Consider the following 57,671-nt stretch of genomic DNA (forward strand, 5'->3'; position numbering starts at 1 on the left):
TTCCCAATATTGATATATTTTCTTTTCACATCTCCATCTGGATCTTTCGGCTCAGCAAATTGATCCATTCCACTTGTTCCAGCTGTTAAAGTATTCACATTATCATCTAGTTCGTCTTGATATACGTGCGAAAGAATATACGGCGTTCCAAGACGAACTATTACGCCTGGTACATCTAGTTCTCCATCAATGGCTGTAAATGGAACTCGTAAAAATTGATACCCATCTTCTTCATCGATTTTGTAATCAAAGCATCCTTTATCATAATCCCAATTACCACCAATGCTATATCCAAGTGGTTTCATAATCTCTTCTAACTTATATAACGCATATGTACGTCCTTCTAAATTTGATTGAATCGGAATCAAGCCCATCCCTCCTAGACTTTTCCTTTAGCATACCCACTTTAGTTTGAATATACTGATGGACTTTTCGATAAAATAATAAAAAGCGACCGGAATCCGGTCGCTTTTTATTATTTTAAACGCTCTTCTAATTCTGCTTTTAATTCTTCAAATCCTGGTTTACCAAGTAAAGCAAACATGTTTTTCTTATATGCTTCTACTCCAGGTTGGTCAAATGGATTCACGCCTAATAAGTAGCCGCTCATCGCACATGCTTTTTCGAAGAAGTATACAAGGTAACCGAATGTGTACTCATTTAATTCAGGAATATTGACGATTAAGTTTGGTACTCCCCCGTCGCTATGTGCAAGTAATGTACCTTCGTATGCTTTTGTGTTTACGAAGTCTACAGTTTCACCAGCAAGGTAGTTTAATCCGTCTAAATCGTTTTCTTCTGATTCGATTGTTAGTTCATGTGTAGATTTACCTACTTTAAGAACTGTTTCAAATAAGTCACGACGACCTTCTTGAACGTATTGACCTAATGAGTGTAAATCAGTTGAGAAGTTTGCTGAAGATGGGAAAATACCTTTTTGATCTTTCCCTTCACTTTCACCAAATAACTGTTTCCACCACTCAGCGAAGTATTGAAGTGCTGGCTCATAGTTAACAAGCATTTCAATTGTTTTTCCTTTATTGTATAAAGCGTTACGAACTACTGCATATTGGTAAGCTGGATTTTCTTCTAGTTCTGATGTTCCGAAGTCATCACGACCAGCAGCTGCACCTTTCATCATCTCTTCAATATTTAAGCCACTTACTGCGATTGGTAATAAACCAACTGGCGTTAATACAGAGAAACGACCTCCAACATCATCTGGAATAACAAATGTTTCGTAACCTTCGTTATCAGCTAATGTTTTTAATGCACCACGCGCTTTATCTGTAGTTGCATAAATACGTTTGCGAGCTTCTTCTTTTCCATACTTTTCTTCTAATAACTTACGGAAGATACGGAATGCTAGTGCTGGCTCTGTTGTTGTACCTGATTTGGAAATAACGTTAATAGAGAAGTCTTTACCTTCTAATACGTCCATTAAATCTTTCATGTAAGTGGAGCTAATGTTTTGTCCAACAAATAGCACTTGTGGAGTTTTACGTTGTTCTTTAGAAAGCGTGTTGTAGAAAGAATGGTTTAACATTTCGATTGCTGCACGTGCTCCTAAGTAAGAACCACCGATACCTACAACAAGTAAAATGTCAGAGTCATTTTTAATTTTTTCTGCGCATTTTTGAATGCGAGCAAATTCTTCTTTGTCATATTGAAGCGGAAGGTCTACCCACCCAAGGAAATCGTTCCCAGCTCCAGTTTTTTCGTGGATTGCGTGATGTGTTACTTTCACTGCATCACGTAAATAAGTGATTTCATGTTCACCGATGAAGGATAACGCTTTAGAATAGTCGAACGTTACATGTGTACTCATCTTTTTCCCTCCAATTATGGATATGTATTTCTGTATTCACTTTAGCGAAACTGAAGTTGTAAATCAAGCGATTCAAACATTGTAAACGTAACCAATATATATTTTTTAGAAAAAGTTCATTTTTTGCATAAAAATTCGTATTTTTCGGTATAGATGTATATACATCTTCTTTCAAACATTTTTTATGTATAAAAACAACATAACTACCCCATTCTATAAAAGAGTTAATTAACTCATCGCTTGCTCATGCTTCACAATTAAGGGGGGCTTTTTCATGAGTACTTTACAACGTATCGCATTAGTCTTTACTGTAATTGGCGCTGTGAACTGGGGACTAATCGGTTTTTTCCAGTTTGACTTAGTAGCAGCCATTTTCGGTGGACAAAATTCAGCTCTTGCACGTATTATTTACGGCATCGTTGGTATATCTGGGCTTATCAACCTTGGTTTACTGTTTAAACCATCTGAAAATCTTGGTACGCACCCAGAAACAAACGAAATTCGATAATCAGTATGTCCTTTCACCTCCGACATACGAATATGATTGCATGCAATCATATTTGCAAATATATATCATAAGATAAAGTAAAAGAGGAACGCTCATATGCGTTCCTCTTTTACTTTGTTAACTCGGACTCTTCAATCCATTCTGCCAACTTTTCTCGCAGCGTATTAAATCCGTTTTCAGATGGGTTCGGTATAAGAATCCTTCCTTGTTTTCTTTTCGCCGCTTTTAACGATAAACTCATTTTTCTGTGCTCTTCATCAATTGAAAGTACCTTTACTTCTACTGTATCGCCGACCTTTAAAAAGTCATGAATATCCTTTACATATCCATTTGTAATTTCAGATATATGCACAAGCCCTTGTGTTTCTGCATCTAACGCTACAAACGCACCGTAATCTTGAATTCCAGTCACTTTCCCTGTTACAACCACTCCTGTTGTATATTGTTCTGACATATGAAACACTCCCATACGTTTACCATTCTCTCTACAATTATAGAGAGCAAAGCAGATATATTTATTTTAAATATCCGATTGGTTAGTACGCATTCTAGATAACGTTATCTAGAATGCGTATACCTTATATTAGTAAATTATACCACTATGACAGAACTCATTCAAAATTCATGAAAAATTTCCCTTAAAGAAGTATAATTATCCAATATTGGGATAGACTACTAACACATGGCTTTCTAGTATTCCCCCCCTTTTATGGACAAAACGTATTACGTTTTGTCCTTTTTTTATTCTCTACAAACCGTTCCATTCTCTTCATTGCTTCCATAAGTTGTTCAAGCGATGTTGCATAAGAACAACGAATAAAACCTTCACCACTTTCGCCAAATACGCTACCAGGGACAACAGCCACTTTTTCTTCCAACAATAACTGTTCTGCAAATTCCGCTGAAGATAATCCTGTTGAAGATATAGAAGGGAAAACATAAAATGCTCCGCCTGGCACATGACACGTTAAGCCCATTTCATTGAAAGATTTCGTCATGAAGTTACGACGCTTCTTATAACTATCTCTCATTCGAATCACTTCATCGTTCCCTGCCCGTAACGCCTCAAGTGCTGCAAACTGAGACATCGTCGGTGCACACATCATTGAATACTGATGGATTCTGAGCATTAATTCTGAAAATTGAACAGGAGCTGCAATCATACCGAGACGCCATCCTGTCATCGCAAACCCTTTTGAAAATCCCGAAATTAAAATCGTATGCTCACGCATATTTTTAATACTCGCGAAACTTGTATATACTTCGTCGTATACAAGCTCTGCATAAATTTCATCAGATAATACAATTAGATTGTACTTCTCAACAATCACTGCTATTTCTTCAAGCTCGGATTTATTTAGCATTGCACCTGTCGGGTTATTTGGTGAACAAAGCAAAATCGCCTTTGTTTTCGCTGTAATAGCTGCTTCAATTTGTTCTGGTAGTACTTTAAACTCATTTTCTAAAGTAGTCGCCACAGGAACCGGAACTCCTCCAGCTAATGTCACAAGTGGTGCATAAGAAACGAAGCTTGGTTCAATAATGAGCACTTCATCATCAGGATTTATAATGGCGCGCATCGCTACATCTAACGCCTGGCTCGCTCCAACTGTAACAATGATTTCATCACTTGGGTCATAAGATACTGCAAATTGTTTTTTTAGATACTTTGCTATTTCTTGACGGAGCTCCAATAATCCTGCATTTGCTGTATATGACGTATACCCTTGTTCCAAAGAACGAATACATGCTTGCCTTACATTCCAAGGGGTAACAAAATCTGGCTCTCCTACCCCGAGGGAAATAACACCTTTCATATTTGCTGCTAAATCAAAAAATTTTCGAATACCAGATGGTTTTAAAGATTCTGCTGATCTAGATAGTTCAAATTGCTTCATGGTGTCACCACAATTCGCTTATCATCATCGTCTTTTTCATAAATAACGCCCTCATGTTTATACTTCTTCAAAATGAAATGAGTAGTTGTAGAAACGACAGATTCAATTGTTGCTAATTTCTCAGAAACAAACATCGCTACTTCCCCCATCGTTTTCCCTTCTAATGTAATAGAAAGATCATATGTCCCTGACATTAAATAAACGGATTTCACTTCTGAATAACGATAAATTTGTTCAGCAACCGCATCAAACCCAACGCCGTGCTTTGGCGTAACTTTCACATCGATCATTGCCGTTAAACCTGTATGTTCTTTCACTTTCGTCCAATCGATATGTGTTACATAATCCACAATAATCTTTTCATTTTCTAATCTCGCAACCATCTTCTTTACTTCTTCTACTTCTATATTTAACAGCTTCGCTAATGTATCTACAGATAATCGACTACTCTTTTCAAGACAAGCTAATAATTCTAATTCTTTTTCTGTCACCATATAAATCATCCTTCCTTTTCGTTTGTGTCTAAATTATACAAATACCCTTTCCAGTTTGAAAAGAAGATTTTTCTATTGAATTATGTCAAAATAAAGTGAAACTTTAATCAGCGAAATGCTTCACCCCGCTGATTATTAGCCCGCACCAATCGGGCTTTTACGGACAGTTGCTCTCCCACCTAACCTCTTTACTTGAGCTGCTTTTTGAGGTGGGAGACTTACTGTCCGTTAATGTGGGGTAAAGTGAAACTTTAATCAGCGGAAAAATACGTGATAAAGCGAAAGGGGATGGAACCGTGAAACCAAAAGTTTATATTGCTGAACCAGTTCCAACATTTGTAGAAAACTATTTATCAGAACACTGTGATTATGAAAAATGGGATCAAAATGAGAAAGTACCTCGTGATATTCTATTAAAGAAAATACAAGATAAAGATGGGTTATTAAATTTCGGATCTGCTATTAATGAAGAATTACTGACAGTAGCTCCTAACTTAAAAGTAGTGAGCAACATTTCTGTTGGTTACGATAATTTTGATTTACAAGCGATGAAAAACCGAAATGTTATCGGAACGAATACACCATACGTATTAGATGATACAGTAGCTGATCTCGTTTTCGCCCTTATGCTATCAGCTGGGCGCCGCGTTTGCGAACTCGATTCTTACGTGAAAAATGGTGAATGGAACGCTGAAATCGGAAAAGAACACTTCGGACTAGATGTACACCATAGCACAATTGGTATTATCGGTATGGGCCGAATTGGAGAAGCCGTTGCAAAACGAGCAAAATTCGGATTTGATATGAATGTTCTTTACTATAACCGCCGTCGTAAAGAAGAAGCTGAACAAAAATTCGATGCTACATATTGTGATTTACAGACGCTACTGAAGCAGTCTGACTTTATTGTTCTTCTTACTCCATTAACAGATGAAACATATCACCTTATCGGAGAAAAGGAATTTTCATTAATGAAAGACACAGCAATCTTCATTAATGCTTCTCGCGGCAAAACAGTAGATGAAAAAGCGTTAATCCATGCTTTAACAGAAAAGAAAATCTTTGCAGCAGGTATCGATACATTTACACAAGAGCCGATTCAAAAAGATAATCCACTCTTATCATTACAAAATGTTGTGACTTTACCACATATCGGATCTGCAACATTAAAAACTCGTCAGCAAATGGCCATGACCGCCGCTGAAAATTTAGTTGCAGGGTTACAAGGAAAAACACCGCCTAATATTGTTCGCGGGTAATACTGAATAAACGAAAGGCAAGATGACATCGTCATCTTGCCTTTTTTTGTTAACATATTTTCTTCTTCCTTGGAGATGATATGAACAAAAATCAATGGAGTGACAAAAAATGAATCATAAATATACTTGTCCTTATTTCACTTTTTCCACTCGCGGCACTACTGTTCATTACGAATTGTATGAACATGATAATAAAACAGAACGTCCTACTTTCATACTCGTTCACGGCTTTTTATCTTCCTCATTCAGTTACCGCCGTCTCATTCCTTTACTATCGAAGGAAGGAACAGTCATTGCTCTTGATTTGCCACCGTTCGGAAAAAGTGATAAGTCTCATCTGTTTAAGTATTCTTATCACAATTTAGCAACGATTATTATTGATTTAATTGAACATTTATCTCTCTCAAACATTGTATTAGTTGGGCATTCTATGGGTGGGCAAATTTCTCTCTATGTAAACCGTATACGTCCTGAACTCATTTCAAAGACGATTTTACTATGTAGCTCGAGCTATTTAGCGCGCGCAACCTTACCTTTACTATACTCTTCTTATTTACCGTTCTTTCATTTATACGTAAAGAACTGGATTATAAGGCGCGGCATTGTTCATAACTTAATGAATGTCGTTCATGATCACTCATTAATTGACGATGAAATGAAAAAAGGTTACTCCGCTCCTTTTTATGACGACCGTATATTTCCCGCTTTAACTCGCATGATACGAGACCGTGAAGGTGACTTATCTTCAACTGAATTACAAAAAATCGAAACACCTATCCTACTCATTTGGGGTGAAAAAGACCGCGTCGTCCCTGTACATGTAGGTCATCGTCTACACAAAGATTTACCGAATTCAAAATTTATTTCTTACGAAAATACAGGACATTTACTACCTGAAGAAAAGCCTGAACATGTTTATGAAGAAATTATCGCTTTTTCCGCGCAATAAAATGAAACTTTAATCAGCCCCCACCTAACTTCTTTGCTTCCGCTGAATTTTGAGGTGAGGGTCTTACTACCCAGCAAATAGCGGGATAATATAAAAAAGGCTGTCGGAAATCCCGACAGCCTATAATGAACAGCTTCCGCCTTCTTTTATTACAAGTAATTCCACAGCTAATTTCTCACATTTTTCAAGCGCAGGTACTTCCTCAAAAGACATAAAGTATATATGTTGAATCTTCTTTGCGATGTATTTTGGATCGTCAAACACACTTATGACGCTCACAACATCGCTCGCTTCTGTTTCATAAAACTCCGGTCCCATTTGAAACGGATCCCAATTCTTCACAACCTCTATCATCTTTTCATATGTACCCATTCGCTTCCCGCCTTTTCACTTTTTAATACTTTTCTTTATCCTATCACATCAGCTATTCTATAAGAAGAGAGAGAACTTTCATAACTTATTGGTTTTACAGAAGAAGGGAGCAAACTTATGCAACTATTTCATAAAGCAATCAATCGACGTGGAACGCATAGTATAAAATGGGATACATATAAAAACGAAGAACTTATCCATGCTTGGATTGCTGATATGGATTTTGAAGTACCAAAACCAATTCAAACTGCCTTAAAACAACGAATCGAACATCCGATTTTTGGCTATACACTTCCTCCCGAAAATATTGGAGATATTATTTGTAACTGGACAAAACAACAATACAACTGGGATATTCAAAAAGAATGGATTGTCTTTAGCGCCGGAATCGTTCCAGCTCTTAGTACGAGCATACAGGCTTTCACCAAAGAAAACGAATCTGTTCTCGTACAACCACCTATTTATCCTCCATTTTTCGAAATGGTCACAACAAACAACAGGCAGTTATGCGTGAGTCCATTACAGAAACAAAATGATACATATGTGATAGACTTCAAGCATTTAGAAAAGCAGTTTCAGCAAGGCATCAAACTCATGCTTCTTTGTAGCCCTCATAACCCAATCGGACGCGTTTGGACGAAAGAGGAACTTGTGCAGCTCGGATCGTTATGTACTAAATATAACGTAATCGTTGTGGCGGATGAAATTCATTCCGATATCATTTATGCAGACCATACACATACACCGTTCGCTTCTTTATCTGAAGAATTAGCAGCTCGCACGATTACTTGTATGGCTCCAAGTAAAACATTTAATATCGCTGGATTACAAGCGTCGATCATTATCATTCCAAACGAAAAACTCCGTCACGCCTTTACTGCTATCCAGTATAGACAAGGCTTCCACGGGTTAAATATCTTCGCTTATACAGCGATGCAAAGTGCCTATACAGAATGTAATGATTGGCTAAACGAAATTCGATTATATATAGAAGATAATGCTCAATTTGCTTGTGAATATATTAAAACTCACATACCTGCTCTTTCCGTAACGAAGCCAGAAGGTAGCTTTTTATTATGGATTGATTGTTCTCGTCTAAAGCTTTCTCAAAACGAGCGTACCGCACTACTTGAGGAAAAAGGAAAAATCATCGTTGAACCTGGTGAGAAATACGGGTTAGGTGGCGAAGAACATATTCGAATTAACATCGGCTGTCCACGATCTGTTTTAGAAGAAATTTTAAACAGACTGCGTCATACGTTTTCATAATAAGAAAGGAGTCTGTCCCGAATCATTCTTGGGCAGACTCCTTTGTCATATTTTGTCGGTAAGTCGATATATTTCAATAATCGCTGATATATTTCAAGTTACGGTCGATATATTCCAATAATCGCCGATATAATTTGAGTTACAGTCGATATATTCCAATAATCGCTGATATATTTTCAATTACATTTCACAAATAAAGCTACCATTCACGGTAGCTTTTACTTTTTCTTCATATCCGATGCTTTTTTTACAATTACGCCACAAGCAATTCGATCCCCTGATTTACCTGTCGGTTGTGTCATACCATCATCAGGGTTTTCTGTAATAATAATAGACGCTCCATCTTTTCTATGAATCGTCGTTTTCCCTTCTTCAAGTGTAATGTGGGGTGCATCGATTTCCGCTTTAATCTTTCCAGAACCATCTGCAACTACGTTCGGTAAATCACCGTTTTCTGCGCCCTTCGGATTGAGTAGTCCATGCTTTTTATCATCTGGATTAAAATGATTCCCAGATGATTCAAAACGAGGTGCCTTACACTCTCCGATTTCATGTACATGTAGTCCGTGTGGTCCTGGCGTGAAACCTTCCCCTTTAATCGTAATTTTCACTCCACTTGTTTGCTGAACTACTTTCGCAGTCCCTACTTCATCTCCTGAAGCATTATGTAATTTCACTTCAATTTCTTTCGGCTTTCCTTGGTCACAACCTGCCATCAGAAATAATAAACAACAACTGAAAAAAAGCCGTTTCTTCATTCTATTCCCTCCAAAATATATTCTGCCCTTAGATTGTCCGAGCATAGAGGGAAACATACAAAAATGCGTTACTGTTTCTTTTCAGCTAATAGTTTTTCTTCAACTTTCTGTAATCGGTCTGCTTCTCTTTTTGATATACGAATAAACATGCGCCACGTAGCAATAGCACCGATAATAAATAGAACACAAACAATCCCTGGAATAATATATTCTGTTTTATCTTCCGGAAAATATAAAGGCATCATATAGAACACTCCTTATTATAGGATTTATAAAACATCAGAATTTTCTGTTATATCATTTTAAATTATAGTGCAACCTCCCCATATTCTCAAGGGGCGTTCTGAAAACGAAGGATTTCTTTGACTCCTTCCCTCACTTTCCTTACTATAAACTTGAGGTGAAAAATATGAGAGAAACATTTGAAATTGGTGAAATCGTTACTGGTATTTATAAAACAGGAAAATACATTGGCGAGGTTACAAATAGCCGCCCTGGCAGTTACGTCGTAAAAGTATTAGCTGTTTTAAAACATCCGGTGCAAGGTGACTTACATAACGTAAAACAAGCTGACGTACCATTTTTCCACGAAAGACGTGCTTTAGCTTTTCGTGAGCAAACGAATATTCCAGAACAAATGGTGAAGAAATATGAAGGAGAAGTTCCGGATTATACAGATTCACTAAAATTAGCATTAGAAACTCAAATGAATTCATTTTCTGAAGATGATTCACCTTTTGCAGAGCGTAGTCTAGACACATTAGAGCAATTAAAGAAAGACTACAAACTCTAAAAAACAAAACGACCAAATTACATAATGTGCAATTTGGTCGTTACTGTGTGCTCACTTTCTTTAACACTTTTGAAAAATCAACAAGTTCTCCTAATGTTGGAGGTGCTGGTTTTACTAAATACTCTTTATCTTTTTCTACTAGTTTAAAAATGTTGTACGTCGTCATTGCATCATCAAGCGCACAATGATGCTTCCCTGTCCCTACTTTTCCATACGCCTCAATTGCTTTCCATAATCCTGTTTGATTTCTTTCTCCAAAAAACTTCTTATACTCAAGCGATAAATCACGACACTGTCCGAAGAATGGAAAAGCTATCCCTGCCATTTCACAATTATGCTTCAGCACTTTCATATCCATATTTCCCCACGTTACAATTGTCGGTTTACATTTCGTTTCGTATTCTGAAAGCTTCTTAACGAGTTCAGGAAATGAAATCCCTTTATCCACGACTTCTTGTTTTATTCCTAAAAACTTCTTACATCGATCCGTTAAAGAGGGAAATGTTTTCGGCCTAACATGTGATGAATACGTATCTTCTACCTTACAGCCAGCAACTGAAACGAGTCCTACCTCAATAATCTCTGGAAAAAATCCTTTCGGTTTCTTTCTATGCTGGGGCATCGTAAACTCAAAGTCTAAAAATAAAAATCGTTGTTCATCCATACGATCCCTTCCTTATCATTTTTGTCATTCCTTTCTATTTGACACTCCTACACGAACAAGCTCGAATGCTAATTCCATTTTAAATATTCAGATTGGATGTATCTTATATATATGTCAAATGCCCACAAATATTTTAAAAAATAAGAAAAAATGACCTATGCAGAAAATATGACAAAATCTCTCCTTTCATTTACATCCGCCATTTTCCTACTTTATAATGACGTTATGTGTGTTTCTTCTAGAGCATTTTTGACACACTAAGAAAAAGTGAATGAAAGGAGATGAGATTTTTGCACGAAACAACGCAAGAACTCGCTAACTGGCAGTATTATTTTGCTATCGCAGTCTTTTTAATTACATATGCCATTATTATTTCTGAAAAAATTAATCGCGCTGTCATCGCACTTCTTGGTGCAGCACTCATGGTAATTGTGGGGGTCGTCGATTTACATAACGCCTTTACGAAACATATTGAATGGGGAACGATTACGCTACTCATCGGTATGATGATTTTGGTGAACATTACGAGTAAATCAGGTGTCTTCCAATACGTTGCCATTAAAGCGGCAAAAGGAGCGCAAGGAAATCCAATTAAAATTTTAATTTCACTTTCCTTACTTACCGCGCTTGGCTCCGCATTTTTAGATAACGTTACAACTGTACTTCTTGTTGTTCCAGTTACTTTATCTATTACGCGCATACTGCAAGTAAATCCTGTTCCTTATTTACTTTCTGAAATTATTTTTTCAAACATTGGAGGAACAGCAACATTAATTGGTGATCCACCTAACATTATGATTGGTTCTGCAAATAAGCATTTAGACTTCAATGCTTTCCTATTGAATCTAGCACCAATTGTAATTATTATTATTGCAGTTACAGCGATAATACTTTACTTCATGTATCGCAAACAATTAATTGCCGATCCTGTACAAGTTAAAAAATTAATGAGCTTAGATGAAAAACAATACATTAAAGACCCAGTATTAATGAAAAAATCTTTAACGGTACTTGGACTTACGATTGTAGGTTTCATGACTCATTCTATTTTCCATATCGATGCCGCTATTATCGCCTTAACTGGTGCTACTGTACTTATGTTAATTGGTGTGAAAGAGCATGAAATTGAAGAAGTATTTGCAAGCGTAGAGTGGGTAACAATCTTCTTCTTCGCAGGGTTATTCGTACTTGTTGGAGGACTTATCGATATCGGTCTTATCAAAATGTTAGCTCAAAAAGTAATTGGTATAACAGGCGGAGATATTTCTTACGCATCCATCCTTATTTTATGGGTATCTGGTATCGCCTCTGCAACAATTGATAACATCCCATTCGTCGCAACAATGATTCCACTTATTAACGATATGGCAGTTGGGCTAGGCTTATCACCATCTGACGCACAAATCGATGTATTATGGTGGGCATTAGCACTAGGTGCTTGTCTGGGCGGAAACGGAACATTAATCGGAGCTTCTGCTAACGTAATCGTTGCAGGTATCGCGAGCCGCGAAGGACATAAATTTAGTTACATGGACTTCCTAAAAGTCGGTTTCCCAATTATGATCGTTTCATTAATCATTTCTCACATTTATATTTATTTACGCTACCTTATGTAGTAGAAAAAGCGCTCTGATAATCAGGGCGCTTTTTTACTTATATCTACTTATCAACAAAAATGAAAAATCTACTCTTTATATCTCACCGGTTCATTTCGAATAATAAATAAATGAATCGGTAAGAACACCGAAAATGTGATTACATGAATAATCGTAAATAATATAGAGTTCGTTCCGTATCTGTCTAAAATAGCGTAGATAAGATAAATGGACAATACAATCGATACAGCTGTTGCTAGTAAACTTATAATTGGTACGAAATTAAAAATGAAACATGCAACATATATGCCGAATACTTTCCACCCTGCTTCTTCTTTCAAAAAATCTGGTAATTTATCTTTCGCTAAGTCCCCCCACGTCTTACTATTCAAAAACGGAATAAACGCAAGCACCCCGTCCGTTGCACCATCATTTTTCGCCATCGAATAAAGTGCAAAAGCCGTTAACAAATATGAAATAATTGCCCAAATCAATATAACAAGAATAAACGCAAAACTAAGAGCAAAGAAACCTGCTAGTACGCCTTGATCCTCCATCTTATCCTCTCCTCTCTACTTTCAACATATTTCATTACATTGCAAGTTATGTTTTAAAATTTATCCAAACTCTTTGTATAATAAGAGAAGAAAGAGAATAAGAGAGGAGAAACACGTATGCATCCATTTGTAAAAGCATTACAAGAGCATTTTACAGCTCATCAAAATCTTGAAAAAGCAGAACCTATGGCTCGTTATATGAAAAATCACTTCCCATTTCTAGGTATTCAAACACCGGAAAGACGCCAATTATTAAAAGACATCATTCAAATACATACTCTCCCAGATAAAAGAGACTTCCAAATTATCGTACGTGAACTTTGGGACTTACCAGAACGTGAATTCCAAGCGGCTGCACTTGATATTATGCAAAAATATAAAAAGCATATAAACGAAACACATATCCCCTTCTTAGAAGAATTGATTGTAACAAAATCTTGGTGGGACACTGTCGATAGCATCGTACCTACATTTTTAGGTAATATCTTTTTACAACATCCAGAATTGATTTCTGCCTATATCCCAAAATGGATTGCATCAGATAACATTTGGTTACAACGTGCCACTATTTTATTCCAACTCAAATATAAACAAAAGATGGATGAAGAACTTCTTTTCTGGATTATTGGACAACTACATTCTTCAAAAGAATTTTTCATTCAAAAAGCAATTGGCTGGGTCCTTCGTGAATATGCAAAAACAAATCCGGATGTAGTTTGGGAATACGTGCAAAACAATGAGCTCGCTCCATTAAGTAAGCGCGAAGCAATTAAGCATATTAAACAAAATTACCGAATAAATAACGAAAAAATAGCCGAGACTCTATCATAGATAGACGCGTTCCTCTATTGAGATTTAAAAAAGAACGTGTTAGAATATGTTCATTATTATTAATATAAGTAGCGATGACGGACTTATAAGTACTTGCATAAAAAGCGATTCAGGGATAGTGAAAGCCTGAAGCCGCAAGGAAACGGCAGTCCTGAGCAATACATGATAAAGTGGATGCACCTTTTGTGTATCAACTAGGGTGGAACCGCGGGCAAACGCTCGTCCCTAGGCAAATAAGCCTTGGGATGAGCGTTTTTTTATGTTCTTTTTAGCATATACTGCTCGTTTCCAAAGTATCAGAGTATGTCATCGCCAATACGTTAACTTTCAAAAGGAGGATTTTCTTATGTATTCAATGGAACAAGTTGTAAACTTAGCGAAACATCGCGGTTTTGTTTTCCCTGGTTCTGAAATTTACGGTGGTCTTGCAAACACTTGGGATTACGGTCCACTTGGAATCGAATTAAAAAATAATGTTAAAAAAGCTTGGTGGAAAAAATTCATTCAAGAATCTCCACACAACGTTGGTTTAGACGCAGCTATTTTAATGAACCCTAAAACTTGGATCGCTTCTGGTCACGTTGGTAACTTCAACGATCCAATGATCGACTGTAAAAAATGTAAAGCTCGTCACCGTGCTGACAAATTAATTGAGGATGCTTTAGATGCAAAAGGCATCGAAATGGTTGTTGACGGTCTTACTTTCGACCAAATGGCTGACTTAATGAAAGAACATGAAGTAACATGTCCTGATTGCGGTAGTGAAGAATTTACTGAAATCCGTCAGTTCAACTTAATGTTTAAAACATTCCAAGGTGTTACAGAGTCTAGCACAAACGAAATCTTCCTTCGTCCTGAAACAGCACAAGGTATTTTCGTAAACTTCAAAAACGTTCAACGCTCTATGCGTAAAAAGCTTCCATTTGGTATCGGCCAAATCGGTAAGAGTTTCCGTAACGAAATCACGCCTGGTAACTTCACATTCCGTACACGTGAATTCGAACAAATGGAACTTGAATTCTTCTGTAAGCCTGGTGAAGATTTAGAGTGGTTCGCATTCTGGCGTGAAACTTGTAAAAACTGGTTACTTTCACTTGGTATGTCTGAAGAGAGCATGCGTCTTCGTGACCACGGTGAAGAAGAGTTATCTCACTACAGTAATGCAACAACTGACATTGAATTCAAATTCCCATTCGGTTGGGGCGAACTTTGGGGCGTTGCATCTCGTACAGACTTCGACTTAAAACGTCACATGGAACACTCAAACGAAGACTTTAACTATATCGATCCACAAACGAATGAGCGTTACGTACCATACTGCATCGAGCCATCTTTAGGCGCAGACCGCGTAACATTAGCATTCTTATGTGATGCATATGAAGAAGAGCAATTAGAAAACGATTCTCGTACAGTTCTTCGTTTCCACCCTGCTTTAGCACCATACAAAGCAGCTATCTTACCATTATCTAAAAAGCTATCTGAAGGTGCTACTGAAGTATTCGCAGAATTAGCTAAAGACTTCATGGTAGACTTTGATGAAACTGGTTCTATCGGTAAACGTTACCGTCGTCAAGACGAAATCGGTACACCATTCTGTATCACATACGACTTCGACTCAGTTGAAGACAAAGCTGTTACAGTACGTGACCGTGACACAATGGAACAAGTTCGTATGCCAATTAGCGAACTAAAAGGTTTCTTAGAGAAGAAAATCCAGTTCTAATTATAAGAAAAAGAGGCTGCTCATAAGAGCGCCTCTTTTTTATTTTTCACGTTTTTCTTTAATTGCTACTGTACATCTTGATATACATAGTAAATCATCATTTTCATCAATAATGCGAACATCCCAAACCATTGTCGATTGTCCTCTATGTATTGGTGTTCCAATCGCTGTTACAATTCCATCTTTCTTTGAGCGAATGTGGTTCGCATTAATTTCTAATCCGAAACAAATACATTTTTCTTGATCAATTAAATTATATGAACCAACACTTGCCACTGTTTCTGCTAATGCAACCGATGCACCACCATGTAAAAATCCAAATGGCTGATGCGTACGCTCATCAACAGGCATCGTAGCAACCACCTTATCTTCTGTCATCTCTAACAACTCAATTCCAAGTGAATCCATTAAAGTTTTTGCCATATCGCTTCCCCCTTCTCTTACTTTAATTAAATGTATAATTTTACCTATTTATTTTCAAACTACTTATAACACTTATATAAGGAGGCTTCACCTAAATGAAACAGAAATTTTGTATATTACTGCTTATGTTCTCCTTGCTGACTATTGTACCAAATTGTGCAATAACAGCCAAAGCATCTAACCTGACAATCGATGTTAAGACTGTAACGCAAAAAGGTAAGAAACCTTATATAGAATATCAAATAAACAGGCCTTCTTTTCACAAATTTTCTGACTCTAAATTTCAAAATAAACTTAATTTATACTACAAAAAATCCACTGACAAATTTAAAACCAAATTAGAAAAAGAAGCAAAAAAATATTATAAAGAGACAGAAGGATCTAGTACACCATTTCATCCGTACGTAGCAAATGTTGATTATAAAGTCTCTTTAAACAAACCACCTTTTCTTAGCCTATATGTGAATTACTATCAATATACTGGCGGAGCACACGGTCTTTATACGTGGAAGGCAAATACATTCGATTTAAACGAAAAAAAGGTACTGCACTTAGACGATTTATTTCAACAAAAGGATAAATATAAAGATGTAATCCGTGCGGAGATTGTACGACAAATTAAACAAAATGAAAGCATTTATTTTCCTGATGCAACTGAAAAAGTAATGAGTATGAAAAAATTCCACTTCTTTTTAGAGCCAGACAATCTCGTCATTTATTTCCCTTTATATGAGATTGCTCCCTATTCAAGTGGAATTCCGCAATTTCGTATTCCATATACGTTGCTAAGAGACTATTTAAAGCCTTCTTATCAAAATATTTTGATTGACAACAAGTAAATATTTTCGCTACGATAATGTTAACCTAAAAACAACAGGAGGTTAACATTATGAGAAGATTTCATGTTTTAGATTTAGCATTAGCTGCCATGTTCGTTGCTCTTATGGCAATCGGTGCAAATATTGTATCTTGGGCACCATTCCTTCAAGTAGCAGGCATCCCATTATCTATGCAACCATTTTTCGCAATTTTAGCAGGTCTTCTTCTTGGAAGTAGACTTGGTGCCTTATCCATGACTGTATATATGCTCGTTGGCGTAGCCGGCGCACCAATCTTCGCTAACTTCAAAGCTGGATTTGGAGCACTTTTAGATCCTACTGGTGGTTTTATTATCGCATTTATTATCGTTGCTTACGTATCCGGAAAACTAGTAGAACAAAAAGAAAGACCAACATTCATTACATTTGCAGTTGCCTCTTTCACAGGAATTATTTTAACTTATATAATCGGTACTACTTACATGTACGGGGCAGTCAATCTCTTTATGGGCGGTAATATGAGCTATAAAGCTGCTTGGATGATTATGATGTGGTTCGCAGTAAAAGATATTGCATTTACAATTATCGGTGCTATTATCGCACCTCGCATATATTATGCTGTGCGTCGTTCTGCTTATCAGCATTCTCATTCGACGATTTCATAATAAAAAAATGAGTTATTTCAGTATACTGAAATAACTCATTTTTTATTATGACTCTTGATTCGCTTGTTCTTCTAAAATTTTCTTCATCATCGCAACCATGTCATCACGTAATTCTGGGTGTTGCAGAGCCATTTCGATTGTCGTTTGAACGAATCCTAGCTTTTCACCTACGTCGTAGCGCTTTCCTTCGAAATCGTAGGCAAATACACGTTGGATTTCATTTAAGCTTTGGATTGCATCTGTTAACTGAATTTCACCACCAGCACCGACATGTTGCTGTTCTAAGAACATAAAGATTTCAGGCGTTAAAATGTAGCGCCCCATAATTGCTAAGTTTGAAGGAGCTGTACCTTGTGCTGGTTTCTCAACGAAATTGCGAACTTGGTAACGACGACCTTCTTGTTCTAATGGATCGATAATTCCATAGCGATGTGTTTCCGACTCTGGAACAGTTTGTACACCAATAACAGAAGAAAGTGTTTTTTCATACTCATCCATTAATTGACGTAAACATGGTTTCTCAGCTTGGACAATATCATCACCTAGTAACACTGCAAATGGCTCATCACCAATGAATTTACGTGCACACCAAACAGCATGTCCTAGTCCCTTCGGCTCTTTTTGACGGATGTAATGAATATCTACCATTTTTGAAGAAGCTTGTACTTTTTCAAGCAACTCATATTTTTTCTTCTCTAATAAGTTTTGTTCTAGTTCAAATGCGTTATCAAAATGATCTTCGATAGAGCGCTTTGTTTTACCAGTAACAATAATAATATCTTCGATTCCCGATTTCACTGCTTCTTCTACAATGTATTGAATCGTTGGTTTATCTACTATCGGTAACATTTCTTTCGGCATTGCTTTCGTTGCTGGTAAAAAACGTGTTCCTAATCCAGCTGCTGGGATTATCGCTTTTCTTACTTTTTTCATCACAAAATACCCTCTCTCCTGTCGGAATCAATAGCAAGCATTTCCTACATAAAACAAAAGGGAGATTTCGCTCCCTTTTGTTCCTTACTACTTAAAATTACTTTGTATTATAAACGATTCATAATGTCTTCTTTAATAGTAAGTAACTTTTGTTCACTATTTTGTAAAGAACTATCTTTCACACCAAAGTAAAACTTAATCTTCGGCTCAGTTCCAGATGGACGTAGGCAGAACCATGAACCATCCTCTAATTGATATTTTAACACATTTGATTTCGGTAAGTGAATCTCTTCTTTATGTCCATCTTGTAAAGATGTAACAACGCTCGCTTTATAGTCTTCAACTGCTACGACTGTTAAGCCCGCCACTTCTTTCGGAGGATTCTCACGGAACTTTGCCATCATCTCTTGGATTTTTTCCGCTCCATCTTTTCCTTTTAACGTTAACGATACAAGGTCTTCACGGAAGAAGCCGTACTTCTCAAATACTTCTAATAGACCGTCATATAACGTTTTCCCTTGTGATTTGTAGTATGCAGCTACTTCACATGCAAATAGAACAGATTGTACTGCATCTTTATCACGGCAGAATGGGCGGATTAAATAACCATAGCTTTCCTCATAACCGAATTGGAATTCATATTGTCCACTTTCTTCATACTGTCTAATTTTCTCACCGATAAATTTAAATCCAGTTAGCGTATCAACTGTATCTAAACCGTATGCTTTTGCAATTGTACGACCAATTTCAGACGTTACGATTGTTTTTAATACGACACCGTTCTCTGGAAGCGTTCCGTTTTCTTTCTTTTGAGATAGTAAGTAATCAAGCATTAATGCACCTGTTTGGTTTCCTGTTAATACTTGGAACTCACCATTATGATTACGCACTGCTACACCAAGGCGGTCTGCGTCAGGATCAGTTGCGATTAATACATCTGCGCCTACCTTTTCACCGTCACGTATTGCATACTCAAACGCTGCGTGCTCTTCTGGGTTCGGTGATTTTACTGTAGAGAAGTTTGGATCTGGTAACTCTTGTTCTTTTACAACTGTTACATCTGTAAATCCAACTTCTTTTAAACCACGGCGTACAGAAATATTTGATGTTCCGTGTAATGGTGTAAAGACGATTTTTAAGTCTTTGCCGACCTTTTCCACCATTTCTTTATTAATGATGACATTGTTCAATTCTGCAGCATATGCATCATCTACTTCTTGTCCAATAATATGTAATAAACCGTCAGTTTTTAATTGCTCTACATCAGCGACTTCAACTGTTAATTCATCTTCTACTGCATTTACGTAGCTAATTAACTCATCTGCCTCTTTTGGAGGTAACTGTCCACCATCTTCACCGTATACTTTGTATCCGTTATATTCAGGCGGATTATGGCTTGCCGTAAGAACGATTCCACTTACTGTATGTAAATGACGAACTGCGAAAGAAAGTACTGGCGTTGGACGTAAGCTTTCAAACACATATGTTGTGATACCACGTGCACCAAGTGTAGCAGCAACTTCCATTGCAAACTCAGGTGATTTATGACGAGAATCATAGGCTACAACAACACCGCGTTTTTTCGCTTCCTCACCTAACTTTTCGATAAAGCTTGCTAATCCTTTTGTTGCTTTACGAACTGTATATACATTTAAACGGTTCGTACCAGCACCAAGTTCACCACGCATACCACCTGTGCCAAACTCTAGATTTTTATAAAAGCTATCCTCGATTTTCTTCTCATCTTGCTTCATATTTTCTAGCTGTTCTTTTAATTCTGCATCTAATTGTGCGTAAGAAAGCCAGCGACTAAATTCTTGTTTCCAATTCATTCTTCTCTCTCCTCTCGCTCGTCATACCTTTATTATATGAAAAAAACATGCTGTATCTCAATATTTTATAAAATCTAACAGGATTTTACTAGGAATATTTGTATACACTATTGTTAAATACTCCACTAAAGGGAATGAGGATTATGCACGAATGGGGCTTGTCAGAAGAGCTCAAAATACAAACAAAGCAAATGATTGAAATTGCTGAAAAAGAACTATCGATTATGAGGAACGCAATCGATAAAGAAGACGAATGTATTTTATGCAAAATGGAAGATATTCATCATATGTTAGCAAATGTACAAACATTAGCAGCTACATACTATATTCAGGCATATTTATCACCTTATACGGAAAGTTCATCTTTTATTACGACAGCTATCCAACATTTAAGCGCCAGAAAACATGGTGCTCTTATCGTCGTGGAACGAAACGAGACGCTTGAAGCTCTCATTCAAACTGGAACGACATTAAACGCTCATTTAACTGCGCCATTACTCGAATCAATATTTTATCCAGGTAACCCTCTTCATGACGGTGCCGTTCTCGTAAAAAATAATCATATTGTCTCAGCTGCTAATATTCTTCCTTTAACGAAAAGTACAGAAGTTGATCCTGAGCTAGGAACACGTCACAGAGCTGCAATTGGCTTATCAGAAAAGAGTGATGCACTTATATTAGTTGTCTCTGAAGAAACGGGCCGTACTTCTTTTGCTTTAAATGGGGTTTTGTATACGATTTCTTTATAAATACTTTTTAGCACCGTTTTGAACAGCACAGTAGTAAATGAAGTTATATCGAATTACCAACAAATACGCCTACAATATTAATAAAAAAGGCTATCTCCAAAATTTGAGCCAGCTTTTTATTCAAAAAATTATTCTTCTACAAAATGCTCGAAAAGTATACGAATTACCTACCCATTGCTGGAACTGCCCCATAAATTATGTGCACACAGCGATATCTAAGTACAATAATTATCACTTCATGTCTTGCTAACTCTTTTTGTACTCAAAACATGTTTAGAGTTCTTTCATAACAACTATATTTTTTCTAAAATGCTACACTTCCGGCTATTATTTTGTATCTATTTTTAAGAAATAGGAAAAAGGGTACTTTAGACATCCTATCTAAAGTACCCTTTTATTAAAAATCTATTTTATTATAAAGAATAATTGGAGACTGCAAAATGGTAAAAATATAGCATACTTTCAAAATTATTTATAATTATTAATATTAATATTAAACATAAAGCAACTACTTTTACACATCTCATCACTTTAAAACCATATGCCAATAATAACGGTATTGTAAACAGCATATGTGCGCCATAAATAAATGCTTCAGATGCCCCAAAACCAATAATTCCATGTAAAACAATATTAAATAGTAAACAGAAACTTAAAAACCTTACGAAAGGTTCTTTTCTAAAGTTTTTCCATACAGCTACTATTATAAAAGCATACACAGATACAATCACAATCCATCCGATCATAGTATGCGATGGAAGCATATTTAATTGTGCGAATTGCTCACCTTGTCTTAAAGTAACTTCCGAGAATGGTCCAAAGATGAATGAAGATCCTAATAATAGATGAAATACTAATATACCTGATGGCTTAACGTATTCTGGTGAAAAATTCTGTCCTTGCGCAGCAAAGTCCATACTCCCCTTTAATCCTTCGATAAGAACTACATTATTTGCGTTCATTGCTAATACAAACAGGACCACGACAATAACAATCGAAATACCAGTCCAAATAATTTTTTTCCGTAGTTTCTTATAACTCATCACACTACCTAAAAACCACATAAACGAATTGGTTAATGTAACCCCTGTTATTCCTATTGCCAACAATACATTCGCAATACTAAATCCTATTTTCGCTTCTTTTTCCCCTGTAATAAATGGATAGCATACAAAACACATAAGTACCAATGTGAAATTTGCATAGCTAAAAGATTCTGGTGTCCACGTAATAACTAACATAGTAGCTGAAAATCCATACATGACCGCTAGTAAAAAAGAAACAATCGTATTCTTACAAATTTTACAACATAATGTATAAATCATCACTACACTGAGCGCGCTTAAAAACGTTTGAATGAATATAATACCATGTACAATATTCCCTACTTTTACTGTCTCCAGCATCCACATGAATTGTTGAATAAAATAATAAAGGAATGGATGTCGGAACCAGGTCGCCGCTGCTACATCTACTTTTTCAAGGAAAAAGGAGATGATATAATATCCTTGATCAAAAGAAAAATAGGTATCAACCACCCACGCTTCAATAAAAAGCTTAGAGTGAGTATCCATTTTCCAACCGATAAAAAAATAAAATGACCAATAAAAAATGAAAAGGACAAGGGCTAACATACCCTTTCCTTTATAATCATTCCAAATATTCAATACTTCTTCTCCTCTCTACGGTAGAAATAACATAATTAGATGTGCCACGTACCCAATAACTGTTCCTAACACAAGTCCACCAAAAATCTCATGCCAATGATGTCCTTGACGCTCTCTTAATTTTTCTTCTTCCGAACTTATATGTTTATTCAACATTTTTGCATGTTTACCAACTGTACGGCGAAGTCCTGTGGCATCAATGATAACAATTGTTAAAATTGCCATCCCGATTCCAAACATCGGTGTATTAAACCCTTCATGAAACCCGATTGTCATGACCATACTTGATAAAATCGTTGTATGCGTACTAGGAAATCCACCATTTCCTACTAAACGAAAAGCATCTTTTCCAGAACGAAGATAATTCACTAAAAATTTCAATACTCCCGAAGCTACCCAAGCTATAAATGGAAGTATACAATATAAATATGTTCCCATTGCTTTACCTCCTATGATTTTGCAATAAATAAAATGCCAGCTACTATACATACCATTCCAGCAATTTTCATGAAATTGATTGTTTCACCAAATAATAATGCTGACGCAATAATAACAAATACATATCCGAAACTCACCATTGGGTATGCATAACTTAAATCAACCTTTCTCAGGACAATCATCCATAATAATGCACTTAAACCGTAAAAAGCTAGTCCGAAAAAGTTTGGTACGTTAATGAAATTCATAATACCTACAGCCGCTGAACTTTGTGATTTCATTGCGCCAAACTTTAATAAAATTTGCCCTACAACTCCCATACCAACTGATAAAATAATCATCAAAAATTGTTGCATCTCTATACTCCTTAACTGTTTATATTCAAAAAATGTTTTATTCCAAATAAAAAACGTTTAAGACACTCCTCTTAAACGTTTTAACAAACCCGAATAGAGTAATTAAAAGTTCAATAGTATAATAATAACTGTTATCGCATATAACAACACTGTTATTAGAATATGCTGATCCTCTAATAAAACTTTATCTGGTTCTCCACCTTTATCTTCCATGTGAACTAAATATAAATAACGAAAGATCCCATAAATTACAAATGGAATTGTCCACATTAAATAGATACTTTTCCCTGCATTAAAAGTAAAGATAGCATAAGTTACAATAGTTGCCGATGTAACAATTGTACTTAATTGGTCTAACAAAGCAGGAGAATAACTTTCTAATACTTTTCTATGAGAACCTTTATTATTCTGTAACAATACTAATTCATGTCGTCTTTTATTAATGGCCAAGAATAGTGACAGTAATAATGTACATAATAAAAACCACGGTGTAAATGGCACTTGAATAACTAATCCACCGGCCAATGCTCGTAAAACAAATCCAGATGCAATAATTAAAATATCAATGATTACAACGTGCTTTAAACGAATTGAATACGCTACATTTAAAATAAAATAGACTGCTAATACTAAGCACAATAACGGATTTAGTATATATGAAACTACTAAAGACGCTACTAAAATAACACAACCTGCCGTAATAGCAAAGTACGGATTTAATGCACCCGATGCCATCGGTCGATATCGCTTAATAGGGTGTTGTCGATCTGCCTCAATATCCATAAAATCATTTAAAATATAGACACAGCCAGATATTGCACAAAATAGGGCAAAACAAATTGCAGCTTGTGCCACCATAGTTAAAGATACTTGTTTTATTGAAAAGACTAACGCTGCAAATACAAGCAAGTTTTTAGTCCATTGTTTCGGGCGTAACTGTTTAAAAAACAATACAACTATATTTTGTTGAGATAAAGTTCCTTCCCTCATAATAATAAGAGTGCTTCTATTTTTGTCACTCTCTTCTTTCCCTCCCTATTCAATTGTTATTTACTTCTAATACAGGAAAGATTATATCACATAAGTATAACATTGAAAATCAACTATTAAATACCAATAAAGAGGTCTCTCATCCATATTGGTATTTCTAATAGACAAAGCTACAACAGCATTACACGCTCATTAATGGAATCAACATTTTCTAAAAGCAACCATCTTCATGATGATGCATTCTCGTTAAAATAATCGTATCGTCTCCATTGCCAATATTCTTTCATTAATACAATTATAGAAGTTAATCTTGAGCTCGGAACACGCCTCAAAGTTACAATTGACTTACCAGAAAAAAGTGATGCACTTGGTTCTGTAAAGAAACAGACCGTACTTCCTTTTTCAAATGGAATCTTATACACGATTTCTTTATAAACATTTTTTTCAAAAGCGTAGTAGCAAACGAAGTTATATCGAATTACCAATAAACAGGTCTACTATACCAATAAAAAAAGGCTGCCTCAAAAATTTGAGACAGCCTTTTCTTCAAAAAATTATTCTTCTCCAAAACGCTCCACAAGTGTTGCAAGTGTACGTACCATTGCGCCAGTTGCTCCAGCTGGACCTAAGTCGTGCGCACCTTTTGTTTCTGATGTTCCAGCGATATCTAAGTGTACCCATGGTGTATCTTCAGCGAATTCGCCTAGGAATGTACCTGCCATAACCGCATGTCCTTCACGGCCTGGTGAGTTATTTAAATCAGCAAACTTACTGTTTCTCACACGTTCTTTATCACGATCAAAAATCGGTAGTTGCCAAATTGGCTCATCTGTTTCCATAGAAGCCTCTAGCACTTGCTCAAATAACTCTTCATTATTTGTCATTGCGCCTGTCGTATAGTTTCCAAGTGCAACAATTACACCGCCTGTTAATGTTGCAACATCAACAAGGTAGTTTGCACCAAGTTTTTTCGCATACGTAATACCGTCAGCTAAAGCTAGACGACCTTCTGCATCCGTATTTAATACTTCAATTGTTTTTCCGCTCATAGATGTGATTACATCGTCTGGCTTAAATGCCGTACCACTTACAACGTTATCAGTTGAAGGAATAACAGCGATCACATTTTGTTCTGGGCGAAGTTCACCGATAATTTCCATCGCACCTAATACAGCAGCTGCACCGCCCATATCACCTTTCATACCAACCATGCCTTCACGTGGTTTTAAAGAATAACCACCTGTATCGTATGTAATACCTTTTCCAACGAACCCAATGACATCTCTCCACTCTTCTTTTCCTTTATAAATAAGAGCGATCATTTTTGGTGGCTCTACACTACCTTGGTTTACTGCAAGTAACGCACCCATACCAAGGTCTTCCATCTCTTCTTTCTCAAGAACTTTATAGTCCATATCATACTTCTCCGCTAATTCAACAGCATACTCAGCAAGCTTTGTCGCTGTTAATACGTTTGGCGGCATATTTACAAGTGTACGAGCTGAATTTGTTGCACGTCCATGTACGTAGCCAACTGTTAATGCTGCTTCAATTTCTTGTGCATCTTCCGCTGTAATAGCCGTGAACTTCTCTAACTCTACACGATCCTTTTTATCTGATTTATACGTTTGTAACTCATATGTACCAAGGCCTTGTACCTCTGCCGCAATATGAGCGACATCAATCGCGTCTAATTTCTCTGTTACGAAAGAATCAAGTAAGATTGCTGCATCTTGTACTTTTGCTGCTTGCAGTGTTTTAAACGCATTACCAAGAGCCGCACGTAACGTTTCTGTCGTGTAAGATTCTTTCTTTCCTAAACCAACAAAGTAATAACGTTTCACATTTGTTTTCCCTAAGCTATATACTTTCGAAATGGCCTTTTTCTTCGTAGATAATTCTTTCTCTTCTAGTAAAACTTGTAATTGCCCTTCAAACGCTTTGTCCAGTTCTTGTACAAAACTACTCATTTTCTCTTCTTCAAATAAAGCAACAATTACCGCTTCATGACCTGCTAATTCTTTTTGTACTTGAAACATGTTCAGACCCCCTAAATTTCTCTACCACCATTATAACTTTATTTTCGATAAAATGCGATAATTCTAACTACAGTTATATGGCGTGTAAAATCGCAGATCCAAAATCTCCTCTATCATGAAATAAGCCAAGAAAAAAAGTCTAGCGTAATTACGACTAGACTATCTTTGATTTAAATATTGACCACGAAACACTTGCATCGTTTCGTCTTGATTTAACATCGTTAACTCTTCTTCTGTAAACTTACCATTTCCTACTTTTACTACGTACACATTTACTTTTTTCTTACCCCATTGGCTATAAACATCTTTCACCGTATCATAATATAGATCAAGACGGTTTCCTTTTATTGCGCCGCCCTTATCAGCTACTACACCATACCCGTAACCTGGCACGAAGAGAATTGTTCCAATCGGGAATACGCGTAAGTCCGCAGCAATTGTGGAATATAAATCCCTTTTCACTTTGACACCTGAATATGTAATACCATACTCTGGATGCCCTGGCCTCTTACCAGTTGACTCAATCCCCGATGTATAACCTGTTGCAGTCATTTCAATTGAACGATATTTAGACCAGTCGTTTGCCTGCTCTAAAGCATTTATCACTTCTTTACTCGGAGCAACATTTCTCTTAACTTCTGCTGCATGTACTTCTTTTGCACTCATTCCTTCATATATCTTTACAATCTCTAATAAAGAAACTCCTGTGAAAGCATTCCATGTTACGCATAATGCAATTGCAAGTAAACAAGTCATCATAATGCGAATACAATATCGTTTTAACATTTTTATATTCCACACTCCTTCATCGTTAATCATTCCCTATACGATGAAGGAATATGCAAAAAAAATAATCTCCAACTTAATTGGAGATTAAAACATTTGATATCCGCTTTTCCGAAGTTTCTTGATTACGACTCCTGCTAAAGCAGCCCCTACTAATCCAGTAGATAGAATAAATACGTCTGCTTGTCCTAAGTGCGATACACTTGTCCCAAATGAAGAAAATGTTTCTTTCGGTTTTGAAAAATAATCCCACATACTCGCTTTATTAATAATAAGCATACAAACAATCGGATACACAATAACCATTACCCAAGTAGCTCGCAAAATCATGTTGAGTAAAAATCCAATTCCAAAGAACAAAATAAAGAATAACATCATTGAAATAAGTAGTACCGGTATACTCACTCTTTTCCCCTCTCCTTCGCACGTGCCGTAAATACGTGATAAGCTGTATAACCAAATGGTTCACCTGGATTTAATGTTTTGTCCACTTCAAGATGTAGTTCTGATCTTCCTTCTAACAAATATTTAATAAGCACAGACGTATTCGGATCGTCTACAATCTTATCCGGATGTAAGAACGCCACTTCAGACAATTCTTTCTCCTGTACAATAATATTTTCTCCTTCAGGTTCCAAAAGGAAAATAATCATATTATCACTAATCTCATTACGAATAACACCCGATCGAACACCAATAATCCCCTTCACATGAGCGACAATGCCTGTCTCTTCTAACACTTCGCGTTTCACAGCTTCATCAACCGTCTCACCTTCATTTACAAAACCAGCCGGTAAAGACCATTTCCCTTTTAATCCACTGTATTTCTTCTTAACAAATAGCCACCTACCATCTTTTGTAGCTACTAAACCACTAACAGCTAGCCATACCTTCCCTCGTTTCTCCATGATGTAATAACCTCCTCCATCAGAACGGACAGAATATTCTTTCTTTTTTATATATTATACTATATTTTTAATATGAAAAAAGCAGAAACAGCTCTTAGCCGTTTCTGCTTTTTCTACTATATATTAAAAGAACTTTAATTTACCTTTTTTAAGAACTAATAAAGGTCCACCTAATAAGAATAGGTAACGGTTATCGATTACTTTCTTCATGAAGGAAGCTTTCCAACCTGTTAACTTTTTACCCATAACAACGCCCATTGCATCGTCATGACCTAAAGAACATACAGATCCTTTATTATCGAATGCGAATTTCTTCATTTCGCCCTTGCCACGAACTAATACAGTTAAGTTGTGTGCAATATTGTAACCTTGTTGAATTGCAATTTGTGCTGTTGGTGGGTAAGGACGATTAATTTCTTCATTAATGATTAACGCTGCGTCACCAACCATGAATACATCTTCGTATCCTGGAGCGTGCATGTACTCATCAACTTTTACACGTCCGCGCATTGCTTCAAAGCCAGACTCTTCCACAATACCATTACCACGAACACCTGCAGCCCAAACTACTGTTTCAGACTTAATTAATTCAGTGTCATCGCCATTCGCAACGATAATACCTTCTTCAGTTGCTTCTTTAATTGCTGTACCGATGCGGAATTCTACACCTTTTTTCTCAAGTTGTTTTACAGCGTATTCTACTAACGCTGGATCGAAACCTGGAAGTGCTGTTGGAGCAGCTTCTACACAGATGATACGTGCTTTTTCACGTGGTACATTATACTCTTTGCAAAGTTCAGGAACACGGTTTGCAAGCTCACCTACGTACTCGATACCAGTAAATCCAGCACCACCAACAACGATTGTTACTAACTCATCGCGTTGTTCAGTTGCATATTTAGAGAAACTAGCTTCCATATGCTCACGAATTTCACGAGTTGCATTAATGTTAGCGATTGAGAATGCATGCTCTTTTAATCCTGTAATTCCGAATGTTTCTGATTCGAAACCAAGACCAATTACTAAGTAATCATACTCTAACTCGCCATCTTTTAAGATAATGCGTTTTTCAGCAGCTTTAATTTCTACTACTGTGTCTTGTACAAAGTTCACTTTATTTGTATCAATAACGTCTTGAATATCTAGACAGATTTTTTCATCTTGTAATGTACCAGCTGCGCTCTCATGTAACCAAGTCGCTTGGTAGTGATAGCTGTTGTTGTTTACTAGCGTAATTTCAGCTTCATTTACAGATAATGCTTTTTGCAGACGAACAGTCGTAATCATCCCGCCATAACCTGCACCTAAAACTACGATTTTTGGAGTCTTCACCAAATCACAACCCTTTTCTTTATATAATAGTAATGAAAAATAATACCAAGTACTAAAAACTCTATTTGTCAAGAATGTGGAATTTATCACATTCTATATCATAACAAAACGCAGTCAAAAAATCGTACGAATTTTGTCATAGAAATTTAACATAATACTTCCCTATATTAGTCGGTTTTATTCCAGAATTCAAGCGTCTGGAGAATTATCAATATTTTAAAATAACATAGCGTTTTCAAAGGTTTTTTAGCCTTTTTTTCATGTATTTTCCTTTCTGTATATTTTATACAATAAAAAAGAACCTATGCGAAAACTTACACACAATTCAGTCGTTTTCAGAAGTATTATGAACTCAAATATGCTATCATTTATTTGAAAGTATCATCATTTGCAGGATTTTCGTGTACATATGAACAATATATGAAATCAATATCAAAATTCCATCTATAGGGGGAATGAAAGTGGCAGAAAATCAAAAAGTTTACGACATAACAATTATTGGTGGTGGTCCAACGGGACTGTTCACAGCATTTTATGGCGGTATGAGACAAGCAAGTGTAAAAATCATTGAAAGCTTACCTCAACTTGGCGGACAATTATCCGCACTCTACCCTGAAAAATACATTTATGATGTGGCTGGATTTCCAAAAGTGCGCGCACAAGAATTAGTTGATAACTTAAAAGAGCAAATGAAGAAATTTGACCCAACTGTTTGTTTAGAAGAAGCTGTCGATACGCTTGAGAAACAAGCTGACGGTATATTTAAAATTGTTACGAATAAGCAAACTCACTATTCTAAATCAGTTATTATTACTGCTGGCAATGGTGCTTTCCAACCACGCCGCTTAGAATTAGAAGGTACAGCGAAATACGAAAAGAAAAACTTACATTATTTCGTTGATGATATGAATAAATTTGCTGGTAAGCGCGTCGTAGTATTTGGCGGTGGCGACTCAGCAGTAGACTGGACAATGATGTTAGAACCGATCGCTGAAAAAGTTACAATCGTTCATCGTCGTGATAAATTCCGTGCGCATGAACATAGCGTAGAAAGCTTAATGAATTCTCGTGCAGAAGTAAGTACACCATACGTTCCAGTAGAACTCATTGGTGATGATAAGATTGAACAAGTCGTTCTTCAACATGTAAAAACGGAGGAAAAAATTATCATCGATGTTGATGACGTAATCGTAAACTACGGCTTCGTTTCTTCTCTTGGCCCAATTAAAAACTGGGGCCTAGATATACAAAAAAACAGCATCCTTGTAAATTCAAAAATGGAAACAAATATTCCTGGCATTTACGCTGCTGGTGACATTTGTACATATGAAGGAAAAGTAAAACTTATCGCTTGTGGATTTGGCGAAGCACCGACAGCAGTAAACAATGCAAAAGCTTACTTCGATCCAAATGCAAAACTTCAACCGATGCATAGCTCAAGTATGTTTTAATATGCAAAAATAAAGCTCCTTCCATACGTGGAAGGAGCTTTCCTTTTATATAACATAAAAGCACACTGAGTCCAATAAACTATCGAACTCAGTGTGCTTTTCGTCTAAAAAATTATTGTTTTCTTCTTCTACCTAATACGAATAATACTCCGCCAACTAAGAATGAAATTCCCGCACCAACTGACATCATCCATGAATGTGCTGCCCCTGTTTTCGGTAATTCTTTTTCTACTTTTACTTGCGGTTCTTTAATTAACTTTTCCAGTCTTACTTCCGGTTTCTCCGGTTTCACTTCTGGTTTCTTCAGATTTTTCGGCTCTTCCGGCTTCACTTCTGGTTCCTTCGGCTCTTTCGGTTCCTCCGGTTTCACTTCTGGTTCCTTCGGCTCTTTCGGTTCCTCCGGTTTCACTTCTGGTTCCTTCGGCTCTTTCGGTTCTTCCGGCTTCACTTCTGGTTCCTTCGGTTCTTTCGGTTCTTTCGGTTCCTTCGGTTCTTTCGGTTTCCGGCTTCACTTCTGGTTCCTTCGGCTTCACTTCTGGTTTTCGGTTCTTCCGGCTCTTTTCACTTCTGGTTCTTCTGGTTCTTTCGGTTCTTTCGGCTCTTCTTTTCTGGTTCTTTCGGTTCTTTCGGCTCTTCCGGTTTCACTTCTGGTTCTCTTCGGTTCTTCGGTTCTTTCGGCTCTTCCGGCTTCACTTCTGGTTCCTTCGGTTCTTTCGGTTCTTTCGGCTCTTCCGGCTTCACTTCTGGTTCCTTCGGTTCTTTCGGCTCTTCCGGTTTCACTTCTGGTTCTTTCGGTTCTTTCGGTTCTTTCGGTTCTTTCGGCTCTTCCGGTTTCACTTCTGGTTCCTTCGGCTCTTCTGGTATCTTAAGATCTTCTTTTGTTTTCGGTAAAATTGTAACTGTAGGCTCAAGTGGTGGATTTATTTTATCGTCCACTACCGCTCTATTTGTTATCCCTTTACTTGGTGCTGCTTTTACCTTCACTTTAAAAATAATACTACGTTCTTTCGTATCTGTAATTTCTAGATACTTTGCTATTACTTTTCCAAACTCCATTTTTAACTCTATTGGATTTGGTTCAGCCCCTTCAAATCTAATGCTATCTTGCACGTACTCTAAACCGGCTGGAATTTCATCTTCTACCTTTACCTCTGCTAGTTTACCGTTTTCTACCGTATTTTTGAAACTAATTCGGTATTCTACTTCTTCTCCTAGCTTCGGTTCTTTATTATTTACTGTCTTCGTCGCTTTTAACTTACCATCTTTATATTCTGGCTTTATTGTCGCTGTCGGTTCCATAACTGGATGATTTGGATCATCTACATGAATGATCGCTTTATTTGTTATTTCCTCTCCAACTTTTACTGATTCTTTTACCTTTACTTTAAAGATGATACTTCTTTCTTTCGTATCCGTAATTTCTGGATACTTCACTGTTACTTTTCCATTCTCGACTTTAAGTTCTGTTGGTACAGGCTTATCACCTACGGCCTCCAGACTTTCTTTCACATACTCTAAACCAGACGGAATTTCATCTTCAATCTTTACATCAACTAACTTCCCGCCATCTACTGTGCCGTTAAAAGTAATTCGATATTCGATTTCTTCCCCTAGCTTTGGTTCATGGTTACTTACTTCTTTCCTTGCCTCTAGTTTCCCATCTTTATATTGAGGTGTAATTGGTATAAGTGACTCAACTGGTGGATTTGTCGGATTATTATCATCCACAACCGCCTTGTTTATAATTTCTTTTCCTACTTGTACCGTTTCTTGTACTTTCACTTTAAAGATGATACTTCTTTTTTTCGTATCCGTAATTTCTGGATACTTTGCTATTACTTTTCCATTCTCAACTTTAAGTTCTACTGGATTTGGTTCCGGCCCATCAGACTTTATACTATCCTGTACGTATTCTAAACCAGCTGGAATTTCGTCCTCTACTTTTACCTCAGTTAGTTTGCCGTTTTCTACCGTATTTTCAAAACTAATTCGATATTCTACTTCTTCTCCTAACTTCGGTTCATGGTTACTCACAGTCTTTTCAGCTTGTAATACACCCTCTTTATGTTGAGGTTGTATCGCGACATTCGGTTTCTCTGGTGGATTTATAGTATCTTCCACAACCGCCGTATTCACAATCGCTTCGCCAATTTTAGCTTTTTCTTTCACTTTCGCTTTAAAGACGATACTTCTTTCTTTCGTATCCGTAATTTCTGGATATTCTGCGAGTACTGTGCCGTTTTTCACTTTTACATGCAACGGTTTTGGATTATCCCCCTCAGCTCTTTCGCTACCTTCTACAAACTCTAAACTGTTTGGTAATTCATCCTTAATTTTCACCTTCGCTAATTTTCCGTGCTCAACTACGTTACGGAACGTAATTCGATACTCTACTTCTTCTCCTAATTTTGGAGCTGGGTTATTTACTGTTTTCTCAGCTTTTATTTTTCCATTCTTATACTCCGGTGTAATAATCGCTTCTGGTTTTTGCGGAGGATTCTTCGGATTATCATCATCCACAATTGCCGTATTCACGATTTTCTTCCCGACTTTTACTGCTTCTGTTACTTTTACCTTAAAGATAATGCTACGCTCAGCTGTATCAGTAATATTTTCATACTTCGCTGTAATTTTTCCAGCTTCTTCTTTTAACTCTACCGGATTTGGTTCATTACCTTCTGCTTTTAAACTATCCTTCACATACTCTAATCCATTTGGTAGTTGATCCTCAATTTTCACTTCTGCTAGTTTTCCGTTTTCTACCGTATTTTTAAAACTAATTCGGTACTCTACTTCTTCTCCTAGCTTTGGATCTTTTTTACTTACCTTTTTATTAGCTTTAAATTTACCATCTTTATGCTGCGGTGTAATATCTACTTCTGGTCGCTCTGGTGGATTTTTTGTATCATCAACAATTGCTTTATTTACAATTGCCTTGTCCACTTCAACGGAATCTTTCACCTTCACTTTAAAGATAATGCTTCTTTCTTTCATGTCAGTGATATTTTCATACTTCGCACTAACCTTACCAGCTTCTTCTTTCAACTCTACTGGGGACGGCTTATCACCTTCTGCTTTTAGACTATCTTTCACATACTCTAAACCAAACGGAATTTCATCCTCAATTTTAACCTCTGCCAGTTTTCCATCTTTCACCGTATTATTAAATGAAATTCGATATTCGATTTCTTCACCTAGCTTCGGTTTATGATTATTCACCTTTTTATGAGCAGCAATTTTACCATCTTTATATTGTGGTGTAATTTTTGCTGTCGGATCAATTACTGGATGGTTCGGATCATCAACATGGATAATCGCTTTATTTGTAATGTCCTTCCCTATTGTAACCGAATCTTTTACCTTCACTTTAAAGACAATACTTCTTTCTTGCGTATCCATAATCTCTGAATACTTTGCCATTACCTTGCCATTTTCTACTTTCAACTCCACTGGTTTTGGCTCTTCACCTTCAGCTTTTTCGCTTCCTTCTACAAACTCTAATCCAGCTGGAATTTTATCTTCTATTTTTACCTCTGCTAGTTTTCCATCTTTCACCGTGTTATTAAAAATAATTCGATATTCGATTTCCTCACCTAACTTCGGTTCATGGTTACTTACTTCTTTTCTTGCCTCAATTTTACCATCTTTATACTGTGGTGTAATCGGTACATAAGGCTCTTCTGGCAGATTCTTTGTATCATCCACAATTGCCTCATTTACGATTTCTTCCCCCACTTTTGCGCTTTCTTTTACCTTCGCTTTAAAGACAATGCTTCTTTCCTCTGTATCTGTAATAGCTGGATATTTTGCCATTACCTTATTATTTTTCACATGTAGCTCTACTGGTTTCGGTTTAGAACCTTCTGCCGTGATACTGCCTTCCACATACTCTAAACCATTTGGTAATGCATCCTTTATATTTACCTCTGCTAGTTTTCCGTTTTCTACCGTGTTTTTAAAACTAATTCGGTATTCTACTTCTTCTCCTAGTTTCGGTTTATGATTATTCGCCACTTTCTGCGCAGCAATTTTACCATCTTTATATTGCGGAGTAATTTCCACATGAGGCTCTTCGGGCTCATTTTTTGTATCTACTACGATTGCTTTATTAACAATCTCCTTGCCTATTTCTGCCTCTTCTTTTACTCTCACTTTAAAGATAATACTTCTTTCTTTTGTATCCGTAATTTCTAGATACTTTGCCATTACCTTACCGTTTTCAAATTTCAATTCTACCGGACTAGGCTTAGATCCTTCTGCTTGTAAACTGTTCTCTACATACTCTAATCCAGCTGGAATTTCATCTTCTACTTTAACCTCTACTAGTTTTCCGTTTTCTACCGTATTTTTAAAACTAATTCGGTATTCTATTTCTTCTCCTAATTTCGGTTTTTTATTGTTTACAAATTTCTCTGCTTTAAGCTTACCGTCTTTATATTCTGGCGTAATTGTTACTTCTGAAGTTGTTGGATCTTTTGTATCATCAACAACTACTTTATTGACAAGGCCTTCACCAACTTTAAATTCTTCTTTTACTTTCGCTTTAAAGACGATACTTCTTTCTTCTGTATCCGTAATCTCTGGATATTTGGCGATTACTTTTCCATCTTTCACTTTCAGTTCTACTGGATCCGGCTTAGTACCTTCCGCTCGTAAACTATCTTTCACATACTCTAATCCATTTGGTAAATCGTCTTCTATTTTTACCTCTGCTAGCTTTCCGTTTTCTACCGTATTTTTAAAACTAATTCGGTATTCTACTTCTTCTCCTAACTTCGGCGTTTCATTATTTACCGTCTTCTTCGCTTCCACTTTTCCGTCTTTATGCTGCGGAGTAATTTCTGCCGTCGGTGTTTCTGGTTCATTTTTCGTATCATCAACAATTGCTTTGTTGACGATTTTTTTACCGACTTTCACTTCTTCCTTTACTTTCACTTTAAAAGTGATACTTCTTTCTTCTGTGTCCGTAATCTCTGGATACTTCGCCATTACCTTACCATTTTCCATTTTCCATTCTACTGGATCCGGCTTAGTACCTTCTGCTTTCACACTGTTTTCTACATACTCTAAACCTTCTGGTAAAGTATCTTCTATTTTCACCTCTGCTAGTTTTCCGTCTTCTACCGTGTTTTTAAAACTAATTCGGTATTCTACTTCTTCTCCTAACTTCGGCGTTTCATTATTTACCGTCTTCTTCGCTTTCACTTTTCCGTCTTTATGTTGCGGAATAATTTCTGCTGTCGGTGTTTCTGGCGGATGTTTCGTATCGCTCACAATCGCTTCATTAACAATTGAATCGCTCACTTTACCTTTTACTTTCACTTTAAAGGTAATACTTCTCTCTTTTGTATCTGTAATCTCAGGATACTTTGCCATTACCTTACCGTTTTCAAATTTTAATTCCACTGGATCTGGCTTAGAACCTTCTACTTTTAAACTATCTTTCACATACTCTAATCCATTTGGTAAATCATCTTCTATTTTTACCTCTGTTAGCTTTCCATGTTCTACCGTATTTTTAAAGTTGATTCGGTATTCCACTTCTTCTCCTAACTTCGGCGTTTCATTATTTACTGTCTTTTTTGCTTCAAGTTTTCCATCTTTATACTGAGGAGTAATTTCCGCTGTCGGATTAACTGGCTTATTTTGCGAATCATCAATAGTTGCTTTATTAATGATTTTTTTACCGACTTTTACTTCTTCTTTTACTTTCACTTTAAAAACGATACTTCTTTCTTCTGTATCCGTAATTTCTGGATATTTTGCCATTACTTTACCGTTTTCAAATTTCAGCTCTACTGAATCTATTCCGGCACCTTCTGCTTTCAAACTATTTTCTACATACTCTAAACCTTCTGGTAAAGTATCCTCTACTGTCACGTCTGTTAGCTTTCCGTTCTTTACCGTATTTTTCATACTAATTCGGTATTCTACTTCTTCTCCTAACTTCGGTGTTTCATTATTTACGATTTTCCTCGCTTTAATTTTTCCATCTTTGTGTAATGGTGTAATTTTCGCTTCTGGTTCTTTCGGATCTTTCATATCATCAACAATTGCCTTATTGATGATTTCCTTCCCCACTTCCGCTTCTTCCTTCACCTTTACCTTAAAGACAATACTTCTTTCTTTCATATCCGTAATATTGTCGTATTCAGCAATAACTTTTCCATCTTTCACACTTAACTTTAATGGAGCTGGTTTATCACCTTCAGCCTTTTCACTGCCTTTTACATACTCTAAACCGTTAGGAATTGTATCCTCTATTATTACCTTTTCTAGTTTTCCGTTTTCTACCGTGTTCTTAAAGCTAATTCGGTATTCTACTTCTTCTCCTAGTTTTGGTGATGGATTATCTACTGTCTTCTTCGAATCAATTATTCCATCCTTATGTTGCGGAGTAATTCTTTCCTCCGGTTCAATCGGTGGATTTTTCGTATCATCAACAATTGCTTTATTGACAATCTCTTTATCTACTTTTACTTCTTCCTTCACCTTTACTTTAAAGACGATACTTCTTTCTTTCATATCCATAATATCGATATACTTAGCTTTGACTATCCCATTTTCAACAGCTAATTCTACTGGTCCAGGTTCTTCTCCTTCGGCCTTGATGCTATTTTCTACATATTCAAGACCTTTTGGAATTGTATCTTCCACTCGCACCGTTTCTAGTTTTCCGTTCTCAACCGTATTATGAAAACTAATGCGGTACTCGATTTCTTCACCTAACTTCGGCTTCTTATTATTAACTACCTTTGTAGCAGCAATTTCACCTTTTTTACTTTGCGGTGTAATAACAACCTTCGATTCAACAGGCTCATTTTTCGGATCTTTTGCAATTGCTTTATTTACAATTGCCTCCCCTACCTTTGCCGAATCTTTTACTTTCACTTTAAAAACAATACTTCTTTTTTCTGTATCCATAATCTCTGGATACTTTGCCATTACTTTGCCATCTTCCACTTTTAGTTCTACTGGCTCTGGTTTTATACCTTCAGCTTTCAAACTATCTTTCACGTATTCAACACCTTTTGGTAGTGTATCTTCTACTAACACCGTTTCTAGTTTTCCGTTTTCTACCGTATTATAAAATGTAATTCGGTATTCCACTTCTTCTCCTAGTTTTGGTGTTTGATTCGTTACGTTTTTTTCTACATCCACTTTACCGTATTTATAATCCGGCGTAATCTTTTCTTCTGGATGCTCAGACTGTCCATTTGGCTCACTCACAACCGCTTTATTAACAATCGTTTCTCCCGCTTTTGCCTCTTCTTTTACTTTCACTTTAAAGGCGATGCTTCGCTCTTTTGTATCCGTAATCTCTGGATATTTTGCGATTACCTTACCATTTTCTACTTTTAACTCTACTGGATTTGGTTCAGTACCTTCAGCCCTCTCACTACCTTGAACAAATTCTAAGTTAGCTGGAATTTCATCTTCTATTGTAACTGCATCTAGTTTTCCGTTTTCCACCGTATTTTTAAAGCTAATTTGATATTCAAATTCTTCTCCTAGCTTCGGCTTCTTATTTGTTGCTTTTTTCTTTGCATCAATTTTACCGGCCTTATGCTGTGGTGTAATCTTCTCTTCTAGATCCTTTGGTGGATTTGTTTTATCACTAACGGTTGCTTTGTTAACAATTTCTTCACCAATTTTTGCAGTTTCTTTTACTTTTGTTTTAAAGACGATACTTCTTTCTTCCATATCCATAATTTCTGGATACTTTGCAATTACTTTGCCATTTTCAAACTTCAGCTCTACTGGCTCTGGTTTTACACCTTCGGCTTTCAAACTATCTTTCACGTATTCAAGACTACTTGGTAATTCGTCTTCAATCGTCAATACATCTAGACGTCCATCTTTTATCTTATTTTTAAATGTAATACGATACTCTACCTCATCACCTAACTTCGGTGTTTTATTAGAAGCTATTTTTCTCGCCTCTATTTCCCCTGGAACTTCTTTTGGGGTAGTAACCGTAACATTTGCATCGTCCTCAGTTTCATACTTTATCTCGGCACTATCTTGTCCCTTTACAACAACGACATTTTTTACTGTTGTATCTGATTGTACAGAATCTTTCACTTTTACTTTGAATGTAATAACGGTACTTTCACCCGGCTTTAAAACACCACCGTTTTTAGCATCTGCACCCTCACCAACACGGAAATCAATTTGATTATTTACAAACTCTGCTTCATCATCGTTTGCATCATCTGTTTTTTGTCCTTTATTGCTTCCAGTAACATATTGAATAGACCCTGGAACATACTCTAAACGATCATCTAATTTATCAAAACCTTTTACATTTGATACCGGCGCTTGGTTATTTTTCGTATCATTTTTCACTTCAATTTGATACGTAAACTCTTCACCAGCTTTAACGTCCTTAATTTCTTTTCCGGCACTATCTAATGCCTTTTTATCAACTTGTAAGTTTGGAGCATTATGTTCTGTAACGAGTGTAGCGTTATTTAATACGTAAATATCACCGCCACCACCATATGCTCTAAAACGCATTTTTGCTTCTTTTAAATCATTTTTCACTTGAGTGGGTCCTTCAAGGTGATACGTATGAATATCTGTACTGAAAGAATTTGTCCAATCTGGATTATATCCTGGGTATTTTTTCGTAACAAATTCGTTAGTACCATCTACTTGTACTTCTGTCATAGATGAGTCATTAACATCATTATCTTTACCTTTAATATTTTTAAACTTTTGATACCCTAACCCAAAATCATACTCTCCATAATCATAGGCATATCCATCATTATCAGCTGGATCACCTTGCGATGAAAAATAACTAAATTTCGCCTTAAAAGCGCCTTCTTTTGGTGTGTTTATTTTATTAACACTAATATCTGTCCAAGCTGTACTTTTTTGAGAGACTAGCCCTTCCCAAATCTTCATGTCTTTTACTGTTTCTTTATAGTTTTCATAAACTAATATAAGATTCCAGTTACCCCAGTAATAGCCACTACCTTTTTCAAATTTAATTTGTGGCACATTTGCAACTGTCACCGTTTGAGAAATACCTTGCTGTGCAATTACATTTGTTACATCTGCATACGCTACGTACCCTGCACCATTGCCATAGTGATTTGCAATATAAGGTAAAGAATTCGCTTTTCGTATACTATCAGCACTTACTTCAGCGTATTGCTTATTTCCCATCTTCATTTTAACGGGTTGTCTTACATCTTCATCGCTAACTCTATAATCTGTCCTTGCATCACTTGGAGTCCCCATAGCAGCTGTCCAAAACAAATACGCCTTTTTCACTTTACTTCCAGCAGGAATGTTAGGAAATGCACCTGTTGATGAATTAAAAGTACTATCATCGTTATCAACGTCCACAGTCATTTTATTCGCTCTATAACCCATACTTTGTCTGCCATAATGATCAGATGTCAAACCAAGCGTCACATTACCAGTCTGTACTAAATTACCAGGAGCAATTGTAGAATACAACGGGTCTCCAAATCCTTGTTTATCTCCTGTTTGGATTTGAACCTTCGAAGCATTTTCTGATGCAGCTTGTACTTCTGCATCACTCTGCTTTACTGCTAAAGGTGATTGCTTTTCCTCTTTTTCTAGTTGCTTTTCAGCTTCAGGTTGTTTTACCTTCTCTATTTCTGTTTTTTGTGTAGATGTATTTTTATCTTCTACAGATACTTTTAATTTTCCATCCACTTCTTTAGTTTTTGAATCAGTTATTGATCCGACTTCTTTCTTACTACTGTCAACCTCATCATCGGTATTAGCTTCTAACTTCTCTTCAGAAGGAAGCCCTTCAACATCTACAGACATGTTTCCTATTTGCACTTGATCTTTTTGCACACTAATTTTTTGTTTGAACTCTTTATTAAAATGCTGCGTGCGACTAGCTTTTATTAACACAGTCATTTTTTCGTGTGATTTTAAATCTCGAATTTTAAGATTAGAAGAAAGAAGCTTTCCTCCCTTATCTTTTTCCTCTATATAGAAATCACCTATCTTATTTTCAGGTAACTTCTCTCCGTTTACTTTCACAGATTGAGGAAGAAAAATAATTTCATTATCATTATTTTGCTTAATCACCAATTCTTGAATTGGTTTATCTCCCGTATTTTCAATCGTATATTGAAATACGTGCTCCCTCTCAGCTACTTCTCCCCTATACATTTCAGCATTCACTTTCTCTGCCTTAATTTTCACATCATTTCCTTGTAACTCATCCCAGCTTTTTTTATTTATCTCTGTAGCAAAAGCACTGGGCGAAGGCAATATGATGGATAGGAGAAGTGTAATCATTGTTACGACATTAAAACACTTCAATACTTGCTTCATATTTTCTACCTTTCTCCTTTCTATATACTTGCTATCCGTCTACTTAATTTCAGTAACCCTTTCATTTAGTAGCCGAATACATAGCAATATATATCCACTCACAACAATCCGACCTACGAAAATGTATCGTTGAAATCCCAATGTCAACAATATAAATCTCATAGAATATTACTATTTTAATTTATCAAAAATAGCATATATATCGGACACTTATACAAACCCTTACCATATTTTTAATATAGTAAAAACACCGTGCTGTATAGGTTTATATAACAGTTAAAGGATACTTAAAAATTTTAACATACTCCTCATCCTATTTATACATACAATAGAAAATTTACCATTTTTTAGTCATTTTCAGTTTGTTTTTTATGATTAAAATTTTCTAAAAATAACAACCGTTACATGTAAAACTATGTTATATTAAACAAGAACAAACGTTCTTTTTTTTAAAAAAGGAGGAATTTTTTATGCTACACGAACCTATTATCGTAAAAAAAGAAGCTTTCCACGCAATCGGCGTTTCGGTTACGACGACTAATGAAAAAGAGGCATCTACTGAAGGAAACATTCCACAACTTTGGAACCGATACTTTCAAGAACAAATGATGCATCACATCCCAAATCAACAAACGAAAGAAACATTCGCTTTCTACTCAAACTACGAATCAGATGAAACTGGTATATATCAATTTACAATCGGTATGCCTGTTTCTTCATTAGAAGACGTTCCTGAAAATATGACAACTTTAACAATACCTGCTACTACATATGCGGTATTTACAACAAGAAAGGGACCAGTTGCTGAAGTCGTTTGTGAAGCTTGGGAATATATTTGGAAATGGTCGAAAGAAAATAAACGTGCCTTCACAACAGACTTTGAGCTTTACGATGAAAGAGCATTAGACCCAAATCATGCACAATTGGATATTTATATTGCGTTAGCCTAAAAAAAGATGCCCATTCGGCATCTTTTTTTGTCGTTAAATAGCTACTGGGCAAATTCATTATTATTGTCTACAATGAGAAAGTGCAGTATAGAAATATTAGAAACTGTATAAAACGATTGTTAATAAGTTTTTTAGTTTAAATTCGTCACATAGAAAGGAAGCAATATGGAGGAACTACAACAAAATAAAACTGCTTTAGAAGGAAGCGGAAAACCGTTATTAAAAAATACGAATTTCCTTTTTCTTTGGGCAGCTACTCTTTTTTCAAGCTTTGCTTTAGCCTTTTTTACTTTTTCACAAACGTGGTACATAGCAAAAACATTAAACCTTGAAGCTTCACTCGGTGTTGTTTTCGTAGCCCTTAGTGTTCCAAGGCTTATTTTTATGATTGTCGGCGGCGCTGTAGCTGATAAATTCCCGAAAAAAAACATTATGTTTTACTCCAATATCATTCGAGCGATTCTTGTCGCAACCATTCTCACATGGTTCATTGTCGGTGATGTAACACTATATACATTTGCTTTATTCGCTTTATTCTTTGGACTTGCTGATGCTTTCTTCTGGTCAGCAGATGGATCTATCTTACCGGAATTGGTAGAAAAAAGCCGGTTAACACAAGCAAATTCACTTACACAAATGACGAACCAAGCATCGGTCATCTTAGGCCCTGTACTTGGTGGTATTCTCATTAAATTTACGAACTATGAGACAATCTTTTCCATTACGATTTTATTACTAATTTTCGCTGCCATACTCGTTCAAAAAATACAATTTACGATGCCAGAACAAAAAGATACAGATAAAGGTATGTTCACTTCCATTAAAGAAGGAATCTTATATGTAAAGGAATCGCCATTCCTTTCAACTTTCCTTATTTGTAGCGCTTTTTTAAACTTATTTTTAATCGGCCCGATGCAAGTTGGTTTCCCGCTTTTTGTTAAAAACGTTCTGCATGGTGATTCGCTCCAGTTTAGTTACTTAGAAGCATCTGTAGGCGGCGGAATGGCAATCGGTGCTATCATTGTAGGTTTAAAAAATATTAATCGTAGACGCGGTCTATTTTGTATTATCATGATGCTATTGTCTGGTATATTCTTCTTAGCCATCAACTTTAGCACCGTACTTTGGCAAGCACTATTAGCCGGCATGTTTTATGGTATTACAATCGCAATGGCGATTGTACCGCTTATGGCAATGATTCAATCGACAGTAAAAGAAGAAATGATGGGACGCGTAATGAGTTTACTTATGCTATCATCAATGGGCTTTATCCCGCTCTCTTATGCATTCACATCACTTGCACTTGCAATGGGAATTCCAATCGTAACCGTTATGAAAAGTGGTGCAATAGCTGTTATCGTCTTCGTACTATTTGTAGCGATTCGTGTTCCAGTTGTAAGGAAGTTCGATTAGCCACTTAGAGTCATGTATTATACGCATGGCTCTTTTTTGAATGGATCAAATAGTGATATTCCCTTACTTCTCCTTAATGCTGCTCCCCATTCTAATCCAACCTCTAAAAATAAATCTCGCACTGTACTGTATAAAAGTGCCCCAATGTCTTTACGAATTTCCCCATATTTATATGCTCTTACAACACTTTTCACGCGCCAAATTAAATTTCCATACACTTCTTCGTCAGCTAATATTTGCTCTAGTAAAACACCTTGTTCTAATAACCCACTCTTTTTATACGCAAGCTCGACCTTACTCCAAAATATATTAATTTTCTTCGGATTACTCGTCATCGGCACCAGTGCGTATATAAAAGGCTTCGGTATATCATGACGGGAATACGTCTCATCAAGCTCATACGTTCCTTTTCTTTTCTCTTTTATTTGCGAAATGTTTTTAGAAAGAATTGTTTCCCCAGCAATTTTTTGCTCATTTTTACTACAGCCAGTTGCATTATCCTCAGTTTTACAAGCGGACATTTTCATACGGTCATCCATGCGGTCAATCGCAGATGTAAGAAATACATATAAGTTTGCACTATACCCGCCGCGTTTATGCCTTTCTTTTGTTGCAACACGCTTTATAATTCCTAGTTCCTCTAACTTTGCAATTGAACGGCGTACTGTACGAATACTCTTTCCAACATTCGTCGCAATCGTCCCCATTAATGGACAAGCAACCCCTACTGTTTTTTGTTTCTCATTCACCGCATATTTTCCTAAAAAATGAATAATGATAGAATCAGTTTTATTCAATTGAAATCGGTAGCACTTCAAAACTTGTTTTTGATATGTATTAAACTCTTCTTTACTTCGAAATTCACTATATGGTTTCATTAAATTATATAAGCTTCCCATTTATATCACCTCATTTATAAGTAAGAGGCAGGAAGCGAAATTGGCGTGATAGTTAATATTTTTTAATGGAGATGAAAATATGATCGTAATTAGCGCTTGTTTAGGTGGGATTGCTTGCCGTTATGACGGGAATGACAATCTCGTTTCAAAAATAGAGGAGCTTCTGCAAAAAGAAGATACAGTCCTCATTTGCCCTGAAGTATTAGGAGGACTACCAACACCTCGTCCTTCCGCTGAAATTATTGGCGGGAATGGCGACGACGTTTTAGACGGAAAAGCGAAAGTGATAACAAAAAATGGTGAAGATGTCACAGCAGCTTTCGTAAATGGTGCTTATAAAGCATTAGAACAAATTAAAGATTTACACCCAGAATATATTATTTTAAAAGAACGCAGCCCATCTTGTGGTAGTTCTACGATTTACACTGGAGAATTTAACGGTAATAAGCAAACTGGTTTCGGAGTGACAACTGCTTTATTTAAAAGACACGGATTTAAAGTCATTTCAGAAGAAGAATTTGAAAACAAAAAAAGGAATTGACCCTGTTCGTCAATTCCTTTTTATCTGTCTTATTTCACACTTAGTTTTTCTTTCACTTTCGCTGGGAGCTCGTCTTTTTTCACTTCTTCCCAAGCTGTTACACCTTTTTTATCTGAGTGGTATACGCGTAGGAATGCTTCTTTACGAAGATTTTTTTGAGCTATGAATTCTAATTCTTTCTCTTTACCGTCTTTATCGAATCCTTTTAATTTATACTCGAAATATTTATGTGGCTCTCCGTTATCAAACTTCTCATTTTTTTCAATTCCATCAGCTGTAACTTGAACGTAATACTCATCTTTTCCTAAACGATTAATATCACAACCAACTAAAAGGCTTGCGAATACAACTAAAATACTAAACAGTGCAATATATCTTTTCATTTCCTTCACCTCATATGTTTTTTCTTATATTCTTATCTTAAAGCCCGGAGCTTAAAGAAGAAATTCAAAAACATGACATGAACATTACACTTTTGTAAGATAATAATTATTTCTTCACTTTAGAAATTGTCATTCCATTAAGCTTCTGTATAACGTTTTTGTTTCTCACGCTCATCAGCTACACTACCGCCAATAACGTCTTTCACGCCAATTCCGCCACTTATCACGTAATTTCCTTATACCGTATTATTACGCCTTCTATTATGCCTTCAATTATAATCTCTATTACAAGATATCTCACTAAACTAATAATAGGTTTAATTACGTATCTCCCTATGAATTCAAGAATATCCTCCATCATATTTTCCTCCTTCTTTCAAAAGGAGGCTGCTACTCCTCCGCGTCCTTTTACGTCCAGTTACAATTGCTGCCCTACTGCGGTATATATCAACAAAGATAATACGACAACAACATCCACGATAACGCTATTGAATTTGGAAGAAACTTCGGTAAATCTTAATACTATAGTTAACATGGCTAAGAGAATTATTTTTTCACCTATATTCGGAGATGCTCCCAAAAACTTTATAAAATCAAAGACAACTTTACTACAATTCTTCCCGTAACTAATTTATTATCGTGGTAAACTATCTTCCACTACATCCGTAACAGTTCCATTCGGTTCAAAGATTACACGTAATGATCCTTCTCCACCATAACCAGTATAGTCATATACTGAATATGATTTATATTTCTCAATTACATGTGGCTGTCCAATTGCAGCTTTTACCTGATTCGCGGCCATACCTTTTTTGATTTTCAAATAATGATTGTAACTTACTGCTGCCGAATTGTTATTTACATCTTTATACCACGGTACACGATCGTTTTTTTCTTCATATTCCTTTACAGGCTCTTCACTACGTTTCGTAAATACCTGATTCTCTTTATCTGTATCTTTATCTTCATCCTTTATAGCAGTACGTTCAATATTTACAACGTAACCATATGTATTTAATTCAACCATAATTTCATATGTACCATCCGTATCTTTTTCAGTATAAAATACGCGTTTTTCATTGTTATTATAATGTTTTATGTTCTCACCACCATAGTCAATCGTATTAAGAATATCCGTATACGTCATACCTTCCTCAATCTTTTGAGATTCATCATGAGAAATATAACGCTTTTGTGATGATGGTGCATCCTCATTTTTAATACTTTCACGTTTGCTCGTAGTCATAGGTGTTTTCTTCTGATCTTTTAGTACTTCACCTTCCGCCTTCGCTGGTTGCTTTGCTCCTGCTTTTGTTAATACGTCTGTATCGCTAGAACAAGCTCCCAAAATCGATACTGTAGTCAACGCCATCCCTACTATAAGTACTCTCTTAAATGACTTCACTCTAATCCCCCCGGTGTTTTTTTATATCTAGTAATCAACGTATTTTAATTAATACGGAACTATTCAGTTCTATACAATTTGCTATAGCCTTCTCGCTCATGCACCTTTTTTGTATAAAGTGAAACTTTAATCAGTGGGGGGTTTTCTTCTTCCCCACTGATTATTAGTTGAACCAATCGTGCTGCATAAATCTACCTATTAGTAATAACCGATGCATTTACAACTAGTCCGAACATAATCCCCAATCATCTTCGTTACAAATATTAACATTAAATATAACTAATAAATAGTATATTTTTGCTAATCATTTACATTTTTTCTACATAATCTTATCTTAAAATGAACAATATGAATCTCGAATTCACAGCATTAATCATATATACCATATATAATAACATTTAAATTAAAATCTAAAGTAACTTTACATGCATTTTCTGTTTTAACGCAAAAAGAAAAGACCTTTCTAACGATTTTATTCCATCGCTAAAAAGGTCTTTCTCTATTTCAGCTAAAAACTTAGCACTCTTCTGGCTTACCAGCATTCGATGCTGTACGGAAAGATGATCCACATCCGCATGATGCGATTGCGTTTGGATTGTCGATTGTAAATCCGCCGCCAAGCATAGATTGTTTATAGTCAATTTTTACTCCTTTAACTATTGGAGCACTTTCTGTATCGATAACAAATTCAACACCGAAAAACTCAAGCACTGTGTCGTCTTCTTTTGGTTCTACTTCAAATCCTAAGCCGTAAGAAAGACCGCTACATCCGCCGCCGTGTACAGCAAGGCGCACATACTTCTCTCCATCTTCAGCATCTTTTAACATATCTTTAATTTGAAAAGCTGCTTGTTCTGTTACTTCAATCATGAAATACACCTTCCTTTCTGTTCTTAGTCCATTATACATCTTTACGCTTCTATCTTGTACTCATACACTCCGCGACAAATTACTTCCGCAGGTCCTTTCATCAACACGTTCCCTTCTTCAGTCCACGCAATCATTAAATCGCCGCCAGCTAAATGGACTGTAATTTCCTTACCACGTTCCATCTTTCCATTTAAAATAGCAGCTACAACTGCAGCGCACGCTCCTGTTCCGCAAGCTTGCGTTACACCAGATCCACGTTCCCAAACGCGGAAGTTCATCTCGTCATCATTCAAAATTTCGATAAACTCAACATTTACTCGCTCTGGGAACATTTCATGTGTCTCGAGAACTGGTCCAAGTGTTGTAAGAGGTGCTTTTTCTACATCATCAACAAAAATAACCGCATGCGGATTTCCCATTGAAACAGCTGTAAATGCATAACGATGATTATTGTATAAGAAGTTTTCACGGATAAATGGTGTTTCACCTTCACCAAGCATCGGTATTTCTGCACGTGTTAGACGCGGTGCTCCCATATCGATTTTTGCTAATGTCACGACACCAGCTTCTACTGTTACTTCAGCCGTTACAATACCAGCTAACGTTTCAATTGTGAAAACTGTTTCTTCTACTAGTTTATGCTCATACGCATATTTCGCTACGCAGCGTAAACCGTTACCACAGCTCTTTCCTTCAGAACCATCATTATTAAACATACGCATCTTCACCGGAGCTACGTCTGAAGGGCAAATTAAAATCATCCCGTCTGCTCCAATACCAGTATTAATATTTGAAACCTTTTCGGCCACAAGGGCTAAATCTTCTTCAGGAATTTGCTCTTCAAACATATTTACATATATATAACTATTGCCAAGACCATGCATTTTTGTAAAAGAAAATTGGCTCATTTATATTCACTCCAAAAATAATTTGTTATGTTAAGTATAAAATGCATGCTTTTAGAACACAATATGAATGTCCCCCGTTTCTCATATTTGACAACGTTTGGCGATGAGCCACTCTTACACAATTTGTGTAAGAAAAAAGCCCTTCTAAAAAGGGCCTTTTTTTATTTATCCTACTGTTTTCGATTGGGGAAGACTAATACTCAGTATTAGTCTTCCCCACGAAATAAAGTTTTATCTAATGAAAAAGGTGCTGCTAATTCGCAACACCTTAAAACATTGGATTTTCATCCAAATACTCATATACATTATTAACAAGCTCTTCTACTGTTGCACCTTGTACAACTTCACCATTTACAAGTGCAAATGGTCCTTCAAAACAAATGCCACAATATCCTAAACAACCATACTCCATTACATCTAAATTCGGATCTTTTTCTAATTTTTCTAGAGCTGCTTGTGAACCACTTGCAAGGTTACCTACACAAAATTCAATTAATGGTTTAATCAAAATTCTCCCCCCTGTACTACAAAACAAATTACCTTTTCACTTTATCTATAAGAAGAAAACTAAGCTGTTTCTTGTTGTTTTCGTTACACAGTCTAAACTATTTAGTTACTTCATTACTTCACTTCAAAGTAGATGATTTCTTCTATATAACATGCTACTTACAATGAAAGAGTAACTTAAAAAGAAAAACAGTTTACTTTTCTTCTTATTGTACAACAGAGTATTCATTCATGCATTGTTATTTGTTCACAAATTCGATATAATTTGATTGAGTAAAGTCAAAATATTTTATTAATATAAAATTTTATGATTAGGGGATATTTCAACAGAAAAGGGGTAATCCATCATGAAACACCTCGTAATACTAGGTGGCGGCTACGGTGGAATGAGAATTCTGCAAAGGCTACTTCCAAGCAACCAACTTCCAGATGATGTACAAGTGACATTAATCGACAAAGTACCATATCATTGCTTCAAAACTGAATATTATGCATTAGTTGCGGGTACTATTTCAGAAACGCATATTCGTATACCGTTTCCTGAACACCCACGCCTCAATATTCAATATGGCACAGTAACAAATATTGACCTCGAAGAAAAAGCTGTTCATCTTGATGGCGGCGAAGCGATCCAATATGATGATTTAATTATCGGACTTGGCTGTGAAGATAAATATCATAACGTTCCTGGAGCTAGAGAATATACACATAGTCTACAATCAATTGAACAAACACGTAAGACATATGAACAATTAAATAGTCTAGAACCAAATGCAACAGTAGCTGTCGTTGGTGCTGGCTTAAGTGGCGTTGAAGTAGCAAGTGAACTTCGTGAAAGCCGTTCTGATTTAAAAATCTATTTATTTGATCGAAAAGATAGAATTTTATTCCCATATCCAGAGAAATTAAGTAGATACGTAGAAGAATGGTTTGTAAAGCATAAAGTTAACATTATACGAAACTCTAACATTACAAAAGTAGAACCAAATATTGTGTACAACCACGATGAACCACTTGAATGTGATGCAATCGTCTGGACAGCTGGTATTCAAGCAAATGAAGTTGTTCGAAACCTTCCAGTTGAACAAGATGGTAGCGGACGGGTTGTCTTAACTAAATATCATAATATTCCAAATAACGATCATGTTTACGTTGTAGGAGATTGCGCAGCACTTCCACATGCACCATCTGCCCAACTGGCTGAAGGTCAAGGAGAACAAATTGTCCAAATATTATTAAAACGTTGGAATAATGAACCACTCCCGGATGAACTACCTGTTATTAAATTAAAAGGTGTTCTAGGATCTCTTGGTAAGAAGCACGGCTTTGGTTTACTAGCAAACCAACCATTAATGGGACGTGTACCGAGATTATTAAAATCTGGTCTTCTTTGGATGTACAAATATCATAAAGGTTAATACTTTACAGGCTGTCTACTATGTAGGCAGCCTCTTTGCATCAGTTTTTAAAAATTATCAGACACATCTTTCTCAATATTTATAATGATTTATTTTTCATTTTCATATTAAAAAATATTGATAAACATTGTATGCTATTTGTAAGTTGTTTTATTATTTCCTTTAAGACCGAATTCATTCGGTCTTATTTTTTATGTGATAAATACTTTTGTAGGAGGCATTACATTCCACTTATGAACTTATCGAAACTAAACAATCGAATAGAAGCGAAAAAGAAAGAGTTAATCTATCTCGTTGAACGATACGGATTCACTCATGATAAAGTGATTTCTTTCAGCCAAGAATTAGATCGTTTACTTAACTTATTAATAAAACTCAAGACGAAGAAAAAACGTTGTTCGTTATAACCATTTTCCCCTCTTTTTTTGATACGATATAACTAGAATCAGAAAGGAGCGATTTATGTTTATATTAAAAGACGTTATATATAAAGATATACTACACATTCCTTATTTACAGATTCAAAAAGAAAAGATTACTTGTATTATCGGTGAAAGCGGAAGCGGAAAAAGCACATTACTTCGCATGTTAAACGATTTACAATCCCCAACATCCGGTACAATTGAATATAACGGAAAGTTAATTTCTGATTATCACCCTATTCAATTACGTCGTGACGTAGTTATGCTTGGGCAAACTCCACCTATTTTTGATGGAACCGTTAAAGACAACCTATTAATGGGACTTCGTCTTTCTGAAAAACCATTTCCAAATGATGATGCCCTGCGGAGTGCATTACAAACCGTTAGCTTAGACAAGCAATTAGAAGATAGCACCTCCTCATTATCCGGCGGTGAAAAACAAAGACTTGCCTTTGCACGTATCGTACTTATGGATCCGCCTGTCTATTTATTAGATGAACCCACTTCAGCATTAGACAGTGATACAGAACGCCGCGTTATGAAACAATTTACTGAACTAGCACGAAAAAAGAAAAAAACAGTTATCTTCATCACACACTCGCAACAACTTCCAAAAGAAATTGCAGACGATATTATTGAAATTAGCAAAACAAAGGGTGCAACTAGAAAGGAAGTGCTCTCAGTTGAAGGGCATTATTGAACTCCAAATTTGGCAACTTGCAGCTGCCTATATTTTCATTCTTATTTTAATTGGACTTGTAAAATTAAAAGGAATACCTCGCGAAAAACAAATCGCGCTCGCAACATTCCGTATGACGATTCAGCTCGTACTTGTTGCATATGTCCTTACATACGTATTTGAAAACAGTAATCCATTTTATACAATCGCTCTCATCACTTCTATTACTACCTTTGCAATTTTTAATATTTATAAACGGGTTAACATCCCAATGTCTAAAGAATTAAAACGAGTAGCCGCCCTTTCCATGGTCGCCGGATCAATTGGGCCACTTCTACTATTTATCTTTGTTATTATCGGTCATGACCCTTGGTATGCTCCGCAATATATCGTCCCTATTACAGGAATGTTAGTTGGGAATGCCATGACTGGTGTTTCTCTTGGTGCAAATACGTTCTTAAACAATATGAAATCGCAAAGAGGTCAAATTGAAGGTGCACTTATGCTCGGCGCAACACCGAAAGAAGCTGCTGCTCCGCTCATTCGAGACGCTTTTGACTCTGCTATTTTACCAACAATTAATTCTATGGTCGGAATGGGAATTATAAGCTTACCAGGCATGATGACTGGTCAAATATTATCCGGTGTATCACCATTCACAGCCATTCAATATCAAATCGCCATCATACTCGGTATTTCTGGAAGTACTGCCTTTGCTGTCATTATCTTTTTACAGCTTGGATATAAAACGTTCTTTAATAAGCGATGTCAGTTGAAAGAGGTTGACTATGATGCGAGGTAAATCGTAACTTTCGCTCAGTAAATGATGCATCGTTCTCGGTGAGTGAAATTATATTAACGATTTTTTCAATATATCTATCATAACTTGCAATATATCAACGATTTTTCAAATATATCTATCATAACTCAGAATATATCAACGATTTTGTACGAAATATCGATTTACCGACAAAAAGTGACATAATAAAAAGAGGAGGCTATTCGCCTCCTCTTCTATTTACTTATGCCTTCTTAACGAACTGTGATTTTAACTTCATAGCTCCGAAACCGTCGATTTTGCAATCGATATCGTGATCGCCATCAACTAGACGGATACTCTTTACTTTCGTACCGATCTTCACAACTGAAGAAGTTCCTTTTACTTTTAAATCTTTAATAACAGTAACAGCGTCGCCATCTTGAAGAACGTTTCCGTTCGCATCTTTTACAACTTTTGCACCATCATTATTTTCAGCTTCTGCTTCTTGGCCCCACTCATGAGCACATTCTGGACATACGAAAAGAACGCCATCCTCATACGTATATTCTGAATTACATTTTGGACAATTTGGTAAAGTAGCCATAAATTTATTTCCTCCGTTCATTATTTATACGTAAAAATCAAAATTGATGTTTACATCTCGATAAATAAAATTTGTATAGCATTTCTTTATAGTGCCACAGTCTCACGTTATTGACAAGCCTACCTCAAATTCTCATTTTTTATTGTATTTTACAAAATTTCAATTCGTATGCCGTTTTCTATTTGCTCTTCCACTAATTTTAAAAATCTTCGTTGTGCATTTTTATTTTTTACGAGCAATCGAACTCTTAGCTTACTTTGTAAATATGAGCGAACTTTGTAGTTCGTAATAAATAACTTTCGATACTTCTTGTCTTCATATATCATTAGAAACCATTCATACTGCTGCAAGTAACGTATGTTAACATCAATCTTTTTCGTGTGTAAACCCGTACTTAAACTAATAGATCCTATTAGAGCTTCTATTCATGCTGAAATCATTTCTCTCCCCCTAATAAACAAAAGAAGAACCTTCGCAAGATTCTTCTTTTCAAAATGAACGAGTTCCCTCTAGAACCCCCAATTATTTTCTTCAATGTAAATTTGATATTCTTCTACTTCTTCTTCACTTAACTTCTTATTATTTTCATATATCTCTTGCCACTCGAAATAATCTTCATCGAAATAAACAGCAAATTTAATTTTCACGTTTTTCTTCTCTGTATAATCATAACCAGTAAACTCTACTACGTCATAATCTTTTTCTTTCTTAACAAACTTCCAAGTTGGATTATCAGTCATAATCTCTAAAGTAACCCCTTCACCGCTTGAACGAACAACGTTTTTAATATTCGGTTCAGTTGGTAAAAAGGACAGCCCGAACGCAGCTAACCCAAACACAATCCCGACTATAACCTGTAAACCAATCATACCAGCAATACTCACGCCACCCTTTGATTGTAAGAAATACGCCTTCTCATGATCAGACGAATCTTCTCCCTTACGAAAAACACGAACAGCATGCTTGTAATATAAACGGTTTCCTTGCCATCCAGTAAATATCATCATTCCTAATTGAAGAACTAAATTAAATGTTACATAAATCCCATCTGGAATATCTATAAAAGGGGGTATAACTATACTAGGTATAGCCAATAACGCAAATATAATAAATAACTTATACATTTTTCGATAAGCTAACCAAAAAGTTGGGAAGAAAAAGGCTACCCAATTCCATGTATTCCCTTGCGCTGGATTTTCTACTTTACCCCACTTAAAGTCATAATAAGCTGTATTCTTTTGAACAACTTTATGTAATTCTTGTGGAGAAATCGTTTCTTGTAAAACAGTGTCCTTCACGTACATCATCCTTTTCTTATTTCTATATACATTTATTGTATATGCACAAAATGAAGGAATCTAACAAAAAGTATACATATTTCATAAAAATGAACGGAAATCGAATATATTCCGACAATTATCCGTTTCTTATTTCATTTTACTTTTAAATATATTAGAATACTTATGAATGATATATTTAATACACTAAGTTAAGCATTTTACATATTTGATAATAAAAATGTTTCACATGAAACTATCTATATTTTGTATTACCTTGCCTCTACACAATGTGTGTAAAGCCTTTTCTACCTACTACACAATACGAAAGACGCCCTTTTCAAAAAGGCGTCTTTTTATAGTTGAAAATTTACTAATAAATAAAACGAATTATTTAATAAATGAATCCCAATTGGAACGAGTAAATTCTTCGTTTTCTTATATGTGTATGCTAAACATATGCCCATACCAAAAATATATAAAATACTCCCTACTGTAAGGGGGTGCCCTAAAGTAAATATGAAAGCACTTATAGCAGCACTACTAAGTGTAGAGAAGCGCTGAGATAATTTCATAAAAAACATACCCCGAAATACAATTTCCTCCCAAATAGGCGCAAAAGTTGTGAGCACAACTACGTATAGAATGATTTCACTTGTAGTAGGTTCTATTACTATATTAGATTCATCCACACCAAGCCCATGTGGTAAAACTACATTTAATACCGCAAGATACATAAGCATTACAATCGTTGTTATTACTATCGTTACATAATGTTTAAGATTATTGAATTGTAATGATTTTATTAAATGTAAGCAGCAATTTCTTGCCGGTGCATACATTACGATAATCATACAAAATGTGAAAGGTGGAATAAGATAATCTACATACCATGGGTATAAGGAAGAATCATATAAAAGGTTCAAAAAACCAATTCCATGCATGACCCCAAAAATAATTAATAGAATGCTAATTACTTGGCGCATACTCATTTGTTCATTCTTTTCTTCATATGTAGCTAATTCTATATTCATCCTATCCCCTCCAGTATAATTAAACTTTTTAAACCATTATATACCAAATTTAACATAAAAAAAGACAATACACCCCACTGTATTGTCCATTTTCTTCCCTACCATTTCTCTCTACACATCTCAATTAAATGCAGTAAGTACCTCTTCGTCATATCTGCCCTTCCCCACCTTGAGAGCATTCGCTTTTCTTTTGGACTCTGTCGTATTCTCGCTACTTCTTTTAATAAAATCTCCCATTCTTCCGCTGAACGTTCTGACAAGTATTGCAATCCTCTATCTTTTGAAACGATTGTTTTATGATCCAGTGTATATAAAATACGTCCCATCGTAACGACAGCTGATTCTACCCACTCTTCTATAAAAAATAAATATGGCTTCTTCGCCTTTTCACTCCAGTACTGTTCTACGTTATATTTCATCGTATTTACTACATCATTCCATTGTATTTGCAGTGGAAGATCTTCTGCTTCTTTTCCGGTAACTGTAATGCCTTGATTTTTCAACGTCCACCATGTGACCGCATTAATGTCCCAATGACCAACATTAGCTTTACCATCTGCACAATACACATACTCGTTCATTTCATCATTGTATTTCCCTAAGTCAGCAAGCGGAATATACATACCGTCCATTCTTTTACCTAGCGTATTATCACTAAGTTTCTTATGTAGTTCCACAAGCTGCTGTTTTTCAGCTTCATTCACGGAATCATTTATCACTGTAACAAAATCAACATCGCTCGTTTCCTTATGAAATGCACCTAGTGCGATGGATCCGTAAATATATACCCCGACTATTTTTTCATCCAAAAAAATTTCTTTTAATTCTACTGTGTACCGCTCCATTAACTGTTGTACTTCCGTTGGTAACGCATGCTTCACTCCATTTTTCATATCTATCCCTCCAATAAAAAAAGCCTTTGCAAATTCGCAAAGACTTCTTGTTTTATAAATATTTCTCGATTTCTTCGTAAACATCCTTCAAACGAGGATTTCCTTCTCCAACAATTTCTCCATTTACAAGAACGACCGGATAAAATAAATCTTCTTCCACTACGCGCTCTGCGAATGCTTTTTTATCCGCATCTTCTTGTTCTTCTTGGAAATCAATATACTCGAAATTAAATTTATTTTCTTGTCCTTCATATTTACGACCAATTGCCGCTTGTAACCACTCAAACGTTTCTGTTGAAGATGGCATTCCAACGCAGCTCGCACAAATTACTTTCGTCCCATACACTTGAACATTAACCATTTCTTCTCCCCCACTTCTTGTCCCAACAGTATATTCAGATGTCTTATTACATAAGCACATCATTTTACAAACTTATTCCATACCCCTATACTGAAAAAACACGATACAAAATTTCGACAATAAAACAAGAAGAGAAAAAATAGATTTTCCCCTCTATCTTGATTATAATAAAACTGATGAAAGGAGTCGATAAAAATGGAAAACCCACATATGCAAGAACAAGTATTAGAAGTATTAGATAAATTACGTCCATTCTTACTTCGCGATGGCGGAGACGTTGAATTAGTAGACATTGAAGAAGGTATCGTAAAACTACGCCTTATGGGTGCATGCGGAAGCTGCCCAAGTTCTACAATCACACTAAAAGCTGGTATCGAGCGCGCGTTACTTGAAGAAGTACCAGGCGTTATCGAAGTAGAACAAGTATTTTAATTAAAAGCGGAAGCGGCTCGTTCAGAGTCACTTGCTAAGAAGAGACCAATTTTGGTCTCTTTTTTTATTCACATAACAATTATTCTTTAACATCATAAAACAAAATTGGAAATCCCTCTCAAAAAATGCGATAATTAATACTATATAGTGAATCGTTCACACATATAAAGTAAAAAACATAGGGGGACGACAGATGCCAAAAATGGGGAACACTTTTTTAACAATTCAAGAACTAGAAAAGAAAAAAGAATATTTATTAGGCCTTTCATCCGTTATACCAACATGGAATACAAGCTATCAATTTTTATTTAAAGAAATTCAGCAAGAATTACTGGGTAAAGTAAATGAAAAACTCGAAGGGCATCAATTCGTTTTAAATATATGTGCAGATCAGCAGGTAGGGGCATAATGTATTACATAAAATTGTGGTATAAAAAAGAGACCTCCATCGGTCTCTTTTTTATATTTTTAAGATAGCCAATCTAATTTTCTAATCCCGAGCTTATCTACTGGTAAACGAAGTGAACCATAAAAATGCTTCATAAATTGCTCTGAGCGGTTCACATCGTGTAAAATGGCTTCTAAGCGATCTCTATATATGCTTTTTTGTTCTTCGTTTCCAGTTTGGTAATATCGTTCGACCGTTTCAAAATAGTGCAGCGGGAACAGGAGCCTTGCAAATAATAAGCGCCAGCCAA

56 protein-coding genes and 3 pseudogenes (2 of these 59 only partly in view) are annotated in these 57,671 nt (G+C 36.0%); 21 read left to right on the top strand and 38 right to left on the bottom strand.

Translation table 11 applies throughout. From position 1 onward, the window contains the following. Positions 1-368: the 5' portion of a YugN-like family protein gene (locus MKY21_RS24610; protein WP_000612334.1), read on the bottom strand. It extends 46 nt beyond the left edge of the window; only the first 368 of its 414 coding nucleotides appear in the window; its start codon is at positions 366-368; its stop codon lies beyond the left edge, outside the window. Between the two features lie 107 nt (positions 369-475). After that, positions 476-1,828 carry a glucose-6-phosphate isomerase gene (locus tag MKY21_RS24615; protein ID WP_000103658.1) on the bottom strand — a complete coding sequence of 451 codons (1,353 nt, stop codon included), beginning with the start codon at positions 1,826-1,828 and terminating at the stop codon, positions 476-478. A gap of 274 nt (positions 1,829-2,102) precedes the next feature. Here MKY21_RS24615 and MKY21_RS24620 point away from each other — a divergent pair, with 274 nt between their 5' ends. Then, positions 2,103-2,336: a DUF378 domain-containing protein gene (locus tag MKY21_RS24620; RefSeq protein WP_000105788.1), complete on the top strand. Its 234-nt coding sequence runs from the start codon at positions 2,103-2,105 to the stop codon at positions 2,334-2,336. Positions 2,337-2,445: 109 nt separating this feature from the next. On the opposite strand, the gene yugI is transcribed toward MKY21_RS24620, so the two are convergent. The 3 genes from yugI to MKY21_RS24635 all read right to left on the bottom strand — a co-directional run bounded on the left by yugI (position 2,446) and on the right by MKY21_RS24635 (position 4,728). After that, complete coding sequence (yugI, locus tag MKY21_RS24625; protein WP_000003764.1) at positions 2,446-2,790, bottom strand: S1 domain-containing post-transcriptional regulator GSP13; 345 nt, start codon at positions 2,788-2,790, stop codon at positions 2,446-2,448. Between the two features lie 253 nt (positions 2,791-3,043). After that, positions 3,044-4,234: an aminotransferase gene (locus tag MKY21_RS24630; RefSeq protein ID WP_000808525.1), complete on the bottom strand. Its 1,191-nt coding sequence runs from the start codon at positions 4,232-4,234 to the stop codon at positions 3,044-3,046. Next, positions 4,231-4,728 (bottom strand): Lrp/AsnC family transcriptional regulator, encoded by a 498-nt coding sequence (locus tag MKY21_RS24635; protein WP_000255696.1) that lies wholly within the window; start codon positions 4,726-4,728, stop codon positions 4,231-4,233. Before MKY21_RS24635 ends, MKY21_RS24630 begins: the two co-directional genes overlap by 4 nt. Positions 4,729-4,994: 266 nt before the next feature. On the opposite strand from MKY21_RS24635, the gene MKY21_RS24640 reads away from it, so the two are divergent. Further along, the gene (locus MKY21_RS24640; RefSeq protein ID WP_086424167.1) at positions 4,995-5,987 is read left to right on the top strand and encodes a 2-hydroxyacid dehydrogenase; all 993 of its coding nucleotides are present in this window, start codon (positions 4,995-4,997) and stop codon (positions 5,985-5,987) included. A 109-nt stretch (positions 5,988-6,096) separates the two neighbouring features. Then, positions 6,097-6,936: an alpha/beta fold hydrolase gene (locus MKY21_RS24645; protein ID WP_001015858.1), complete on the top strand. Its 840-nt coding sequence runs from the start codon at positions 6,097-6,099 to the stop codon at positions 6,934-6,936. Between the two features lie 120 nt (positions 6,937-7,056). On the opposite strand, the gene MKY21_RS24650 is transcribed toward MKY21_RS24645, so the two are convergent. Beyond that, positions 7,057-7,308, bottom strand: a complete 252-nt coding sequence (locus MKY21_RS24650; RefSeq protein ID WP_000537645.1) for a YugE family protein — start codon at positions 7,306-7,308, stop codon at positions 7,057-7,059. A gap of 117 nt (positions 7,309-7,425) precedes the next feature. On the opposite strand from MKY21_RS24650, the gene MKY21_RS24655 reads away from it, so the two are divergent. Further along, positions 7,426-8,577, top strand: coding sequence for a MalY/PatB family protein (locus MKY21_RS24655; protein WP_098595780.1), 1,152 nt, complete (start codon positions 7,426-7,428; stop codon positions 8,575-8,577). 218 nt (positions 8,578-8,795) lie between these two features. On the opposite strand, the gene sodC is transcribed toward MKY21_RS24655, so the two are convergent. Continuing rightward, positions 8,796-9,335 (bottom strand): superoxide dismutase [Cu-Zn], encoded by a 540-nt coding sequence (gene sodC / locus MKY21_RS24660; RefSeq protein WP_000746520.1) that lies wholly within the window; start codon positions 9,333-9,335, stop codon positions 8,796-8,798. Positions 9,336-9,403: 68 nt separating this feature from the next. After that, positions 9,404-9,580: a hypothetical protein gene (locus MKY21_RS24665; protein WP_000982755.1), complete on the bottom strand. Its 177-nt coding sequence runs from the start codon at positions 9,578-9,580 to the stop codon at positions 9,404-9,406. 164 nt (positions 9,581-9,744) lie between these two features. Between MKY21_RS24665 and MKY21_RS24670 the strand changes: the two genes are divergently transcribed. Next, positions 9,745-10,128 (top strand): kinase-associated lipoprotein B, encoded by a 384-nt coding sequence (locus MKY21_RS24670; RefSeq protein ID WP_341077565.1) that lies wholly within the window; start codon positions 9,745-9,747, stop codon positions 10,126-10,128. A gap of 40 nt (positions 10,129-10,168) precedes the next feature. On the opposite strand, the gene kapD is transcribed toward MKY21_RS24670, so the two are convergent. Then, positions 10,169-10,792, bottom strand: a complete 624-nt coding sequence (gene kapD / locus MKY21_RS24675) for a 3'-5' exonuclease KapD (protein WP_000344358.1) — start codon at positions 10,790-10,792, stop codon at positions 10,169-10,171. A 290-nt stretch (positions 10,793-11,082) separates the two neighbouring features. Here kapD and MKY21_RS24680 point away from each other — a divergent pair, with 290 nt between their 5' ends. After that, on the top strand, positions 11,083-12,408 hold the full coding sequence (locus MKY21_RS24680) for an ArsB/NhaD family transporter (RefSeq protein WP_000545231.1): 1,326 nt from the start codon (positions 11,083-11,085) through the stop codon (positions 12,406-12,408). Positions 12,409-12,476: 68 nt separating this feature from the next. Here the strand turns inward: MKY21_RS24680 and MKY21_RS24685 are convergent, their stop codons facing one another. Continuing rightward, positions 12,477-12,944 carry a hypothetical protein gene (locus tag MKY21_RS24685; protein WP_000390061.1) on the bottom strand — a complete coding sequence of 156 codons (468 nt, stop codon included), beginning with the start codon at positions 12,942-12,944 and terminating at the stop codon, positions 12,477-12,479. Between the two features lie 117 nt (positions 12,945-13,061). Here MKY21_RS24685 and MKY21_RS24690 point away from each other — a divergent pair, with 117 nt between their 5' ends. Both MKY21_RS24690 and MKY21_RS24695 read left to right on the top strand, forming a co-directional pair. Further along, a complete protein-coding gene (locus tag MKY21_RS24690) occupies positions 13,062-13,775 on the top strand; it encodes a DNA alkylation repair protein (RefSeq protein ID WP_088046234.1) in 714 nt (237 codons plus the stop codon). A 346-nt stretch (positions 13,776-14,121) separates the two neighbouring features. Next, positions 14,122-15,498: a glycine--tRNA ligase gene (locus MKY21_RS24695; protein WP_016118806.1), complete on the top strand. Its 1,377-nt coding sequence runs from the start codon at positions 14,122-14,124 to the stop codon at positions 15,496-15,498. A 39-nt stretch (positions 15,499-15,537) separates the two neighbouring features. On the opposite strand, the gene MKY21_RS24700 is transcribed toward MKY21_RS24695, so the two are convergent. Further along, entirely contained in the window at positions 15,538-15,921 is a 384-nt protein-coding gene (locus MKY21_RS24700; RefSeq protein ID WP_001140612.1) for a hotdog fold thioesterase, read from the bottom strand. A gap of 95 nt (positions 15,922-16,016) precedes the next feature. Between MKY21_RS24700 and MKY21_RS24705 the strand changes: the two genes are divergently transcribed. Both MKY21_RS24705 and MKY21_RS24710 read left to right on the top strand, forming a co-directional pair. Then, positions 16,017-16,760, top strand: a complete 744-nt coding sequence (locus MKY21_RS24705) for a DUF3298 and DUF4163 domain-containing protein (RefSeq protein ID WP_074625009.1) — start codon at positions 16,017-16,019, stop codon at positions 16,758-16,760. 50 nt (positions 16,761-16,810) lie between these two features. Then, complete coding sequence (locus MKY21_RS24710) at positions 16,811-17,404, top strand: biotin transporter BioY (protein ID WP_016118807.1); 594 nt, start codon at positions 16,811-16,813, stop codon at positions 17,402-17,404. A gap of 45 nt (positions 17,405-17,449) precedes the next feature. On the opposite strand, the gene galU is transcribed toward MKY21_RS24710, so the two are convergent. Continuing rightward, positions 17,450-18,337 carry a UTP--glucose-1-phosphate uridylyltransferase GalU gene (galU, locus tag MKY21_RS24715; RefSeq protein ID WP_002097988.1) on the bottom strand — a complete coding sequence of 296 codons (888 nt, stop codon included), beginning with the start codon at positions 18,335-18,337 and terminating at the stop codon, positions 17,450-17,452. A 107-nt stretch (positions 18,338-18,444) separates the two neighbouring features. Then, a complete protein-coding gene (locus tag MKY21_RS24720) occupies positions 18,445-20,169 on the bottom strand; it encodes a phospho-sugar mutase (RefSeq protein WP_016118808.1) in 1,725 nt (574 codons plus the stop codon). 143 nt (positions 20,170-20,312) lie between these two features. Here MKY21_RS24720 and cdaS point away from each other — a divergent pair, with 143 nt between their 5' ends. Continuing rightward, complete coding sequence (cdaS, locus tag MKY21_RS24725; protein WP_000545253.1) at positions 20,313-20,918, top strand: sporulation-specific diadenylate cyclase CdaS; 606 nt, start codon at positions 20,313-20,315, stop codon at positions 20,916-20,918. A gap of 413 nt (positions 20,919-21,331) precedes the next feature. On the opposite strand, the gene MKY21_RS24730 is transcribed toward cdaS, so the two are convergent. From MKY21_RS24730 to MKY21_RS24770, 9 genes are all read right to left on the bottom strand, one after another. Continuing rightward, positions 21,332-22,585: a DUF6080 domain-containing protein gene (locus tag MKY21_RS24730; protein ID WP_341077571.1), complete on the bottom strand. Its 1,254-nt coding sequence runs from the start codon at positions 22,583-22,585 to the stop codon at positions 21,332-21,334. A gap of 15 nt (positions 22,586-22,600) precedes the next feature. Next, complete coding sequence (locus MKY21_RS24735; protein ID WP_000537658.1) at positions 22,601-23,023, bottom strand: divergent PAP2 family protein; 423 nt, start codon at positions 23,021-23,023, stop codon at positions 22,601-22,603. An 11-nt stretch (positions 23,024-23,034) separates the two neighbouring features. Then, positions 23,035-23,379, bottom strand: a complete 345-nt coding sequence (locus MKY21_RS24740) for an EamA family transporter (protein WP_001183889.1) — start codon at positions 23,377-23,379, stop codon at positions 23,035-23,037. Positions 23,380-23,481: 102 nt separating this feature from the next. Continuing rightward, positions 23,482-24,369: a decaprenyl-phosphate phosphoribosyltransferase gene (locus MKY21_RS24745; RefSeq protein ID WP_001206691.1), complete on the bottom strand. Its 888-nt coding sequence runs from the start codon at positions 24,367-24,369 to the stop codon at positions 23,482-23,484. A gap of 554 nt (positions 24,370-24,923) precedes the next feature. Beyond that, entirely contained in the window at positions 24,924-26,408 is a 1,485-nt protein-coding gene (pepA, locus tag MKY21_RS24750; protein ID WP_341077573.1) for a cytosol aminopeptidase, read from the bottom strand. A 159-nt stretch (positions 26,409-26,567) separates the two neighbouring features. After that, a complete protein-coding gene (locus tag MKY21_RS24755; protein ID WP_000920099.1) occupies positions 26,568-27,194 on the bottom strand; it encodes a 3D domain-containing protein in 627 nt (208 codons plus the stop codon). Positions 27,195-27,281: 87 nt separating this feature from the next. Then, positions 27,282-27,599 carry a YuiB family protein gene (locus tag MKY21_RS24760; RefSeq protein ID WP_000027016.1) on the bottom strand — a complete coding sequence of 106 codons (318 nt, stop codon included), beginning with the start codon at positions 27,597-27,599 and terminating at the stop codon, positions 27,282-27,284. Further along, on the bottom strand, positions 27,596-28,102 hold the full coding sequence (locus MKY21_RS24765; RefSeq protein WP_000415321.1) for an NUDIX hydrolase: 507 nt from the start codon (positions 28,100-28,102) through the stop codon (positions 27,596-27,598). The genes MKY21_RS24760 and MKY21_RS24765 overlap by 4 nt, the downstream gene beginning before the upstream one ends. 123 nt (positions 28,103-28,225) lie before the next feature. Next, positions 28,226-29,434: an NAD(P)/FAD-dependent oxidoreductase gene (locus tag MKY21_RS24770; RefSeq protein WP_000856612.1), complete on the bottom strand. Its 1,209-nt coding sequence runs from the start codon at positions 29,432-29,434 to the stop codon at positions 28,226-28,228. 461 nt (positions 29,435-29,895) lie between these two features. On the opposite strand from MKY21_RS24770, the gene MKY21_RS24775 reads away from it, so the two are divergent. Beyond that, positions 29,896-30,885 carry an NAD(P)/FAD-dependent oxidoreductase gene (locus MKY21_RS24775; protein WP_000829774.1) on the top strand — a complete coding sequence of 330 codons (990 nt, stop codon included), beginning with the start codon at positions 29,896-29,898 and terminating at the stop codon, positions 30,883-30,885. A 112-nt stretch (positions 30,886-30,997) separates the two neighbouring features. Here MKY21_RS24775 and MKY21_RS24780 read toward each other — a convergent pair. Continuing rightward, positions 30,998-31,240: pseudogene (locus MKY21_RS24780) on the bottom strand (LPXTG cell wall anchor domain-containing protein); the annotation flags it as partial. 206 nt (positions 31,241-31,446) lie between these two features. Then, positions 31,447-41,217 carry an isopeptide-forming domain-containing fimbrial protein gene (locus MKY21_RS24785; RefSeq protein ID WP_341077578.1) on the bottom strand — a complete coding sequence of 3,257 codons (9,771 nt, stop codon included), beginning with the start codon at positions 41,215-41,217 and terminating at the stop codon, positions 31,447-31,449. A gap of 470 nt (positions 41,218-41,687) precedes the next feature. Between MKY21_RS24785 and MKY21_RS24790 the strand changes: the two genes are divergently transcribed. Then, positions 41,688-42,167, top strand: coding sequence for a GyrI-like domain-containing protein (locus MKY21_RS24790; protein WP_109140396.1), 480 nt, complete (start codon positions 41,688-41,690; stop codon positions 42,165-42,167). Positions 42,168-42,332: 165 nt separating this feature from the next. Continuing rightward, positions 42,333-43,580: an MFS transporter gene (locus MKY21_RS24795; RefSeq protein ID WP_109140397.1), complete on the top strand. Its 1,248-nt coding sequence runs from the start codon at positions 42,333-42,335 to the stop codon at positions 43,578-43,580. 17 nt (positions 43,581-43,597) lie between these two features. On the opposite strand, the gene MKY21_RS24800 is transcribed toward MKY21_RS24795, so the two are convergent. Then, positions 43,598-44,479 carry a helix-turn-helix domain-containing protein gene (locus MKY21_RS24800; RefSeq protein ID WP_044797485.1) on the bottom strand — a complete coding sequence of 294 codons (882 nt, stop codon included), beginning with the start codon at positions 44,477-44,479 and terminating at the stop codon, positions 43,598-43,600. A gap of 79 nt (positions 44,480-44,558) precedes the next feature. On the opposite strand from MKY21_RS24800, the gene MKY21_RS24805 reads away from it, so the two are divergent. After that, positions 44,559-45,020 (top strand): DUF523 domain-containing protein, encoded by a 462-nt coding sequence (locus MKY21_RS24805; RefSeq protein ID WP_000635484.1) that lies wholly within the window; start codon positions 44,559-44,561, stop codon positions 45,018-45,020. Between the two features lie 29 nt (positions 45,021-45,049). Here the strand turns inward: MKY21_RS24805 and MKY21_RS24810 are convergent, their stop codons facing one another. The 6 genes and pseudogenes from MKY21_RS24810 to MKY21_RS24835 all read right to left on the bottom strand — a co-directional run bounded on the left by MKY21_RS24810 (position 45,050) and on the right by MKY21_RS24835 (position 49,094). Then, entirely contained in the window at positions 45,050-45,403 is a 354-nt protein-coding gene (locus MKY21_RS24810) for a YxeA family protein (protein ID WP_000833122.1), read from the bottom strand. Between the two features lie 143 nt (positions 45,404-45,546). Then, positions 45,547-45,615 (bottom strand): annotated as a pseudogene (locus tag MKY21_RS24815) (methyltransferase); the annotation flags it as partial. A 422-nt stretch (positions 45,616-46,037) separates the two neighbouring features. Next, entirely contained in the window at positions 46,038-46,808 is a 771-nt protein-coding gene (locus MKY21_RS24820; protein WP_086392825.1) for a hypothetical protein, read from the bottom strand. A gap of 516 nt (positions 46,809-47,324) precedes the next feature. After that, on the bottom strand, positions 47,325-47,678 hold the full coding sequence (locus MKY21_RS24825) for a HesB/IscA family protein (RefSeq protein ID WP_000573825.1): 354 nt from the start codon (positions 47,676-47,678) through the stop codon (positions 47,325-47,327). A gap of 41 nt (positions 47,679-47,719) precedes the next feature. Continuing rightward, a complete protein-coding gene (gene dapF / locus MKY21_RS24830; protein WP_000077391.1) occupies positions 47,720-48,586 on the bottom strand; it encodes a diaminopimelate epimerase in 867 nt (288 codons plus the stop codon). A gap of 268 nt (positions 48,587-48,854) precedes the next feature. Continuing rightward, entirely contained in the window at positions 48,855-49,094 is a 240-nt protein-coding gene (locus MKY21_RS24835) for a YuzB family protein (protein ID WP_000595026.1), read from the bottom strand. Positions 49,095-49,440: 346 nt separating this feature from the next. Between MKY21_RS24835 and MKY21_RS24840 the strand changes: the two genes are divergently transcribed. The 4 genes from MKY21_RS24840 (at position 49,441) to MKY21_RS24855 (ending at position 52,414) form a co-directional block, all read left to right on the top strand. Next, positions 49,441-50,511: an NAD(P)/FAD-dependent oxidoreductase gene (locus MKY21_RS24840; RefSeq protein WP_000682077.1), complete on the top strand. Its 1,071-nt coding sequence runs from the start codon at positions 49,441-49,443 to the stop codon at positions 50,509-50,511. Positions 50,512-50,744: 233 nt separating this feature from the next. Beyond that, complete coding sequence (locus tag MKY21_RS24845) at positions 50,745-50,918, top strand: aspartyl-phosphate phosphatase Spo0E family protein (protein ID WP_001054089.1); 174 nt, start codon at positions 50,745-50,747, stop codon at positions 50,916-50,918. A gap of 55 nt (positions 50,919-50,973) precedes the next feature. Further along, the gene (locus MKY21_RS24850) at positions 50,974-51,633 is read left to right on the top strand and encodes an ABC transporter ATP-binding protein (protein WP_000470262.1); all 660 of its coding nucleotides are present in this window, start codon (positions 50,974-50,976) and stop codon (positions 51,631-51,633) included. Beyond that, on the top strand, positions 51,617-52,414 hold the full coding sequence (locus tag MKY21_RS24855; RefSeq protein ID WP_000676009.1) for an ABC transporter permease: 798 nt from the start codon (positions 51,617-51,619) through the stop codon (positions 52,412-52,414). The genes MKY21_RS24850 and MKY21_RS24855 overlap by 17 nt, the downstream gene beginning before the upstream one ends. Before the next feature lie 220 nt (positions 52,415-52,634). On the opposite strand, the gene phnA is transcribed toward MKY21_RS24855, so the two are convergent. The 6 genes and pseudogenes from phnA to MKY21_RS24885 form a co-directional block, all read right to left on the bottom strand. Beyond that, positions 52,635-52,976, bottom strand: coding sequence for an alkylphosphonate utilization operon protein PhnA (gene phnA, locus MKY21_RS24860; protein WP_000212737.1), 342 nt, complete (start codon positions 52,974-52,976; stop codon positions 52,635-52,637). 159 nt (positions 52,977-53,135) lie between these two features. After that, positions 53,136-53,401, bottom strand: a pseudogene (locus MKY21_RS24865) (hypothetical protein). A gap of 84 nt (positions 53,402-53,485) precedes the next feature. Continuing rightward, positions 53,486-54,283 (bottom strand): DUF2628 domain-containing protein, encoded by a 798-nt coding sequence (locus tag MKY21_RS24870; RefSeq protein ID WP_154213890.1) that lies wholly within the window; start codon positions 54,281-54,283, stop codon positions 53,486-53,488. A gap of 326 nt (positions 54,284-54,609) precedes the next feature. Then, positions 54,610-55,287 carry a CPBP family intramembrane glutamic endopeptidase gene (locus MKY21_RS24875; protein ID WP_325764307.1) on the bottom strand — a complete coding sequence of 226 codons (678 nt, stop codon included), beginning with the start codon at positions 55,285-55,287 and terminating at the stop codon, positions 54,610-54,612. Positions 55,288-55,385: 98 nt separating this feature from the next. Next, positions 55,386-56,180 (bottom strand): nucleotidyltransferase domain-containing protein, encoded by a 795-nt coding sequence (locus MKY21_RS24880; RefSeq protein ID WP_341077581.1) that lies wholly within the window; start codon positions 56,178-56,180, stop codon positions 55,386-55,388. 52 nt (positions 56,181-56,232) lie between these two features. Further along, a complete protein-coding gene (locus MKY21_RS24885; protein ID WP_000248588.1) occupies positions 56,233-56,541 on the bottom strand; it encodes a YuzD family protein in 309 nt (102 codons plus the stop codon). Positions 56,542-56,736: 195 nt separating this feature from the next. Here MKY21_RS24885 and MKY21_RS24890 point away from each other — a divergent pair, with 195 nt between their 5' ends. Together MKY21_RS24890 and MKY21_RS24895 are read left to right on the top strand one after the other, a co-directional pair. Next, a complete protein-coding gene (locus MKY21_RS24890; RefSeq protein ID WP_000431159.1) occupies positions 56,737-56,973 on the top strand; it encodes a NifU family protein in 237 nt (78 codons plus the stop codon). Positions 56,974-57,166: 193 nt separating this feature from the next. Next, the gene (locus tag MKY21_RS24895) at positions 57,167-57,382 is read left to right on the top strand and encodes a hypothetical protein (protein ID WP_016118827.1); all 216 of its coding nucleotides are present in this window, start codon (positions 57,167-57,169) and stop codon (positions 57,380-57,382) included. 59 nt (positions 57,383-57,441) lie between these two features. On the opposite strand, the gene yutH is transcribed toward MKY21_RS24895, so the two are convergent. Then, on the bottom strand, positions 57,442-57,671 hold the end of the coding sequence (gene yutH / locus MKY21_RS24900) for a spore coat putative kinase YutH (protein WP_000614218.1). The gene runs 772 nt beyond the window's last position; the window shows 230 of its 1,002 coding nt (coding positions 773-1,002); the start codon falls outside the window, past its right edge; it ends in the stop codon at positions 57,442-57,444.

The organism is Bacillus sp. FSL R9-9497, assembly GCF_038005805.1.
Lineage (GTDB): Bacteria > Bacillota > Bacilli > Bacillales > Bacillaceae_G > Bacillus_A > Bacillus_A cereus.

What these genes read in the sequence shown, in the direction of transcription:
- MKY21_RS24615 (WP_000103658.1), bottom strand. Translation starts at nt 1,828, where the DNA reads ATGAGTACACATGTAACGTTCGACTATTCTAAAGCGTTATCCTTCATC.
- MKY21_RS24620 (WP_000105788.1), top strand. Translation starts at nt 2,103, where the DNA reads ATGAGTACTTTACAACGTATCGCATTAGTCTTTACTGTAATTGGCGCT.
- yugI (WP_000003764.1), bottom strand. Translation starts at nt 2,790, where the DNA reads ATGTCAGAACAATATACAACAGGAGTGGTTGTAACAGGGAAAGTGACT.
- MKY21_RS24630 (WP_000808525.1), bottom strand. Translation starts at nt 4,234, where the DNA reads ATGAAGCAATTTGAACTATCTAGATCAGCAGAATCTTTAAAACCATCT.
- MKY21_RS24635 (WP_000255696.1), bottom strand. Translation starts at nt 4,728, where the DNA reads ATGGTGACAGAAAAAGAATTAGAATTATTAGCTTGTCTTGAAAAGAGT.
- MKY21_RS24645 (WP_001015858.1), top strand. Translation starts at nt 6,097, where the DNA reads ATGAATCATAAATATACTTGTCCTTATTTCACTTTTTCCACTCGCGGC.
- MKY21_RS24650 (WP_000537645.1), bottom strand. Translation starts at nt 7,308, where the DNA reads ATGGGTACATATGAAAAGATGATAGAGGTTGTGAAGAATTGGGATCCG.
- MKY21_RS24655 (WP_098595780.1), top strand. Translation starts at nt 7,426, where the DNA reads ATGCAACTATTTCATAAAGCAATCAATCGACGTGGAACGCATAGTATA.
- sodC (WP_000746520.1), bottom strand. Translation starts at nt 9,335, where the DNA reads ATGAAGAAACGGCTTTTTTTCAGTTGTTGTTTATTATTTCTGATGGCA.
- MKY21_RS24665 (WP_000982755.1), bottom strand. Translation starts at nt 9,580, where the DNA reads ATGATGCCTTTATATTTTCCGGAAGATAAAACAGAATATATTATTCCA.
- MKY21_RS24670 (WP_341077565.1), top strand. Translation starts at nt 9,745, where the DNA reads ATGAGAGAAACATTTGAAATTGGTGAAATCGTTACTGGTATTTATAAA.
- kapD (WP_000344358.1), bottom strand. Translation starts at nt 10,792, where the DNA reads ATGGATGAACAACGATTTTTATTTTTAGACTTTGAGTTTACGATGCCC.
- MKY21_RS24685 (WP_000390061.1), bottom strand. Translation starts at nt 12,944, where the DNA reads ATGGAGGATCAAGGCGTACTAGCAGGTTTCTTTGCTCTTAGTTTTGCG.
- MKY21_RS24690 (WP_088046234.1), top strand. Translation starts at nt 13,062, where the DNA reads ATGCATCCATTTGTAAAAGCATTACAAGAGCATTTTACAGCTCATCAA.
- MKY21_RS24695 (WP_016118806.1), top strand. Translation starts at nt 14,122, where the DNA reads ATGTATTCAATGGAACAAGTTGTAAACTTAGCGAAACATCGCGGTTTT.
- MKY21_RS24700 (WP_001140612.1), bottom strand. Translation starts at nt 15,921, where the DNA reads ATGGCAAAAACTTTAATGGATTCACTTGGAATTGAGTTGTTAGAGATG.
- MKY21_RS24705 (WP_074625009.1), top strand. Translation starts at nt 16,017, where the DNA reads ATGAAACAGAAATTTTGTATATTACTGCTTATGTTCTCCTTGCTGACT.
- MKY21_RS24710 (WP_016118807.1), top strand. Translation starts at nt 16,811, where the DNA reads ATGAGAAGATTTCATGTTTTAGATTTAGCATTAGCTGCCATGTTCGTT.
- galU (WP_002097988.1), bottom strand. Translation starts at nt 18,337, where the DNA reads ATGAAAAAAGTAAGAAAAGCGATAATCCCAGCAGCTGGATTAGGAACA.
- MKY21_RS24720 (WP_016118808.1), bottom strand. Translation starts at nt 20,169, where the DNA reads ATGAATTGGAAACAAGAATTTAGTCGCTGGCTTTCTTACGCACAATTA.
- cdaS (WP_000545253.1), top strand. Translation starts at nt 20,313, where the DNA reads ATGCACGAATGGGGCTTGTCAGAAGAGCTCAAAATACAAACAAAGCAA.
- MKY21_RS24735 (WP_000537658.1), bottom strand. Translation starts at nt 23,023, where the DNA reads ATGGGAACATATTTATATTGTATACTTCCATTTATAGCTTGGGTAGCT.
- MKY21_RS24740 (WP_001183889.1), bottom strand. Translation starts at nt 23,379, where the DNA reads ATGCAACAATTTTTGATGATTATTTTATCAGTTGGTATGGGAGTTGTA.
- MKY21_RS24745 (WP_001206691.1), bottom strand. Translation starts at nt 24,369, where the DNA reads ATGAGGGAAGGAACTTTATCTCAACAAAATATAGTTGTATTGTTTTTT.
- pepA (WP_341077573.1), bottom strand. Translation starts at nt 26,408, where the DNA reads ATGTTTCAAGTACAAAAAGAATTAGCAGGTCATGAAGCGGTAATTGTT.
- MKY21_RS24755 (WP_000920099.1), bottom strand. Translation starts at nt 27,194, where the DNA reads ATGTTAAAACGATATTGTATTCGCATTATGATGACTTGTTTACTTGCA.
- MKY21_RS24765 (WP_000415321.1), bottom strand. Translation starts at nt 28,102, where the DNA reads ATGGAGAAACGAGGGAAGGTATGGCTAGCTGTTAGTGGTTTAGTAGCT.
- MKY21_RS24785 (WP_341077578.1), bottom strand. Translation starts at nt 41,217, where the DNA reads ATGAAGCAAGTATTGAAGTGTTTTAATGTCGTAACAATGATTACACTT.
- MKY21_RS24790 (WP_109140396.1), top strand. Translation starts at nt 41,688, where the DNA reads ATGCTACACGAACCTATTATCGTAAAAAAAGAAGCTTTCCACGCAATC.
- MKY21_RS24795 (WP_109140397.1), top strand. Translation starts at nt 42,333, where the DNA reads ATGGAGGAACTACAACAAAATAAAACTGCTTTAGAAGGAAGCGGAAAA.
- MKY21_RS24800 (WP_044797485.1), bottom strand. Translation starts at nt 44,479, where the DNA reads ATGGGAAGCTTATATAATTTAATGAAACCATATAGTGAATTTCGAAGT.
- MKY21_RS24805 (WP_000635484.1), top strand. Translation starts at nt 44,559, where the DNA reads ATGATCGTAATTAGCGCTTGTTTAGGTGGGATTGCTTGCCGTTATGAC.
- MKY21_RS24810 (WP_000833122.1), bottom strand. Translation starts at nt 45,403, where the DNA reads ATGAAAAGATATATTGCACTGTTTAGTATTTTAGTTGTATTCGCAAGC.
- MKY21_RS24825 (WP_000573825.1), bottom strand. Translation starts at nt 47,678, where the DNA reads ATGATTGAAGTAACAGAACAAGCAGCTTTTCAAATTAAAGATATGTTA.
- dapF (WP_000077391.1), bottom strand. Translation starts at nt 48,586, where the DNA reads ATGAGCCAATTTTCTTTTACAAAAATGCATGGTCTTGGCAATAGTTAT.
- MKY21_RS24840 (WP_000682077.1), top strand. Translation starts at nt 49,441, where the DNA reads ATGAAACACCTCGTAATACTAGGTGGCGGCTACGGTGGAATGAGAATT.
- MKY21_RS24845 (WP_001054089.1), top strand. Translation starts at nt 50,745, where the DNA reads ATGAACTTATCGAAACTAAACAATCGAATAGAAGCGAAAAAGAAAGAG.
- MKY21_RS24850 (WP_000470262.1), top strand. Translation starts at nt 50,974, where the DNA reads ATGTTTATATTAAAAGACGTTATATATAAAGATATACTACACATTCCT.
- phnA (WP_000212737.1), bottom strand. Translation starts at nt 52,976, where the DNA reads ATGGCTACTTTACCAAATTGTCCAAAATGTAATTCAGAATATACGTAT.
- MKY21_RS24870 (WP_154213890.1), bottom strand. Translation starts at nt 54,283, where the DNA reads ATGATGTACGTGAAGGACACTGTTTTACAAGAAACGATTTCTCCACAA.
- MKY21_RS24875 (WP_325764307.1), bottom strand. Translation starts at nt 55,287, where the DNA reads ATGAATATAGAATTAGCTACATATGAAGAAAAGAATGAACAAATGAGT.
- MKY21_RS24880 (WP_341077581.1), bottom strand. Translation starts at nt 56,180, where the DNA reads ATGAAAAATGGAGTGAAGCATGCGTTACCAACGGAAGTACAACAGTTA.
- MKY21_RS24885 (WP_000248588.1), bottom strand. Translation starts at nt 56,541, where the DNA reads ATGGTTAATGTTCAAGTGTATGGGACGAAAGTAATTTGTGCGAGCTGC.
- MKY21_RS24890 (WP_000431159.1), top strand. Translation starts at nt 56,737, where the DNA reads ATGGAAAACCCACATATGCAAGAACAAGTATTAGAAGTATTAGATAAA.
- MKY21_RS24895 (WP_016118827.1), top strand. Translation starts at nt 57,167, where the DNA reads ATGCCAAAAATGGGGAACACTTTTTTAACAATTCAAGAACTAGAAAAG.